Source organism: Pyramidobacter sp. CG50-2 (assembly GCF_003612005.1).
Lineage (GTDB): Bacteria > Synergistota > Synergistia > Synergistales > Dethiosulfovibrionaceae > Pyramidobacter.
On the sequence record NZ_RAWT01000016.1, the window covers coordinates 1 to 44807 of the forward strand.

The window sequence follows — 44807 nt, forward strand, 5'->3', positions numbered from 1 at the left end:
TTTCAGTTGAGGGTCACTTTTGTATGCTCTTTTTTCGGACAATTTCCTCGTAACAGCTTTTCATCCCCTTGAATTTGCTCCGTTAGCGCAATCTTGATCGTTATTATGTGTTCGTAATGACTGCTTGCTGCTTTTGTCCTGTCAAAGTAAATGCAACCCCGTCGCATTTACTTTGACGAGGTTGCATTTACTCTGAAAATTTACCGATGTTCCCGAGGCGGTTGTGTTTCGTCCGAAAATAACGCCCCAAAAGCGCCGCAGCGTTTGAACTTATGGCGTTCAGAGTCTATAATTGAGCTGAAAGTTTTTGCGGAAACGACAAATTTCTCTTCAAAAAATCCTATTTTAGAAAAGGAGTATAAACGATCATGAACGTCAACGACAAACTTTACCGCAAAGCGCTCGACCGTCGCCCCTTGAACGTGAGGAACCGCTGGGAAGGCGAAGACGTGGGGCTGTTCAGCGGCCGCGATATTTTCGCCGCCATGAAGGAGAACGAGGCGATCGTGCTGGCGGCGAACGCCCGTCATCCGCTCACGGCCAAGGGCGTGCTGCGCGCCGCCAAAAAACACGACGCCGCCGTGCTGATCGAGATCGCCAAGTCGGAGACCAATTACTGCGGCGCCAATTTCGGCAATCTCGTCGATTATGCCGTGCAGTATTCCCAGGAACTGGGACACGGCGCGGTCTTCGCCATGCACGTCGATCATTACGGCATCAAGGGCAAAGAGGACGTGATGAGGGCGGTCGCGCAGATGGGCGAGATCGTCGCCAAGGGCTGGACGTCGGTGGCGATCGACGCCTCGCATCTCGACGACTGGAACAATCTCTGCGCCACGCGCGACGTGGCCATGCACGTGCCGCCGTACTTCGGGCTCGAGGCCGAGGTGGGCGAGATCAAGGGACCGGGCGAGTTCTCCACGGTGGAAGAAGCGTCGTATTTCATCGGCGGGCTCAACTCGTGGGGCATCTTCCCCGACCTGATCGCCATCTCCAACGGCAGCAAGCACGGCACCTACGACAAGACGATGGGGCAGGACGAAGGCATCAACCTCGAGCGCACGCAGGAGATCGCCGCGGCGCTGCGGCCTTACGGCGTCAGCATCGCTCAGCACGGCATCTCCGGCACCGACATCGAAAAATGCGCCCGCTTCCGCAAATACGGCATCGTCAAGGGCAACGTGGCGACGCTGTTCCAGAACGTTATCTTCGGCATCAAGATGGAGCCCGACACGGGCAACGCGGTGATCGAGGGCGATTCCTACGTCAAGGAAGCGGACCGCGGCATTCCCGCCGATCTGTGGAACGAGATCGTCGCGTACTGCGACGGCAAGGGCATGAGCCGCAAGTCGGGCGATTACAAGAAAGCGAATCTGCCCTTCTGCGACAAGATCCTCGCCCTGCCCGACAAATATCTGGACCGCATTCTCGACGAGACGGAATACTGGGCGGAACGTTTCATCAAGGCGTTCAACGCCGAGGGCACGGCCGACAAGGTGATTGAGATCGTTAACCGCCGCGGCACGTGGAATCCGCTGCCCGAGCGCAAGATCATCGCCGACCGCGGCGATTTCCGCGCCGACAACGCGCCCACGAAGGGCGGCAACGACGGCGGCGATTATTCCGAATAAGCGATGAGAAACTTTTCCGCGAAAATTCTTTGGAGCGTTCTGCTGCTGGCGGCGGGAGGCGCTGCGCTGCCGGCGGCTCCCGTCGCCACGCAGCTGACCGCCGACGCCATGGACTACGATATGGAAAGCGGCGAGTTCAAGGCGCAGGGGCACGTGACGCTGAAGCGCGAGGACGTGACGCTGACCTCCGCTTACGGCGAGGCCAGCACGAAAACGCAGAAGGCGCGCCTATGGCGGAGCGTGCACGTTTTCGGCACGTATCGCGGCGAAAAGATCGACGCCGTGTGTGCCGAGCTGACGGCCGACTTTTCCGTTTCCGGCGGCAGCTATGCGATGAAGGGGAGCGTGGACGCCGCCTTCGGCAGCCGCGTGCTGCGCGCGGCCACGGCGCGGCTGAGCGGGCAGACTTTCGGCGCCGAGGACGTGACGCATTTCGAGGACAAAGACCGCAGCATGGTCATGACCTGCGCCGCGCTGAGCGGCGATTACGATGCCCAAGGGCTTCGCGCGGCCGAAGGAAAGGGGAACGTCACGGTCGTGCAGCAGGATGAAGAGAAGGTTTCGCGCCTCTGGTGCGACGAGCTGTCCTATTCCCGCGCGGCCGATACGCTGACGGGAACCGGCAGCGCCAAGATTCACGTGCAGTCCAAAAGCGGCAGGACCAAAGAGACGACGATCGAATGCGAAAAACTCGTCTACTCCGTGGGCGGCAATGTCGTGACGGCGACGGGCAACGCCCGAGCCGTACAGGACGGCCGCCGCATCAGCGCCCAGACGCTGATTTACCATCCCGACACCGGGCGGCTCGAGGCCAAAGGAACGCCGCGCATCTCCGTGGACTTGACGAATCTGAAACCGTCACCGCGGACGCCCGCGAAGAATGGCGCCCCTACTGCGGGAAGCGAAAAGGGCGGCAAGAAATGAGCGCCGTCAAAACGCTGAGCGCGACGGGGCTGAACAAGAGCTTCAAGAAACGCCACGTCGTCAACGACGTCAGCCTCGAGTTCAGCACCGGCGAGGTGGTGGGGCTGCTCGGCCCCAACGGCGCCGGCAAGACGACGAGCTTTTACATGATCGTCGGCCTGATCGAGGCCGATTCGGGCGTCGTCAGGATCGACGACCGCGACATCACGGGACTGCACGTGTACCAGCGCGCCCGCTGCGGCATCGGCTATCTGCCGCAGGAAGCCTCGGTGTTCCGCAGCCTGTCCGTGCGCGACAACATCGATCTGGTGCTGCAGGAGCGCGGCATCGAGACGAAGAAGCGCCGGCAGATCATCGACGGGCTGGTGGAGGAATTCGGCCTGACGGCGCTCGTCGACGTGATGGGCTATTCCCTTTCCGGCGGCGAGCGCCGCCGGCTGGAAGTGGCCCGCACGCTGGCGCTCGATCCCGATTTCATCCTGCTCGACGAGCCGTTCGCCGGCATCGACCCGATCGCGGTCGGCGATATTCAGCAGATCGTAAAAACCCTGAAGGACAAGGGCTACGGCATCATGATCACCGACCACAACGTGCGCGACACGCTGGCCATCACCGACCGCGCCTACATCATCTATCAGGGCGAAATCAAGGTGAAGGGAACGTCCGCGGAAATTGCCGACGATCCCTTTGCGAGAAAATATTACCTGGGCGATTCGTTTCGGCTCAATTAAACGGACGATTCCCCACTCTTTTCAAGCGCGTCGATTTGGTCGCTTTGCCCTGCGGCGATCAGTTTGGCGCACGCCTGCGCCGCTTTTGCCGCGACGGACGTAAGGCCGATGCCCAAGGCAGCGCTTTGCGGCTGAATGGCGATGACCCAGACTTCGCAGTCAGGCGGCAGCACGCCGGCTAAAAGCTGCGGCAGCGGCAGATCGTGGCTGGTGAAGGACGGATCGTCGACGCGTGCCAGCGGGAAACGGCGCAGGCTTCCGGGCGGCAGCCCCATGTCGGAGGCGTCGATCAGCAGAAAACGGCGCGGACATTCCTTTTTCAGCGTGGCGAGGTAATTGGCGGGCGCCAGCTCGCAGAGGCGCAGCGAAAAGTTCGGCAGTTTCCTCTTGCCGAGCAGACGCACCACCTCGAGCCCGACGGCGTCGTCACGCAGCAGGGGATTGCCGACGCCCCAGACGGTGGTATGGATTCTCATATTTTCTTGCGGCTCCTTTCGATTGACCACCCCGAACGGAAATGTTCCGTGTGGAACATTTCCGTTTCAGCGGGGCGGGTCTCTTTTATGGAAAATCCGCGAAAACTCGCGTGAGAGCGGGAGAAACTTCATGGCAAGTGAAAAATCGGGAAACATGATCCGCAACGCCCTGACGATGATGATCGGCACGTTTTCAAGTCGCGTTCTCGGGCTGCTGCGCGAGGTGATCACCGCGGCGTATTTCGGCGCCGGACGTTCGCTGGACGCCTTTTTCGTGGCCTACACCGTCGCCAATCTCGGCCGCCAGCTGCTGGCCGAGGGCGCGCTGTCGGCTTCCTTTGTGCCGGTGTTCTCGCAGGTTCTGGAGCGGGACGGGCATCGCCGTGCCGAGCGTCTGGCCCGTCAGGCGCTGACGGTGATCCTCGGCGCCGGCGCGCTGGCGGTGGCCGTCGGCATCGTGTTCAGCCCGCAGTTGATCGCCCTGATCGCGCCGGGCTTCGCGGGCGAAAAGAAAGCGCTGGCGGTGGCGATGACGCGGCAGCTTTTTCCGTTCCTGCTGCTGATCTCGGTGTCTGCGCTGGCGATGGGGGCGCTCAACAGCCTGAACTGCTTTTTCGTGCCGGCGCTGGCGCCGGCGCTCAGCAACGCCGTCTATATTATGACCGTCCTGTTCTGCGCGTCAAGATTCGGCGTGGAGAGCCTGGTCGGCGCGGTGCTTTTGGGCGGCGCAGCGCAGCTGGCGTTTCAGTGGTGGTGGACGGTTTGCCGCAAGGATATGCTGCTGGTGCCCGCCCGTCCGGATTGGCAGGATCCCGATCTGAGGCGCATGTTGGCACTGTTTTTGCCCTACGCGGCCGGGCTGTCGCTGAACCAGGTCAATCCCGTGCTGGGGCGGTTGTTCGGTTCGTTCCTGTCCGACGGTTCCATCTCCATGCTGAACTATTCAAACCGCGTCATCCAGCTGCCGCTCGGCCTGGTGGTGATCGCCATCTCGCAGGCGGTGCTGCCGGAACTGGCGCGCTGCGTGCGGCAGGGCGACGAGGTATTTGCGGGCACGCTGCGCGACGCGCTGCGCTTCGCGCTGTTCGTGATCCTGCCGGTGACGTTGGGAACGCTGCTCGTGTCCAGCGAAGCGGTGAATTTTCTGTTCTTCCGCGGCGCTTTTGACGCGGAAGCGTGGCGCGGCACGGCCTCGACGCTTTTTTACGCGGCGCTGGGACTGCCGGGCATGGCCTGTGCGACGGTGCTGATGCGCGCGCTTTTCGCCCGTTCGCTGCCGCGCGCGGCGATGACGATGACGGCCGCCAGCGTGGCGGGCACGCTGCTGTTCTCGGCGGCGCTGGTGTCGCCGATGAAGATGAACGGCATTGCGCTGGCCAGTTCGCTGGCGTTCACGTTTTCCAGCGGCGTCGGCGTTGCGTTGCTGCGTCGTGCCATGACGGCGCCGCTGCGGTTGTTTTCGGCCGGCTGGCTGGCGAAGATCGCCGTCTCCTGCGCGCTGACGCTTGCGGCGGGACTGGCGTGGCGAACGCTGTGGCGTTATCCGGCCGACGCTTCGCTGCTGCGGCGCGGGCTCTGGATCGTCGGAATCGCCGCGGCGTGCGCGGCCGTTTATGGTATAACGACTTTGAAACTGAAGTGCGAAGAGTGGAGCCTGATCTTTCAGGCCGTCCGTCGGAAAACGCCGCGGGAGAAATGACGCCGGCTGTCCGCGGGCGCAGAAAAACAGAGGTGAGTTTGTGAGAATGAAGAAAATGATAAAACTTCTTGGGACGGCGATGCTTCTGACGATGGGGGCAGTTTCGGCCTTTGCCGCTTCGGCGAACAAGGACGAAGAATTGATGAGAGCCCGCTCGGTGCTGCTGTGGATCGGCGGCACGCGCGTCGGCGACCTGATGGTCGGTGCCGACGCCAAACTGCAGTTCCAGTTCGTGGACCGGACGCTGTCGGCACGGATCTACGCCGAGCCTGGCAACTTTCCCGACGACATCGTCTGGAACGCGTCGTATATCGACAAGGCGGCCCGCGCCAAGTGCAACCTGGTGATCCTCGGCTACCGGGCCATGAACCGCTGGAACTTCGATCCCGGCAAGCTGACAGTCAACGGCGAGCCGCTGCCGCCCGGGCGCATTTACACGAGTCTGCTTTCCAAGGAGACGGGCAATCTGGCCCCCGATACGCAGGACGCGATCGCTTTCGGCGTGCCGCGTTCGCAGTCGCGCGGCGGCAGCGAGGTCGTTTTCGGCTACGACGGATATTCCGTGAAATTGACGATTCCCGAGAGGTGAGTGACAATGGCTGGGCATGTGTTCAAGTGCGCGCTCTGCGGCGAGCGGATCAGCTCCGACGCCCGCCCGTCGCGCTGTCCGAAATGCGGGGGCAAGGCGTTCGTCCATGAAGAGGGCGAACCGTTGCGGAGAAAGGCGTGCTGCTCGGGATCGTGCAGCGGATGCAGCGGATGCTGCCACTAGACGGGCGTTTTCTGACGCTGGGGATCGAGAGCAGCTGCGACGACACGTCGGTGGCGCTGCTCGAAGGACCGCGGCGCGTCCTGAGCTGGAAGATCTCCAGCCAGATCGAACGGCACGCGGCGTTCGGCGGCGTCGTGCCCGAGTACGCTTCGCGCATGCATCTGGAGGCGATCCTGCCGCTGACGCGGGCCGTTCTCGACGAGGGCGGCGTCGCCGATCCCGCAAAGCAGATCGGCCTCGTGGCGGTGACGTGCGGCCCGGGGTTGATGGGGTCGCTGTTGGTCGGCGTGATGACGGCCAAGGCGTACGCGCAGGCGTGGAAGGTTCCCATTCTCGGCGTCAATCATCTGGAAGGGCACATTTACGCCAACATGATCGATCATGAAGACCTGAAGTTCCCTTTTCTGTGCATGGTCGTCTCCGGCGGGCACACCGAGATCGTGCTCGTCAGGGGCTGCGGCGAATATCAGATGCTGGGGGCCACGCAGGACGACGCGGCCGGCGAGGCGTTCGACAAGGTGGCGAAAGCGCTCGGCCTGCCTTATCCCGGCGGCCCGGTGATCGACCGCCTGTCCGCCGCGGGCGACGCGGGCGCTTTCGAGTTTCCCGACGTGCTGCACAATCTGGAAGGGCTGGACTTCAGCTTCAGCGGTTTGAAAACGGCGGCGATCAATCAGGTGAACCGTCTGCGTCAGAAGGGCGAAGAAATTCCGCTGGAAGACTTTTGCGCTTCGTTCCAGAACACGGTGGTGAAGACGCTGATCGCCCGTCTCGAACAGGCCGTGAGGCTGACGGGCGTGAAGTCAGTGGCGATTTCCGGCGGCGTGGCGGCTAACAGCGCTTTTCGCCGCGCGGTGGCGGAACACGAGGGCTGGAAGAGCTTTCTGCCCTCGAAGATGTTCTGCACCGACAACGCGGTGATGGTGGCCGCCGCCGGTTACGCGGCCTGGCAGAGCGGCCGCCGGGATAACGTCGGGCTGGCGCCCGATCCGGCGCTTGATTTCGGCGAAGACGAGGTGGTCGGAGAATGAGGAAGGTGCGAAGGAGCAAGGGGTTTACGCTGATCGAACTGCTGATCGTGGTCACGGTGATCGGCATTCTTTCCGGCAGCATGATGCTGACGATGGGATCGAGCGCCGACAAGGCCGAAGCGACGCGGATCGTCGCCGATCTGCACAGCCTCAAGCTGGCGGCCGGGCTGTATTACGCCGATAACGTCGGCGGCGCGCTGTCGCCCGACATCGCCAAACTGAAAACCTACGTGACCGCGCCGGAGAAGCTGAGCGGCGATCGGTACGAATTTATCGCCGGAGCCGACGCGGGACAGTGGTTCGTCGGCTACAAGGTGGCGGGGGCCGAGGCAGGCGTGCGCGAAAACCTGAAGAAAATGGCGGCCGCCAACGGTTTGCGCGTCGGCACGACCTCGGCGGACACCGACGTGTACGACGGCGGCACGGCGGGCCTTTATGTGCGCGTCAAGTGACGCTGGTTCCCGAAAAAGTGGGGAAGGGACGGCCAAGGCTTCGAGAAAAACCGCCGCTTTTTGCGGCGCGCCCGCAGACTGGAGAGGGAAAAAGCGGAAGTGTCGTTCCCCCGGCATTATGAAAAAGGCGCTGAGAGACTTGTCTCTCAGCGCCTTTTTCTGTCATCGCGTGCGTCATAGGACTGTCAATCGATTCTTGAGAAAGCCTTAACATCTGGGCGCTCGCTCGCCGTCGGGCCGTTCCGTTAAGAGGTGGCGTTAAAAGTCGATGGCGGACTGGCCGACGCGGTAGTAGGTTGTGCCGTTGTCCTCGTATTTCTCGTAAACGCCTTCCACGGTGATGGGGGCTTCGAGATCGGGGAAATCTTCGGGGTAGTACAGCTCGCCGGCGACGCCGAACTCGAGGCTGTTCTGCGCCATCGGGATGACGCAGTTGTAGAAAATCTTGTCGGGATCGGGCTGTCCCTGAGCGTCGGCGCCCTGAATGATGGCGAACTGGCCGGTCATTTTGATGCGGCGGCCGAGGTAGCTTTCGGGATTGTTCTTGATGTCGTAGACGGCGGCGAACAGCATCGTGCGCCCCATGGCGGCGAGGTCGATATCCGGCGCGGCCGGCGCGGGGAGGGCCAGCGCCGCGAGGAGGAACAGCGCTGCGGCGAGGCGTTTCATCGTGCGGCCCCTTTCAGGCGGCCGAGTGCCGCGCAGAGCAGAAAGACGAGGATGTTGCCGGCGACGATGGTGGATCCGACAGGCGTCCCCGCCAGCACGGAGACGACGATGCCGGCGGCGGCGCACAGCACGGAAACGGCGGCGGAGCAGAGCGTGACCGAGAGGAACGATGTGAACAGCCGCATGGCGCTCAACGCCGGAAAAATGATCAGCGCCGAAATCAGCAGCGAACCGACGAGATTCATGGCCAGCACGATGATCACGGCGATGACGACGGCGATGACCAGATTGTACAGCCCGGCGCGCGTGCCGGTGGCGGCGGCGAATTCTTCGTCGAACGTGACGGCGAAAATCTTGTGATAGAACAGCACGAACACGGCGATGACGACAAAGGAGAGGACGGCGCAGAGTTTGACCTCGAACGGATCCAGCGTGAGGATCGAGAAGGAACCGAAGAGGATGCTGCACACGTCGCCGGACAGGTTGGCCGAGCGCGAAAAAACGTTCATGAGCAGATAGCCCATGGCGAGGGCGCTGACGGAGAGCATGGCGACGGCGGCGTCGCCTTTGATGCGGCGAGTCCTCCCGCCCTGGAGCAGCAGCACGGCGCAGGCCACGGTGACGGGGAGCGTCAGCGCCGTGGTGCTGTTCATCTTCAGCACGGCGGCCACGGCCATGGCGCCGAAGGCCACATGCGACAGGCCGTCGCCGATCAGCGAGAAGCGTTTCAGCACCAGCGTCACGCCGAGCAGCGACGAGCACAGCGCCACGAGCACGCCGACGATGAACGCGTAGCGCACGAAAGGATACTGAAAATACGCGGCGAGTTGGGTGAACATGGCGGACATCACTGCTTTCCCCCTTCGCGGTGCGTGAAGATCCGGCCGGCGGCGCTGCCCAGATATTCTGCACGGGAGCCGAAGAAGTATTTTCCTCCGCCGAGGTGGAGGATATGCGCGGCGTAGCGCACGGCGGCGGCGATGTCGTGGGAGATCATGACGACCGTGAGCCCTTCGTCGCGGTTCAGCGCCGCCACAAGCTCGTACATTTCCGTCGTGACTCTGGGGTCGAGGCCGGTCACTGGCTCGTCGAGCATGATCAGCTTGCGCGTGGCGCAGAGCGCGCGGGCGAGGAGCACGCGCTGCTGCTGTCCTCCCGAAAGTTCGCGGTAGCAATGACTGGCCAGGGGCGTCACGCCGAGACGGGCCATGTTCCGCGCCGCCAGTTCTTTTTCCCGGCGCGTGTAAAACGGCCGCAGCCCCATGCGGTTCAGGCAGCCCGACAGCACGATCTCCCTGACGCTGGCGGGAAAATCTTTCTGCACGGCGGTTTGCTGGGGAAGGTAACCGATCTCGGTCCGTTTCAGTCCTTCGCCGGTGACGACGCGTCCCGTCCGCGGCTTGATCAGGCCGAGGACGGTCTTCATCAGCGTGCTTTTGCCGGAGCCGTTTTCGCCGACGATGTAGAGATAGTCGCCGCGCTCGACGGCGAAGTTCAGCCCTTCGATCACCGGCGCGCCCTCGTAGCCGGCGGCGACATTTTCGCAGGTAAGCAGAGCCATGGAGGTCTTCCCGTCCTAGTCGAGCGCTTCGCGCAGCGCGGCAAGGTTGTCTTGCATGATCGAAAGGTAGGTCACGCCGCGTTCCAGATCCCGGGCGGTACAGGACTGCATGGAGTTCATGGCGACGATCTTCCGCTCCCGGCCGCCGGCCGTGCGCAGCACCGTTGCGGCGATCTTGCGGTCCGAGTTTTCCAACACCAGCACGGCGGGCAAGTCAAGTTCTTTGACCTTGCCCGCCAAAACGGCCACGGTTTTGAAACTGGCTTCGCTCTCGGCCGAACAGCCTCTGAAAGCGGCGTAGTGCTCCAGTCCGTAGTCTTCGGTCATGTAGATGAAGGGGAAACGGTCGGCGAAGACGACGGTGCGGCGCTTGGCCGAGGCGGCCATGGCCGCGTATTCGCCGTCGAGCGCCTGCAGTTGGGCGATGTAGGCCGCGGCGTTGGCGCGGTAGAGCGGCGCGCCCTCGGGATCGAGTGCCGCCAGCTTCTCGGCGATGAGACGGCAGAAGCGCTGGGCATGGCGCAGCGACAGCCACACGTGTTCGTCCAGCTCCGGCTCTTCGTGCGCGTGATCATGATGGCGATGCTCCGACGTTTCACCGGCCGCGGGAACTTCTTCCCGGGCGCTCTCGCCAAGAGAGGCAAGCAGATCGATCACGGCCACGTCCTTGCCGACCGCGCCGGACAGGGCGCTGTTGGAAGCGCCGCCCACGCCGATGAAGAGGTCGCACGACGAAACCATGATCATGTCGTTGACGGTAGGCTGATAGCTGTGCAGGTCCACGCCATTGTCGAAAAGCAGTTTCAGGCGAACCTGCTCGGCCCGTTCGCCGAGAATGACGCGTACCCAGTCATAGGCCGGAAAAACAGTGGCGACCACGGTCAGCTTCTTGTCCGCCGCCGCGGCCGGGGCGCGGCACGCCAGCGTCAGAGCGGTCAGCAGCAGGAAAAGTTTTTTCATCCAAAGGCCTCCGTTGCCGAAAATAAAATTGCCTGCGCATGTGCTATAATCCCGGGAAACGGATTGTTTCACCTCATGGCGCAGTATGGATTCCTCAAACTAACACGGGGCGCTCCGATTGTCAAATGAAAAAAACGAAGCGAACCAGCTGCCGTAATGATCAAGGAGATCTTTCAACGATGAAGAATTTTTCCTGCCTCGCCATCCTTATCTGGGCGGTCTTCGCGCGGGGCGGAACCCCGGCTGCCGAACTCCCGTCGCTGCCCCGCGTCGAAGCGCCCGTGCTGATCACCGGCTTCGGTCAGAGTCAGGACGCCAACCTGGTCAACATCCTCTCCCGCCGCCTCAAGATCGATTACGAATATAAGCTCGACGTGCCCGCGCAGGACGTGGACTGGGGCAAATACCGGACGGTCTTCGCCGTGCTGGGATGCAGCAGCAGCGTGTACTGCTGCTCGTTCGACGCCGATTCGACGGCGATCGTCATCACCCGCGACGGCAGGCCCAGCCCGACGGTATCGGGACTGAGCATTCTCGACGAATCGGCCCGCTGTTCCGAGATCCTGGCGGGGGCGAAAAAGCACGGCGTCAAGGTGATCGCCATGCACATCGGCGGCGAGCCGCGCCGTCTCAAGAATTCGGAGCCGTTTTTGCCTTTCGCCGGCGACGCGGATTTCGTGATCGTTCGCGCCGACGGCAATCAGGACGGCTACTTCACCGCTCTCTGCGCCGAAAAAAACGTGCCGCTCTGCACGATCGAAAAGACCGCCGACCTGAAGCAGCTTATCCCCGCCATGCTGCGCCCGTGACGCGAACGGGAGCCCGTTACGAGCTCTCGCCGGTCCGAGCGGCGCGGCGGTTTTTTTGTGCTGCGGGGCGATCGAGAACCGTGCGCGCTCCTGTGCTATAATCGCGGGGAAATGGGCCGACTTATGCGATCGGCGATAATACACGGGGAGTTGGCGCCGCCGTTCCCTCAGAGCGACGCGCAAGCTCCGTCCCCGTAAAGCGAGGAGGCGTTTTGCCAATGAGAAAACTTTTCCGCTGGGGGCCGCTTCTCTGCGCAGCCCTCCTGCAGTCGGGCGTGGCTGCGGCCGGGAACCCTCCGATTCCGAAACTCGGGGCACCGGTGCTGATCACGGGCTTTGGGCAGTGCATCGACGCCAATTTGGCAAAGATCTTTGCTCACCGCCTCAAGATCGAGTATGAATACGGCCTTGACATCAAGCCCGAAGACGTGGACTGGAATTCATGCCGTACGCTTTTTGCCGTGCTGGGATGCGGCAACAGCGTGTGCTGCTGTTCGCTTGGTTCCGATGCGACGGGCGCCGTTGTCACCCGCGACGGACGGATCAGCCACGTCGTTGCCGGAATGAGCATACTCGACGAGTGCGAACGGTGCCGCCGCATCGTGGAAGAGGCGAAGAAGCACAACGTCAGTGTGGTCGCCATGCATCTTGGAGGCATGGCCCGGCGCTATAAAAATTCCGAGCCGTTTTTGTCGTTCGCCGGCGACGCCGACTACGTGATCGTGCGCGCCGACGGCAATGCCGACGGTTATTTCACTGCGTTGTGCGCCCCAAAGGGCGTGCCCCTTTACACGATGCAAAAGGGGACCGAGTTGAAACAGATCATCCAGACTATGATTCAGCCGTAGCCGACGGAAAAGCGGCTCTCCGCTTCCTTGGCGGCGGCTGTTTTTCGCCGCATAGCCGCCGGCTCATAACCTTATGCGTTTTCATGACTTGGACAAAGAACGGGACTTGTGATAGGAATGAATCGCCAGTCCGACTTCCGAGAATGCGCGCGCCTGCGCGGGGCCGCCTCGAAAGATCGCTATTTTCCCATGAAGAGGAAGTGCATGTTCATGTCGTTCATCGATGAAGCGCTGGATCCCATCCGGATCCCCCGGTTCGTGAAAGTCCGCCAGAACTTTCCCCGCCCTTGCGTGCCGGACCCCGCCGGCGAGCTGCGTACCGGGCTGGAAACGGGGCGCTATCTCGATTCCGTCGCGCCCGGTATGACCGTTGCCATCACCGCCGGCAGCCGCGGCATCACCAACTATCCGTTGATCATCAGGACGCTGGTCGAAGCGGTGAAAAGGCGAGGCGGCGAGCCCTTTATCTTCCCCGCCATGGGCAGCCACGGCGGGGCCACCGCCGAAGGACAGAAAAACATGCTGGCCGGCCTCGGCATCAGCGAAGAAACCATGGGTGCGCCGGTTCGTTCCACGATGGAAACGGTACGGCTCGGCACGGCTGCCAACGGTCGTCCCGTCTACCTCGACAAGTATGCCGACGCGGCCGACGCCATCATCATCGTCAACCGCGTCAAGCCGCACACGGGATTTCGCGGCGCAGTGGAGAGCGGCATCTGCAAGATGTGCGCCATCGGCATGGGCAAGCAGAAAGGCGCGGACTTCTGCCACGCCGAAGGCTTCGGGCACATGGCCGAGAACATTCCCGCCATCGCCGCCGTAACGTTGGCCAAGAAGAACGTGCTCTGCTGCGTGGCGCTGCTGGAAAACGCCTATCACGAGACGGCGCAGATCGAACTGATGCGCAAAGACGAAGTGCTCGGGCGCGAACCGGTGCTGCTCGAACGCGCATGGGAGCTGCTGGCCAAGATCCAGCTCGACGAATTCGACGTGCTGATCATGGACGAGATCGGCAAGAACATCGCCGGCACGGGCTTCGACACCAACGTGGTGGGACGCTACAACACGCCTTACGCCTCCGGCGGCCCGAAGATCACCCGCGTCGCCGCGCTCGACATCACCGACGTCTCGCACGGCAACGGCAACGGTCTGGGCATGCTCGACGTGACCACCATGCGCGCCTACGAAAAGTTCAGCATGGAGCAGACCTATCCGAACGCCATCACTTCCACCGTGCCGCTGACGGTGAAGATCCCCATGGTGCTGAAGAGCGACCGTCAGGCCATCCAGGGCTGCATCAAGACCTGCAACGTGCTCGACCCGTCGAAATTGCGCCTCGTGCGCATCAAAAACACCCTTGCCCTCGACGAGATCGAAGTCTCCGAGGCATTGCTCCCGGCGGTCGCCGCCCATTCGCACATGGAGGTCGTCGGCGCGCCGTACGAACTGAAATTCGACGCGGACGGCAACCTGTTCTAACCGCTCCGCAAAGAATCAGTATGAGATAAAAACGCCGCGGCCCGGTCAGCGCTGACCGGGCCGCGGCGTTTCCTTCATCGTGGATTTTTCATGTTGAAGAGATCGCACGACTGACTGTGTCCGGCGCGAAATGTTCCACGTGGAACATTTCCTATGCCGTTCGCTCCGTGAACGTGAAAAAGCAGCGGCCGCCGAAGGAGCGCCCCCATTGGTCGCGTCCTCCGAGCCAGTAATCGAAGGTCCCGGGCACGCCGGCTTTCTGCAGATCGGCGGCTTTAACGCGGACAGTCCAGCGGCCCTCTTCGGCTCGCAACGAACCGGCGACGGGGCGGATGCCCATCAGACGGGCGTTGGTGCCTCCCAGCGTGAGCAGCAGCGCGTCCTCGGAGGGGATGCGCCCGTCCGTGAGCGCGAAGCTGAACTCGATCTCTTCGGCGCTGTCCATCGCCGTGGCGGCGGGGGAGGCGCTGACGGCGACGGGGCGCAAGTTTTTCTCCTGCTCGCCGATGGCGGCCAACGCTTCGGCGGCGACGGCTGCGTCGCGCTCGCGCAGCAGCGCGGCGGCGCGTTCTCTGTCGTCGAGCGCCGCGACGCGCGCCTGCAGTTCGCTTTCGCGCCGCGCAAGGCCGTTTTCGTAACTCCACAGCCAGCGTTCGTGCTCGTCGTGATGCTGCTGGAAGACCAGTTCGAAGAGGTTTTGGAAGTCGCGCAGCTTTTGCCAGCCGTTGTCGCGCCATGTCGCGATCTCCGCGTCGGGGCGGCAGTGAACGGCCAAAAGCGCCGGCGCTTCGTCTCCCATCGTGTCCAGCGCGGCGGGCACGCCGCAGAAAGGATGGAAGGGCAGATAGGGCAGTTCGCTCGGGCGCCCTGCGCACAGCCACATCGTCGTGGTCTCGGGACGATCCCGATCGCCGAAGACGGTGACGGACGATTCCATGGTCGTGCCCGTGCAGATACGGCGGATCTCCGTATCGTGCGGCGCGCCGCCGGGGAACTGCATACGCGCCCAGGCGGGGTCGAGGAACGAGCCTTCGTAGTAGCAGCGCAGGATTTCCATGACCTGTTCCACGGCGACGGGACGCTTCGGCACGACGGCGAAGGGGTAGCGGTCTTCGCGCCAGAAGGGGCTGCGCGTCAGGATCGAATAGCCGGCGGCGCTGCGGTACGTGTTGCCCGGCCCCATCCAATCCTTCTCGGCCTGATAGGCGCGCGCGAAGTCGAACGCGCCCTGAGCGGGATCGTACCAGCCTTTCTTTTGCGCGTACTCGACCAGATCGGGCGAGACGATGAAGTTGTCGCGGTCGTCGAAATCGATCTCGTGGATCGTATAGTAATTGGGAATGAACGCCGCCTCGCGGTCGCCGACGTGGCGCGCGGCGTAACGGCGGCCGCTGACGACCTGAAGCATCCACGCTTCGTCGGCGTCGGCGCAGGTGTAGGTGCGACCGGAGGAAACGTAACCGTAGCGTTCGAGCATTTCGACGCCCACTTCCACGGCGTGGCGGGCGGAATTGGCGCGCTCGGCCATGACGCGGCGAAGGTTGAAGCCGATGCCGCCCTCGCTGAGCCGCGAGGCGTCTTCGAGGTCTTCCTTGGAGTCGACGCAGCTGTCGCTGACGATCAGCACGCCCTGGTCGTTGTAGAAGGAGTCGGCCGTCGACATGCCGCCGGAGGCGCCCTTCATCTCGCTCCAGTAGAATCCGTGCGTGTGCGCCGCCTGCGGGATGAGCGCGTAACCATCTTCGGCCGGCAGCGTTTCGCCGGGAGCGTGGTCGGCGGCGGGGACGTAACCGTGGCGGTTGACGAGACGGCCGCCGTCGTCTTCGTTGTGCCCGACGATCACGTGCCCCGTCGGCGAAGCTTCGCGCCCGATCACCACGGTCGTGCAAGCGCGCGCCGCCGCGGGCAGCGCGATCAGAAGCGCCAGAGCCAGAATGACAAGATCCATGGGAAACACCCTTTCCTGAAAAAATGATGGAATCGAAACGGCCGCTGCGAAAAAAGGAGAGGAAAAGCGTTTCCTCCCCTTTTTCCATTGTCGATTATAGAAAGCCTTCGAACGAGCGTCAAAGGTTTTTACTGATCAAAAAGATGGCATTGCACCCAATGCCCCGGCGCGATCTCGCGCTCTTCGGGCGCGCACTGCGAGCAGACGGGCATGGCGCAGCGGCAGCGCGTGTGGAAGCAGCAGCCCGACGGCAGGTTCACGGCGCTGGGGATCTCGCCTTCCAGCCCTTCGGCGTTGCGCATGTTGTGTCCCGTCAGCGTGGGGATCGAAGAGAACAGCGCCTTGGTGTAGGGATGCTGCGGAGACGCGAAGATCTGCTCCTTGCTGCCCTTCTCGACGATGCTGCCGAGGTACATGACCGCCACCTGATTGGAAATGTGCTTGACCACCGAGAGGTTGTGGGCGATGAACAGATAGGAGAAGTGGAACTCGTCCTTCAGATCCATGAGCAGGTTGAGGATCTGGGCTTGAATGGACACGTCCAGCGCCGACACCGGTTCGTCGGCGATGATGAATTCCGGTTCCACGGCCAGGGCGCGGGCGATGCCGATGCGCTGGCGCTGTCCGCCCGAGAACTGGTGCGGATAACGGCTCGCCTGCTCGGGACGGATGCCGACGCGGGACAGCAGGTCGAGCGCGCGGGCGCGCGCTTCCTTTTTGCCGCTCGCCACCTTGTGGAACAGCATCGGCTCCGTGAGGATCTCCATGACGTTTTGGCGCGGGTTGAGCGAAGCGTAAGGGTCCTGGAAGATCATCTGCATCTTCTTGCGCAGCGGCAGCATCTCGTCCAGCGGGATGTGGGCGATGTCCTGCCCGCGGTAGCGGACCGAGCCGCCGGCCGGTTCGATCAGGCGGATGATGCTGCGCGCGGCCGTCGATTTGCCGCACCCAGATTCGCCGACAAGGCTGTAGACTTGGCCTTCTTCGAGATCGAAGCTGATGCCGTTGACGGCGTGGACGACGCGTTTGCGGCGCACGACGCGCCCGCCTTCGAAGCGGAGCTGGCTGAGGAACGAGCGGTCGAGGTCGAAACGCTGTTCGAGATTTTTGACTGAAAGCAGACAAGCCATGTTACTTCACCTCCCCGCGAAGCGGAAAATGGCAGGCGGCGCAATGCCCCGGCGCGATCTCGCGCAGCTGCGGCGCTTCGCGGCGACAACGTTCCTGAGCGCAGGAACAGCGCGGACTGAAATAGCATCCCGAAGGCAGGGCGAACATGTTGGGGACGATGCCGGGGATCGTGTCGAGGCGCTCTTTTTCCGTGCTCAGGTCGGGAATGGAGCTGATCAATCCATGGGTGTAGGGATGCGCGCTGCGGTCGATCACGTCGCGCGCGGCGCCGCTCTCGACGATCTTGCCGCAGTACATCACGTTGATGCGGTCGGCGACCTCCGAAACCACGGCGAGGTCGTGGGTGATCAGCATCAGCGAGCAGCCTTCGGCGCGGATCAGGTCGGTCATCAGCTTGAGGATCTGCGCCTGGATCGTCACGTCTAGCGCCGTCGTCGGTTCGTCGGCGATGATCAGCCGCGGGCGGGCCGCCAGCGCGATGGCGATGACCACGCGCTGCCTCATGCCGCCGGAGAACTGGTGCGGATAGTTCTTGAGCCGGCTTTCGGGATTGGAAATGCCGACGGCCCTGAGCAGGTCGACGCTGGCCCGGCGGCGCTCGGCCGTATTCATTGACGTGTGCAGCCGCAGCGTTTCGTCGAGCTGCTGGCCGATCGTGTAGACGGGGTTGAGCGAGGTCATCGGATCCTGGAAGATCATGGAGATGTCCTTGCCGCGCAGCTTGTTCATCTCGTGTTCGGAAAGCGTCATGAGGTCTTTGCCGTCGAACAGGATCTCGCCCGATTCGATGAAGCCCGGCTCTTCGATCAGGCGGATCAGCGAGAAGCCCGTCACCGATTTGCCGCCGCCGGACTCTCCGACCACGGCCAGCACTTCACCCTGCCTGATGTCGAACGACACGTCGTCCACGGCCTTGACCGTGCCCTTGAACGTTTTGAACCACGTGCGCAGGTGCTTCACCTGCAAAAGAAGTTTGTCGTCCATGGCGGGCCTCATTTCAGCTTGGGATTCATCTCGTCGCGCAGAAAATCGCCGAGGAGGTTGATGCCGAACACGATGATCATGATGTACAGCCCCGGCAGGATTGAGACCCACCACAGGCCGCTGTAAAGCACCGTGAAGCCGTCGTTGCAGAGCATGCCAAGCGACGGGCGCGAGATCGGCACGCCCAGGCCGAGGAAGCTCAGCGTCGCCTCGGTGAGGATGAAGCCGCCCACCTGGATCGTGGACAGCACGACGATGGAGGCGAAGACGTTGGGCAGCACGTGCTTGTAAAGGATGCGCCAGTTCGGCAGGCCGATCACGTGCGTGGCTTCGATGTATTCGCATTTTTTGACGCGCAGCGTTTCGCCGCGCACCGTGCGCGCGTAGCGCACCCAGCCGACCAGCATCAGCGACAGCAGGATGTTGGTGATGCTGCGCCCCAGCATGGACATCAGGAACAGCGCGATCAGCATCGACGGGAACGACAGCTGCACGTCGGCAAAGCGCATGATGAGCGCGTCCACCTTGCCGCCGAAATAGCCCGAGATCAGCCCCAGCACGATGCCGATGCCGCTGGCCATCAACGTGCCCAGCAGGCCGATGACCAGCGAGACGCGACTGCCGTAGACCATGGCGCTGACCATGTCGCGCCCCTGCTGGTCGGTGCCCAGCAGGAACTTGGGGTCGCCGCCCTCCAGCCAGAACGGCGGCTTGTAGGCGTCGCCCAGGTCGAGCTCGGCCATGTTGTAGGGATTCTGCACCGTGAACTGCGGCCCCACGACCGCGATCAGGATCACGAGCAGGACGATCACCGCTCCGGCGATCGCCGTAGGGGAGTGGCGGAAATTGTAAAACAGTTCCGAATCCAGAAAGCGTGCGACTCGGCTTTTCTCGTGTGCGTCAGACATTTTTCGTCCTCCTCCTACTGCAAGTCGATGCGCGGATCGATGAAGACGTAGAGCAGATCCACGATGAAATTGATGAACACGAACATCACAGCGACGAACAGAATGTAGGCGGCGATGATCGGCCGGTCGGCGCTGGTCACCGCGTCGATGAGCAGCTTGCCGATGCCCGGCCAGGCGTAGATCGTCTCGGTGATCGTCGTGAACGCGATCAGGTTGCCCAGCTGCAGTCCGAAGACCGTGACCACCGGGATCAGCGTGTTTTTCAGCGCATGTCCGAACAGCACCTTGCGGTTGGGCACGCCCTTGGCGCGCGCGAACTTGACGTAATCCTGCCGCATGTTTTCCTGCATCCCCGCGCGGGTGAGGCGGATGATGGTCGCCACGTTGCCCAGCGCCAGCGTGATCGACGGCAGGATGATATGTGCCCAGCCGTCGGCGGTGGCGAGGCTGGTCGTGATTCCGAAGATCACGCCCGTTTCGCCGCGTCCGGACACGGGCAGGACGCCGAGATACAGGCCGAAGAAATAGATCATCACCATGCCGATCCAGAACGACGGCATGGAGATCCCGGCGATGGACATGGCCATGACGCTTTTGCTGAAACGGCTCTTCGGATACGCGCCGGACCATACGCCCAGCGGGATGCCGAGAAAGATCGAGAGCACCATGGCCACGGCGACGATGTCCAGCGTGGCGGGAAGCCGTTCGGTGATCAGCGCCAGCGCCGGCAGGTGGTACATGTACGACTGGCCGAAATTGCCGTTCAAAACGTTTTTGACGAAGATCCAGTATTGCACGTACAGCGGTTTGTCCAGGCCAAGATAGGCCGAGACGGCCGCGATCTCCTCGGGCGTCGCGTTTTCGCGCACCATAAGGTAAACGGGGTTGCCCAGCACGCTCGTGAGCACGAACACGATCAGCGAGACCACGAGCACGACCAGCACGAGCTGGGTCAGCCTTTTGACGAGAAACTGAAGCACCTTAAAGGTCACCTCCGCGGAAAAGCAGTCTATTCCGGAGCGAAAAGGACGGAAAAAGACTTTCATCAAAGACAGACGGTTCTTTTCGCGTGAAAAGAACCGTCTGCATTATGGGTGTCTTTCGGGAACCGGGAAATTATTTTTTGAACGTGACGTCCCACGCGTACACGTATTTGTTGTAGCGCGGCGCGTAATCGATGCGCGGCCCGACGGCGTACACGTCCATCTGGAAGTGCAGCGGGATGTAGGCCACGTCGTCGGCGGCCAGCTTCCACGCCTGCCGCATGATCTGATCGCGTTTGGCGGCGTCGACGGTCGCCATCGCTTCCTCGATCAGTTTGTCCACCTCGGCGTTACTGTAATAACCGCGGTTGACGCCGCCCCAGCCCTGCTTGACGTACTCGCCGGGCTTCATCGAGTAGATCATGTCGAGGGCGATCAGCGCTCCCTCGCCGCCGGAGTCGGCCCAGCCGGTCTGGCACAGATGCGTGTTGTCTCCCGACCGATTGACCGCGCCGATGTAGGAGAAGAAAATGTTGCGCGACATCAGATTGGGGACGACCTTGATGCCGACCTTTTCGAGGTATGAGGCGCAGGCCGTGGCGATGGCGCCGTCGTTGATGTAGCGGTCGTTGGATGCGTCGAGCGTCACCTGGAAGCGCGTGCCGTCGGCCTGGCGGGGATAGCCCGCCTCGTCGAGCAGCTTTTCAGCCAGCTGAGGATCGTAGGCAAGGCGCTTGATCTCGGGATTGTAGCCGTTGTAGCCCTCGGGGCAGTAGGTTGCGGCGGGGAGGGCAAAGCCGTTCATGACCTTGGCGACGATCTCGTCCTCGTTGATGGCGTGGTACATGGCGGCGCGGACGCGCTTGTCGGCCATCGGGTTTCTGCCCGTGGGCGAAACCAGCGGGAACTTGGAATCCTTGCTGGGGTTTTCCACGCAGGACGGATTGAGGTAGATGACGCGCAGGCTGGGCATCTTGACGATGCTGATGTTTTTGTTGCGCTCGATCATGGCCACGTCGCGCACCGGCACGTCGACGATCATGTCGACGGCGCCGGACATCATGTTGGCGGTGCGGGTGCCGGGGTTGGTGATCGGCTTGTAGACGACGTTCTCGGCCTCGGGTTTGTCGCCCCAATAAGTTTCGTTGCGCTTGAAGACGATGCGGTCGCCGCGCACGTGCTCGGCCAGCGCGTACTTGCCGGTGCCGACGGGGTGGTTGGCGTTGTAATCGTCGTCGTGGGCCTCGTAGGTCTCCTTGTCGAGGATCACCACGTCCTTGACGTGGGCCAGCAGCAGCACGTTGGGCGCCTTGCAGGTGATTTTGACGGTGTAATCGTCGATCTTCTCGCTCTTGTCGATGGTGGCGAACGCGTAAATGAAGGCCGACTTGCCGGCCGTGTTGGCGCGCTCGAACGAGAACAGGACGTCGTCGGCGTTGAAGGCGCTGCCGTTGTGGAACGTGACGCCCTTGCGCAGATGGAACGTCCAGATCGAAGCGTCTTCGTTGGTTTCCCAGCTCTCGGCCAGAAGCGGCTGCGGTTTGATCTCCCGGTCAAGGGTCACGAGCGGCTCGAAGACGTGCTCCATGATGGCGTTGTTGAGGTCTTCGTTCAGCGAATAGGGATAAAACGAATAAGCGTCGCCCGTCAGGCCGATCGTCACGTCCCGCGGGCCCGCCGCGCAGGCTGCCGAGGCTCCCAGTGCCAGAGCGGCCAGCGCACACCACAAAATACTTTTCTTCACGGTATTTTCCTCCTGTTAAAGATAAGTTTTTAAGAACCATCTGAATCATAATTTTTATGGATACAAAATTCAACAATAAAACATAGTAATCGGTGTGATAATGAGGGTTGCTTTTACATTAAAATGTTTGTTGCAGAACTGTCACACAGATAAAATACTTTTCCTCAGCTTTATCTGCCGACAATTTTTCGAAAAGAAAAGAAGCTCGTCACGGCAGTCATAGAACATGGGCGGCGGATTCATGTGAATCCGCCGCCCATGTTCTATGACTGCCGCTTTTTATTCCGCGGGCGTCCGCCTCTTATTTACCGAAAAGGCTGTTCAACCCTTTTTCGAGCTCTTTGTTGAGCGCATCGTTGAGCTGGTCTCTGACGCTGTTTTTGCCGGATCCGCTTTCGGCGCCGCTCTTGCCGGTGAGTTTCTCGGTGAGCTTGTTCACGGCGTCTTCTTTGGCCTTTTCAACGGCGTTCTTGGCCTGGTCCTTGACGTTGGTGACTTTGGCGTTTTCCTGCTGGGCTTCCTTGGCGTCCCAAGTCTTGCCGTTGACTTTGAAACTGCCGATCTTGGGGTCGTCAATGGTGCCGCCGACGTGGAAGGTCAGGTTGCGGAAGTCGTTGACGCCCCAGCTCTTGCTGGCGCCGGCGATACCGCCGCCGATCAGTCCGGCGATGCCGCCGGCTCCGCCGGTCAACAGGGCTGCCGCGCCGCCGGCCGCCATCGCGCCGCTCAGGGTCGAAGCTGCCGTGTTCACGAGCATGGCGTTGATGGAGCCGTCGACGTTGATGTCCAGATTGCCGGCGTAGGCGAAGGTACCGTTGGCTTTGATGTACTGATAAATGCCGTCGCCCTTTTCGGCGTTGATGACGGTGCCGTCCTTGAGCGTCAGCTTTTCGATGTCGTTGGAAAAGGGGATCCTGGCGTTGGCGTAGGCGATGCCCTTGTTGCCGTGCAGCGCGGCGACGGCGTTGACGATGGACTGATACTGCTTGAAGCCGTACATCCTGCCGCCCGCCGAGGAGACGGAACCTTCGCCGTCGAGCGTGAAGGGGCTGAGCTTGCCGGCGGCCTTGTATTCGCCGGTCAGCGTGCCGGTCAGTCCGCCGCCGAGCGCGGGCGCCATCTGGTCGATGATGGTCTTGAGCTGGCTGCCCTTCAGGCTGGCGCCGAGCTCGTAAGTCATCTTGTTGATGTCCATGCTCGCATTGCCGTCGATCGTTCCGCCGGCGAATTTGGAGGAGAAATCGGGCAGCGAGGCCACCATTTTGGAGAGCTTGAGGGAGGATCTGATCTGTTCGAACTTGAGCCCCGTAAGCGAGAAGACGGGGATGGAAAGCGAACCGTCGCCGGTGATGTCCGTGTCGGAAAGCTCGCCCTTGAGGCCGCCGCTGAGTTTGCCGGAAGCGCCCAGCGAGGCGGCGCCGAACGTGTTCATCACGTTGCCGAGGTCGATGCCGTTCAGTTTCAGATCGTAGGTGCCGTTCAGATTTTTGCCGAATTTCAGCACCGAGTCCATCTTGATCGTTCCGTTGGCGACGACCGCGGACATTTCCTTGAAGGCCAGATTGTCGCTGCCCATGGTGATGGAGCCGTTGACCTTGGTGACGGGCAGTTCCATAAAGACCAGCGAGGCGTTTTTGAACGTCACCGTGCTGCCCTGGAAGGCGACGGGCACGTTGACCTTGTCGATGTTCATGTCGTTGAGCGAGACGCGCGGCGAGTCGATCTTGCCGCCGGCGGTGATGGCGCTGCCTTTGCCCTTAACGGTGAAGGCGGCGTTCACTTTGCCCTTGATGTTCGCCGGCGCCGAAGGCACGATCTTGGGCAGCATGGCGAGGTCGAAGTCCTTGACGCTGAAAGCCACGTCGGCCGCCACTTCCTTGCCGCCGGCGTTGACCGTTCCTTTGAGCGTGGCGGGATTGCCGGCGAGGTTGGAGCCGCCGGAGACGGTGATCAGCCCTTTGCTGTTGAACGCGGCCTTGAAAAGTGTGTCGGTGACGCTGGCGCCGCCGAGCGTAAGTTTGTCGGCTTTGATTTGGGCGCTGCCCTTGAGGGCGTTCACCGGTCCTTCGACCGCGACGTTGACGGCGTCGACCTGTCCGCTCAGTTCAGCTGGCAGCGAGGGCAGATTCTTGCGCAGAGTTTCGGCGGTGACGGGGCCGTCGGTGTTCATGTTCACTTTGATGGAAGGCGTTTTGCCGCCGAGGTCGGCGAACACGTCGCCTTTGGTGGGAATGCCGATGGCATTGACGGTCAGAGGCTTGAGATTGACTTTCAGGTCTTTCATCGCGACCGTGGTGCTGGCCGAAACGGGGAAGCCCATGGCGGAACCGTCCTCGAAGCTGACAGTCCCCGCTACGGCGGGATTGTCCGGCTCGCCTGTGACGGTCATGTCAGCGGTGACCAAACCTTTGACGAGGAAACTTTCCAGCTGGGGAACGAGGGCCGCCAGATCGCCGATCTGCACCTTGTCGGCAGCGGCCTTGAGATTCAGCGCCGGCGCTACGTCGCCGCTGACGCTGATCGTGCCGCCGGCGGTTTTGATGTCTCCCTTGCTGATCGTCAGGCCGGGGGCCATGCTGACTTTGAAACTGCCCTTCAGGGGCAGACCGTTGAGGGTGATGTCGAAGGCCGCCTCGGCCTCGCTGCCGTCCAGCGTACCGCCGACTGAATTGAGCTGGAGGTCGTTGAGCGGAACGGCGCTGGGCAGCGTGACTTTCTGGCCGGTGAAGATTTCGGCCAGCTGGAGCAGGTGGGGAATGGTGCTCTTGATGTCGCCCAGTTCCACCCAGTCGAGCGCCACGTTACCGGTGATCAGCTTGAGCAGCGCCGGGTCGACGAAAATTTTGCCGGCTTTGATCAGCGATGTACCGTCGCGCGTCAGTTCGATGTCGTTGAAGGTGTAGCCTTTGACGGGATTACCTTTGGCGCCGCCGATGGACACGCCCAGATTATAGGTGTTGGCCACGTATTCGGCGCCTTTTTGAGCGATCCAGCCTGTGCCGACGTCCAGCGTGCAGACGGCGACGACGGCCGCCGCAAGCAGGACCGCAATGCCTATGAAAAATTTTTTCATTGGGATTTAGCCTCCTCTATTCTGTCGTTTTCACAACGGCAATGATGGTACGCTTCGCGATTTTGTGCCGGCATTCTTGTGCCGGACTCATTATAGCACAGGCTTAGAAAAGGGACGTTTCCGCGCGGAAAAGGAACGGAGCGTTTCCATTTGCATCGTGTAGTGTTTATAAAACAATCGTGTTATCATGAAGCAATACATTTGTGGAAGGTGCAGGAAACTTATGGAAAATCGTCGTGAAATGCTGGCGCAGGCGCCGCTGCTGCATCTGCTCGCCAAAATGTCTCTGCCGGCCATGATCGGTATGTTCGTCATGGCGTCGTACAACGTGGTCGACGCGATCTTCATCGGCTGGGGCGTCGGTCCGCTGGGCATCGCCGCCACGTCGGTGGCGTTCCCGCTGCAGCTGTTCGTGGGAGCGTTGTCCATGTGGGTGGCCATGGGCACGGCTTCGCTGTCGTCGCGCAAACTGGGCGCGGGGCTTGACGACGACGCGGAACGGGCGCTGGGCAACGGCTTCGTGATGTCGACGGCGCTGGGTTTCGCGACGCTGGCCGCCGGACTGTTCTTCCTCGATTCGCTGATCGCCATGATGGGCGCCGACGAGCGGGTGGCAGACTACGCGCGGCAATATCTCGGCATCGTCTTTCTCGGCAATCCGCTGGTGATCGTGGGGATGCTCTTCAACAACACGATCCGCTCCGAGGGCAACACGCGCTACGCCATGTACTCGATGGTGCTGCCGGCGGTGCTGAACGTTTTTCTCGATCCGCTGTTCATCTTCGGCTTCAAGATGGGCATGGCGGGGGCGGCCTGGGCGACGGTGATCGGCCAGCTGGTGACGCTGCTGTGGAATCTTCGCTACTATCTGACGGGGCGCCGCAGCCTGATCGCCCTGCGCGTCAGCCGCATGCCGCTGCGCTGGGCCATCGACGCCGAGATCCTCGGCGTCGGCGTTTCCGAGTTCGCGCGCCAGGGGGCGCTGACGGTGGCCAACACGATCCTGATGAATCAGATCTCGCATTACGGTTCGGCGCTGCATATCGCCGCTTACGCGATCATGATGAAGGTCTCGTCGATCGCCGTGATGCCGATCTTCGGCATCGGCCAGGGCATGCAGCCGATCGTGGGCTACTGTTACGGCGCGGGACTTTACGGCCGCGCCCGCAGGGCTATCGAGATCGCGCTGCTTTCGGCCACGGTCATCACCGTGACGGGCGAGATTATCCTGCTCGGCTTTCCGCACGTTTTCGTGCGCGCGTTCACCGACGACGCCGAGGTGATCCGCCTCACCGTCTGGGGCGTGCGCATCCTCCAATCGACGTTCGCGATCATCGGCTTTCAGATCGTCGGCACGGTGACGTTTCAGGCGCTGGGATTCGCGGGGCCGGCGCTGTTTTTGTCGCTGAGCCGGCAGGTGATTTTTTTCATCCCCTCGCTGCTGATCCTGCCGCGGTTTTTCGGCGTCGCCGGCGTGTTCTTGAGCTATCCCGTGGCGGACGTGTGCGCCTGCTGCGTGACGCTGGCGCTGCTGATCTTCTACCGGGGACGCTTCAAAAGGCTTGAACGGCGATGATGACGACGTGTCGATAGAAACGCATGGTTGGCGATGCCGCGCTCCGCAGCGAAACGCATTCTTCAGGGCGACGTCGTAAAGATTTTGTCCCTTTGCGAAGCGCCGCCGCTCCTCTCGAACGGAGCGGCGGCGCTTTCCTGTGCGCGCGGGGCGCGGAAATCCTTGCGCTGCGGCGGTCCGACGGCCGGTTTCGCACGGCGGCGTCGCAGCGAAACCGTTTCCTGTGTGGATGCCGTATTCGAAGCGTAGATTTACGATCTCGGCGTCGAATGTGATTCCTCGTACGAAGCGAGAAACTCGCTTACCGCCGCGAGCCCGGCCTTCAGCGTTGCCGCGTCGCAGGCGTAGCCGATGCGCAGGCTGTACGGCTCTGCGAAGCAGTCGCCGGGCGTGACGAAGGCGCCGGTTTGACGGTACATTTTCTCGCAGAACTCATAAGACGGCATGTCCAGATCGTAATGGAGCAGCGCCGTCGTACCGGCCACGGGCTTGACATAACGCACGTGCGGCTGCCCGGCGACCCATTCGTCGAGGATGGCGAGATTGGCGCGCACGATGGCGCGGTTGCGGGCCAGCAATGCGTCGCCGTGCGCCAGGGCGACGGCGGCCAGCGCTTCGTCGAACATGCCGCAGCTGATGAGATTGTAGTCGCGGTGCGAGAGGCAGGCCTTGAGCGCGCTCCTGTCGCGCGTGGCGATCCAGCCGAGACGAAGGCCCGCCAAGGAGAAAGTCTTTGACATGCTGCTGACGGAAATGCCCTTTTCGTACAGGTCGGCTATCGACTCTTGCCACTCGTCGGTCTGCGTCAGATGGCGATAGACTTCGTCGCAGACGATCCACGCGCCGACGCTGCGGGCGATCGCCGCGATCTGTTCGAGCAGCTCCGTGTTCATCAGCGCGCCGGAGGGATTGTTGGGGTTGTTCAGACAGATCATCTTCGTGCCGGGGACGACGAGTCCTTTCAGTTCCTCCAGATCGGGCAGATAGCGATTCTCCGGCTTGAGGCGCATGATCTTCACGTCGGCGCCGTAGCTTTCGGGAATGGAATAGAGTTGCTGATAGGTGGGCATGACGGTGACCACTCGGTCGCCGGGTTCGATCAGCGAATAAAAAAGATGGTGATTGGCGCCGGCGGCTCCATGGGTGGTGACGAGGTCTTCCGGCGCAATGGTCCGGTAGAGTTTGCAGACGCCCCTTTTGAAGGCCGGCGCGCCCTGGATGTCGCCGTAGGCGAGACGGCGGGCGCAGAACGCGTCAAGAAATTCCCGTTTGTTCGCGCCGGTCAGTGCGAACAGCTCGTCGACGGATATTGAGCTTACGCAGGTCTCGGCGATATTGTAGGCGGCGCCGGTTTCGTAGGCGTTCATCCACTCTTCCACTGCAAAAGGCCTGATCTTCATGAACGATTCCTCCCTGGATACCTGGATATTGGAAAAGGCGTCCCAAACCGTGCCTTGTGGCGCGCTTTCGCGCGCTGTACCTGCGGCAGGTTCGGGACGCCTTTTTGCCTCCGGCCGGTGCCGGAGAAGGTGAACTTATTTTTATCGATTGTAGATTATCATGAACTTTGTGCCCTGTCAAGAAGCCGCAGTGAAGCGGTCAGGACGATCTTTTTCCTGTTCGCCGAAAATCGGGAAATATTATAGAATGAATCAGTGCCTCTGCTTTTATGCGTTGGCGGGAGAAAACGAAGGTTTTGTATTTCGTGGATAAGGCGGATGAGTTGAAATGAATCATAATGAATATAACGGAAGAAGAGCATCCGGGACATCCGAAGAAGCCATGATCGTGTATCGGATGCTGTTCGCGCGGACGTTCGACCCGATCGCGCTGTACCGCGTGGAGGAAGGATCGCGCCGCAGCATCACGGCCGACAGGGTGTTTTTCGTCGACGTCAACCCGTCTTACGAGCGCGTCATGAAGGTTCGCCGCCGGGACGTGATCGGCCGCAGCTTTCTCGACGTATGGCCGATTTCCGAGCCGCGCTGGTCCCAGATCATCGTCGACTGTCTGCGTCTCGGACATTCGGTGCACTGCGAGGGCAACAGCAAAGAGGCCGGCAGTTTCCTCGAGGCGATCGCCTTCCCGCTGCCGCCGGCCATGGCGGCCGTGATCTTCCTCGACAAGACGAAACTAAAGGATGCCGACGAGGCGCTGGACCGCAAAAAAAACGAATTGCGCAATTTGGCCACGCAGCTGACGCTCACCGAGGAGAGCACGCGCCGCGCCATCGCCACCGACCTGCACGACCGCATCGGCTACGATCTGGTATCGCAGCTTCACAAGATCCGCGAGCTGCGCGAAAAAGTGCGTCCGGCGCTGGAGGCGGAGATGGCGGCGCTGGAAGCCAACACGGAGAAGATGATCCGCGAAAGCCGTTCGCTGATCTTCGAGCTCAGCCCGCCCATTCTCAAGGAAGTGGGCATCAATCCCGCCTTGGAATCGTTGGCCGACAATCTGCTCACGCTGCACGGCATCAAGTGGGAGCTGCGCGCGAAGGGGACCATGGCCGACTTCTGGGCGGACGACGCCGTCTGCGTGATCCTCTACCGCATGGCACGCGAGCTGCTGATCAACGTGATCAAACATTCCGGCGCGACGCGCGTCACCATCATCGTCAACCGCGGCCCGGGGAAGATCATGGTCGCGGTGGAGGACAACGGCCGGGGATTCCCCGAGGACTTCGACCTCGACCATAACGAGGCGCGCAAGGAAACGAAAAGCTTTGGGCTTTTCAGCATCAGGGAACGCCTTGAGCCCATCGACGGGACTCTGAAAATCGTTTCCATCCCCGGGAAAGGCGCGACCGTCGCCATGTCCTGCCCGTTGAAACTGAAGGAAGGGGAGTTCAAATGAGTATTCGCGTGCTTCTGGCCGACGATCACGAAATGTTTCTTGAAGGACTGCGGGAACTGCTCGGCAAAGCGGACGGCATCGAACTGGCCGGACTGGCCCGCGACGGCGCGGAGGCCGTCGCGGCGGCGGAGCGCCTGCAGCCCGACGTGGTGCTGATGGACATGACGATGCCGCGGCTGAACGGCATCCAGGCGACGCAGAAAATTGCCGCCGGCTCGCCCGGCACGAAGGTGCTGGTGCTGTCCATGCACGGCGACAAGAACCTGATCGTCGAGAGCCTGAAAGCCGGCGCCCGCGGCTACGTGCTGAAAGAGTGTTCGTCGCAGGAACTGTGCCTGGCCATCCAAACCGTCGCGAACGGGCAATATTACTTGACGCCGGCGATCCTTTCGACGCTCATCGGGGATTATCTGCGCTTGACCGAAAGCGAGGCCCAGTCCTCGAACTGCCCGCTGTCGGACCGTGAACTGGACGTGTTGAAGCTTCTCGTCAACGGCTGCAACGCCAAACAGATCGCCGAACAGCTCAGCATCAGCAAAAACACGGTGGACACCCACCGTCGCCACATCCTCGACAAGCTTGGCTGCAACAGCATGGCCGAGCTGACGCGTTACGCCATCCGCGAAGGCTACCTCGACCTCAGCTGAACGCCGTCTCCAGCCGCGAAGAAAAAGCGGGCCGGCACCCGCGGCACAACGGAAGAGGAAAATCGGCAACGGCGCCGCCTGCGCGGCAGGCACCGAACCATCGTGAAAATCTCGTCGGGAAACAACGGCAAAGAGCCGCCTCGCATCGACCGGGGCGGCTCTTTGTGCATGTTCCGCGTTAAGCGACGCCGTCGGATTGTCGCGAGCGGCGCGTCATAATTTTTACTACGGGCATTTTCACATTTTTCATTATGGAAATCATTCATTCTTTTTCATTATAATTCAATCGTGAAAAGCAACACAGAGGGAATGGAGTGGCCGGGCTGAGAACGTTCGGTCATCTCGAAGGGGCATCGGAGGGATTTGATCCCGCGAATCTTGAAGAAGGAGTGATTTCAGTTATGAGACTTGAAATCGGAGCCTTTCATGTGACCGACATCAAGTTCGGCGACCATACGGGCTACAGCAAGGGCATTCTCACCGTCAATAAGGAAGAACTGCTCAAGGTCGTCAAGGAAGACGAGCACATCACCACCGCCGATCTGAGGATCGTGCATCCCGGCGACGAGGTGGTGCTCTGTCCCGTCAAGGAAGCGGTGGAGATGCGCTGCAAGGTGTCCGGCGGCCACGGGATCTTCCCCGGCGTGCTGTCCGAGATGGAGATCGCCGGTTCCGGCCGCACCCACTGCCTGCAGGACTGTTCGCTGCTCGTCGTCGGCGAACATTGGGGAGGATTCCAGGACGGCCTGATCGCCATGGGCGGCGCGTATCAGCATCACACCATTTTCGGCGACATGGTCAATCTCGTGCTGGTGGCCGACACCGACGAAGAGTTTGAAAAGCGCGAGCAGCAGAAGAAAAATCACGCCCTGCGCTGGGCCGGCATGCGCCTTGCCGAATACGTCGGCCAGTGCGTGAAAGACCTCGAGCCCGAGAACATCGAAGTCTACGACCTGCCCGCCCTGAACGAGCGCGGCCCCGAAGTGGACAAACTGCCCCGCGTGGTCTACCTGCTTCAGCCGCAGACCCAGATGGAGACGATGGGCTACAACACGCTGATCTACGGCTGGGACGGCAACCATATCCTGCCCACCTTCATGCACCCCAACGAACTGCTCGACGGCTGCATGGTGTCGGGGTCCTTCATGCCCACGTCGTCGAAGATCTCGACTTACGAGTTCGCCGTCAATCCGATGATCAAGAAGCTCTACGAACAGCACGGCAAGACCATCAATTTCCTCGGCGTCGTCATGTCTACGCTGAACGTGAAGATGGACGAAAAAGTCCGTTGCGCCAAAATGGCCGGACAGATCTGCGCCTCGCTCGGCGTCGACGCCGCGGTCGTCGTCGAAGAAGGGTACGGCAACCCCGACGTCGATTACACGGCCATGCTGGTCGAGCTCGAGCGCCTCGGCATCAAGACCATCGGCCTGTCGGATGAGTGCACCGGCCGCGACGGCGCCTCGCAGCCCCTCGTTTCGATGAACCCCGCCACCGACGCGTTGGTCACCACCGGCAACGTGTCCCAGATGTACGAGTTCCCGAAGATGGAAGTCATCGGCGAGCTCGAAGCTCTGGCCCGCGACGGGAACTCCGGCGGCTGGGAAGGCTGCATCCGTCCCGACGGTTCCTTCGTGATGGAAAACAACGGCATGTTCTGCGCCAACCACATCAGCGGTTACTCCAAGAGAACCTGCGCTGATTTTTAAATCGGGGAGGCAAAAATAAAATGCTGAAAGCCATTCACTACATCAACCAGTTTTTCGGCCAGGTCGGCGGCGAAGACGCGGCCGACGCCAAGCCCATTTTCCACGACAATCTCGTCGGCTGTTCGATGATGCTGAACCAGATGGTGAAGCCCGACATCGAAGTCACCAACACCATCGTCTGCGGCGACAATTACATCACCAATCACACCGACGAAGCCCTGAAAGAGATCTTCGCCTGGCTCGACACGAAGAAATTCGATATTTTCTTCGCCGGTCCCGCCTTCATGGCCGGACGCTACGGCGTCGGCTGCGGCATCATGTGCAAGGCGGTGGCCGAGCGCTATCACGTGCCCGTGATCACCTCCATGAACGAGGAGAATCCCGGCGTCGAAGAGTACAAATCCGTGTGCTACATCTTCAAGGGCGGCCGCAAGGCGACCTTCATGAAGGACGACGTGACCGCCATGGCCGCATTCGCCAAGAAGATCGCCAAGGGCGAAGAGCTCCTGCCCGCCGCCCAGGAAGGCTACTTCCCCCGCGGCATCCGCGCCGAGATCCCTCAGCCCGACGGACGCATCGCCGCCGACCGCGTCATCGACATGCTGCTCAAGAAGCTCAAGGGCGAGCCGTTCCAGACCGAGCTGATCATCCCCAAGATGGAGAAGATCCCGCCCGCGCCCGCGCTCAAGGATCTGGCCCACGCCACCGTCGCTCTCGTCTCGTCCTCCGGCGTCGTGCCCGTGGACAACCCCGACCGCATCCAGAGCGCTTCCGCGCAGAAATGGGGCAAGTACGACATTTCCAAGCTCGACAACTTGCCCGAGGGCGTGTTCAAGACGATCCACGCCGGTTTCGACCCCGCCGCCATGTGCCACATTCCCGATCGCGGCATTCCCGTGGACGCCATGCGCTACTTCGAGAAACAGGGCAAGATCGGCAAACTCTACGATTATTACTATGTGACCGTCGGCACCGGCACGACCCAGGCTTTTGCCGCCAAGTTCGGCAAGGAGATCGCCGCCGAGCTTCACGCCGCCAAAGTCGACGCCGTCGTGCTCACCGCCACCTGAGGCACGTGCACTCGTTGCGGGTCAACGATGGGCAAAGAAATCGAAAAAAGCGGTATTCCCGTGGTTGTGATGTGCAATCTGATCGACGTGGCCAAGACCGTCGGCGCCAACCGCATGGTCCAGACCGTGTCCGTTCCTTATCCTCTGGGTGATCCCGAACTGAGCGCCGAGGCCGAATGGCAGCTGCGCACCAGCCGCGTCGAGGCGGCTCTGAACGCTCTGGCGACGGACATTACCGAACCGACGGTGTTCCCCTCCAAGTTCTGATCTGACGGAACGGCGGAGCGAGATTCTCTCGACCAGAGACAAGGCAGTAAGTCCGAGGGGCTGAAAGGACGTTTTTGAAACGTGAATTTCAGCCCCTTGTTTTAAACCGTCCTTCCCATTGTGAAAGGAGTCACTTGAATGTCGGACAAAATTTCCCGAAATCCTCTCGACCACGGCCGGCTTGACTGGTCAGGCTGCGTCGATACCAAGAGCAACGCGGTTTATTACGTTTCGATTCTGATCACCTTTGCGGCGGTCCTCTGGGGACTGTTGTCGCCCGATTCTTTCGGCTCTTTCGCCAAGTCGCTGTTCAACGGCCTGACGACTTATTTCGGCGCCGGGTACATGTTCTTCATGAACATTTTCGTCATCTTCTGCCTCTTCATTGCCGCCGGCCGTTTCGGCAAAGTCCGCCTGGGCAAGGCCGAGGACCGCCCCGAATACAGCAACTTGGCCTGGTTCGCCATGCTGTTCTCGGCTGGTATGGGGGTGGGGCTGGTATTCTATGGCGCCGCCGAACCTTTGATTTATTTCACCAATCCGCCCTTCGGCGCGGCTCCCGAGTCCGTTCAGGCCGCCCGTGACGCGCTGCAGGTCTCTTTCTTCCACTGGGGGCTGCATCCTTGGGCGGGGTACGCTGTCATCGCCATGCCGCTGGCCTACTATCAGTTCCGCTACAATGCGCCCGGTCTGATCAGTTCGATCTTCATCCCGCTGGTCGGTGAAAAGGCCGTCAAGGGGACGTTCGGCAAGGTCGTCGACATTCTCGCCACGTTCGCCACGCTGGGCGGCATCACCACGTCTCTCGGCCTCGGCACGCTGCAGCTGAACTCGGGCGCCAATACCGTCTTCGGACTGCCCAAGACCACGTTCGTTCAGGTCGTCATCATCGCGATTCTTGCCGTGCTTTACACCGGTTCGGCCGTGCTCGGCATCAAAAAGGGCATTTCCAAGGTGGCCGACTTCAACATCCGCGTCTGCTTCATCCTCATGGCCCTGATGTTCATCGTCGGCCCCTCGTTGCCCATCGTCGAATCCTTCATGACCGGCATCGGCGATTTCCTCAGCGGCCTGGTCGAGGAGAGTTTCATGATGGATCCCTACGGCGCCGGGTACCAGAAACATCTTGCCAACTGGACGCTGTACTACTGGGCCTGGTGGATCGCCTGGGCGCCTTTCGTCGGCGCTTTCGTGGCCCGCATTTCCCGCGGCCGCACCATCAGCGAGTTCATCGCCGGCGTTCTGATCGTTCCCGCGCTCGGCAGCGCGGTCTGGTTCGCCATCTTCGGCACTTCGGCGCTGCATTTGGAGCTGGTCCAACACGTCAAGATCGCGGCGGAAGTGATCAAGGATGTTTCCGTCGGCGCCTTCGAGCTGTACAAGCACTATCCTCTCGGCACCGCCATGTCCTACGGCATGATCGTGCTGATCACGACGTTCTTCGTCACTTCGGCCAATTCGGCCACGTTCGTGCTGGCCGCGTACTGCCAGCACGGCACCAGCGATCCGTCCAAGAGCAAGATGGCCATCTGGGGCATCCTCATGGGCGCTCTGGCCGTGGTGCTTTTGACCACCGGCGGCCTGATCAACATTCAGACCATCTCGTTGTGCACGGCGCCTCCGTTCGCGTTCATCATGTTCTTCTCCTGCTGGGGGTTCTGGAAGGCCCTCAACGCCGACGAGCGGAACGGGCGTCTGTAAGTCTCTTCAATCCAAGCGTGAAAAAACGGGCGCCTTTTTGCGAAAAAGGGCGTCCGTTTTGTAAAATCGTCATGGGAAAATTATTTCTCTTAAACGAAGGAGGAACGATCATGGAATCTTCGATCCTTTTGTTTTCTCCCGAATTCCCCTGCTGGGACGAGGAGACGGTGCGTCTGGCCGGCGACGATCCCTCATCGCTGGCCGGGATGCTCGAAGCCGGTGAACTGACGCGCCGCGGCGGCGGCTACGTGCTGACGCCCGAGGGCGAGGCGGCGCGGCGCGAGCTGGCGCGGTCGACCGGCGTTCCGGCGGCGGAGATGGGCGCACCGACGGACGACGAGGCACAGGCCTGCCGGGCGCTGGAACACAACCGCATGTGCCAGTTGCTCGATCGCGCGTTCCGTCAGCAGTGGGGCGTCAAGGAAGTCACTCATCACGAAACGTTTCCCGTCGTGCCGTGCCTGCCCGACGACCGGTACTTCGCTTTCGAGGGCGAGCGCGTCAGGGCGATCTGGCCGCAGCATCCGCTCGTCGAATCGTTTATGAAAGCTTTTCCGCATTGGGGCGTGGGCGCGCGCGGCCTGCCCGCTCCCGGCCAGGCGGGGCTCGACGCCTGGGCGAAAGAAAACGGCGCGCCTGCGGGGACGCTGACGATCGACTTCATGCTGCGCAGCCATGCCGATTTCGAACACTACAGGTTTTTCAAACCGATGGCGTCGGACCGCTTCGGATTTTACAACGTCGATCTGCTGTTCGCCGTGAAATGCGGTGACGATCCCCGGGAGCTGCTGCCGCTGATCGGGCGGCTGCACGTCTTTTTGATGGAGCAGCGGCGCGTCTACGTCCCCGGCTGGTATGATCTCGACGCCGATGAGCAGGAGGACTGGACGCTGCTGGCTCTTGTCGCCGACACCGAAACGCAGCTGGCCGGTCTGGCGGCGACGCTGCGGCGTTGGGGGCGCGATCTGATCGAACCCTGCCGTCCGTTTTACATCCTCGGCACGAGCATCGAACGCCTGCGCGCGCAGAAAGAGCCGAAAGATACCCTTTACGACTGGTTCCAGGAGGAGACCGTGCGCATCCTGCGTCCCGACGTGGACGATCAGGAAGATCTGTTCGGCTGAGAGCAAAATAAGTGAGGCGCGCGCGACGGCAATGTCGTCGCGCGCGCCTCATCATGAAGTTATGTGTGAACAGCGCTTTTTTCAAAAAAATCCCCTTCCGACAGATCTGAAAGTGACGATGACAGACGGTCGGAAGGGGGAAAGGGTTGCTGCGTTGTGTGTAAACGCCGAAGTTCAATCGGCGTTTTTGTTTTTCTGACGCCCGCGAAAAAAGCTGTTTCATGGAGCTGGCGCGTGCGCGGCGGAACTCGGCGCCGCAAACTCCGTTCGCCGCAGGTTCCGCGCTTCACGGCGCAGCAGCAGCGCGGCGGCGAGGCCGCCGACGAAATCGATGGCGGGAAAGGTGATCCACACGCCGTCGACGCCGAGGAATCTTGGCAGGATGACGATCAGCGCGATGCCGACGAGCTGGCGGATCAGGTTGAAGCAGAAAGACGCCCGCGCCCGTCCGAGCGCCTCGAGCGTGTAGCCGACGATGATCGCGGCAGCGCTGAAGGGAAGGGCGGCGTAGCCGATGCGCATGCAGCGCGCCGCGAGGGCGATCAGTTCGGCGTCGCCGTCGGTGAAGAGGGATGCCAATTCCTCCGCCCAGAACATCGCCGCCGCTTCGGACAAAATATAATAGCCGACCGAAAACAGCAGCGCGATCTTCACCGTTTCGCGCAGGCGGTCCCAGCGGCGCGCGCCGTAGTTGTAGCCGATGATGGGCATGGCGCCTTCGCCGATGCCGGTGACGGGCATGAAGAGCAGACTGTCGAGGCCGAAGAAGATGCCCATGGCGGAGATGGCCATCTCGCCGCCGTATTGCCCCAGCAGCAGATTGAACGCCACCAGCATGACCGAAAAGAAGATGTTGATCAGAAAGGGCGACACCCCCACCGCGCAGGTTTCGGCCAGCACCCGCCAACGCGGCCTGAACCGATCGGGAGAGAGCCGCAGCGCGCTGCGGCGCCGCGCGTAAAAAGCCAGCAGCCAGAGAAAGGCGAAAATCTGCGCACCGGCGGTCCCCCAAGCGGCGCCGGCCACGCCCATGCCGAGCCCGGCGATGAACCACCAGTCCAGGGCGACGTTGAACAACGAGCCGAGCACCATCGCCCACATGGCATGGCGCGGATGGCCTTCGGCCCGCATGGCGGCGATCAGAACCATGCTGAGAAACTGAACGGGAATGGCCGGCCCGGTGATTTTCAGGTAGGTCTCCGTCAGCGGCGCGATACGCTCCGTGGCGCCGCACAGCCTGACGATCGCCGGGATGTTGAACAGCAGCAGCGGCGCCGTCAGGGCCAGGAAAAAGACGGAGGCCGTGACGCCGTTGCCGAGCGCGATCTCGGCCCGTTCCTGATCCTGCGCGCCGAGATCGCGCGAGATCTGCGAGGCCGTGCCGACGCCGATCAGGGCGCTGAAGGCGACGACCAGCAGAATGATGGGGAAGACGACGGAAATGGCGGCCAGCCCCTCGGCGCCGACGTAATGGCCGATGAAGACGCGGTCGACGATGTTGTAAAGCGCGTTGGCCAGCACCCCGAGCGTGGCCGGCAGGGCGAAGCGGAGGATCAGGCGGGGAATGGGCGCGCTGCCCATCAGAGCGGAAGCGTCGGGCATCTCAGACCAGGACGGCGATCACCGGATTGACCGAGCTGACGGCCTTGAGCGCGCGCAGCGAGGCGATGAATTCCTTCACGCTTTCCACGTCGCCGCGGACGATGACAGTCTCGAGACAATGATCATGATCGGCGTGGACGTGGGTGGTGCACACGATGATGTCGCCGAAATCGTGCTGAAGGCCGGTAAGGCGCGCCGTCACGTCGTTGCTGTGATGATTGTAGGTGAGCGTGATCGTGCCGTAGACTTGCCCCGATCCTTTCTGCCAGGTGTCGCGGCTGACGTACTCGCGGATCAGCTGACGCAGCGCTTCCGAGCGATTGGGCAGGCCGGCGTTCTCGAGGCGCTTGTCAAAACTCTGCAGAAGGTTCTCCGGAACGGCGACGCCGAAACGGATCAGCGGTTCTTTTTCACGGTGCATGGCCACAAGTCTCCTTCCTTTCGGGGCGGACGGGCGACGACCCAAGGCTGAGTGCATTCGTCCCGTTCCATGACGAAAATGTCGTACCAGGTGCTGTAAAACTTGTCGATGTGTTCCACGACGTAGCCGTCCTGGCAGTGGTCGGCGGTGTCGTGCGGATCGGCGAGGATCAGCACGCCGTGGGCGGGATTGCCCGTGCCCATGTCGTCGTAGCCGATGATCACCCGCCAGTGCGCGCCCCAGTCGATGTTCTCGACCATGATCGGAGCGCCGTCGCGCAGCGTTCGGCGGCAAAAACGCGCGAAGCTGTCCAGCGTCGGGAAGCTTTTGGCCTCGGCGCAACGCCACGGATTGTAGGGCGCGGCGTCCTGCGGCGCTTTGGCGGCGAAAGGCAGATTCGATGCCACGTCCCAGCCGATCGCCTCGAAGAAATGGACCAGATCCTTGACCGGGATCGGGCGGCGCGACTCCGTCGGCAGGCCGTGAAAGGCCGCCATCTTGTCGGCGATCTCCAGCTCCCGCCAGTCGTGATAGCCGAAGTGGTACATGACCATCAGCGCCACGGCCGAGGCGCAGCTGTAATCGCGCGTCTGCTGGTAGGTGCGGAAACAGGGCAGGATCGTGCGCGAGCCTTGGCTGTACATGTGATAAAAGTCCAGCGCGGGAAAATAAGGCGAGTTGGGGCAGTCGGCCGCTTTGAAAAAGGCCGACGCGTCCGATTCGAGGTTGTAGCCTTCGGGCACGTGAATGATCGGATCGGCGTTCCACCGCGTCGCGACAATGGCTGCCTCGTGCCGGGTCAGTTCCCACAGCGGCGGGAGCGGCAGTTTCTCTTTTTCTGCATGTGCTGCCATCGACGCATTCCTCCTTTGCAAATAAAAGCCTGCGGCATAATTTCTTATTTTAGCGCAAAGAACGCCATTCGTGGCGGATGATTTGAGCGGAAAACAAAAAAATCGTTCCGCGCCGCCGCGCCCGTTTCGTGGTACACTTTGCCCAGAGAATCTTTTCGTCAACGGAAAGAAAGGAGCGAGTTATCCATGGATTCCCGCATCGAAAGAGACAGCATGGGCGAGATCGCCGTCCCCGCCGAGCGTCACTGGGGCGCGCAGACGCAGCGCAGCTACGAGAACTTCCGCATCGGCACGGAGACGATGCCGCGCGGGATCATCGAAGCCTTCCTGATCCTCAAGAAAGCCGCCGCCGCGGCCAACGGCCGCCTTGGCGCGCTCGACGCCGAAACCGCCGCGGCGATCATGCACGCCACCGACGAGCTGCTGGCCGGCGGCCGCTGGGACGAATTCCCGCTCAAGGTCTGGCAGACGGGCAGCGGCACCCAGAGCAACATGAACGTCAACGAAGTGATCGCCCATCTCGCTTCCGAACGTTTGGGGCGGAAGATCCATCCCAACGACCACGTCAACCGCAGCCAGAGCAGCAACGACACGTTTCCCACGGCGCTGCACGTCGCCGCCGTGCTGGCCGTGGAAAAGGGAGTGCTTCCCGCGCTGGAAAAGATGCACGAGTGCTTGCAGGCCAAGTCGGAACGATACATGGATCTGGTCAAGATCGGCCGCACGCACCTGCAGGACGCCACGCCGCTGACGCTGGGACAGGAGATCGGCGGCTGGGCGCGCATGCTCGAACGCTGCCAGGCCATGATCATGACCGCCGTCGAGTTCATGAAGGATCTGGCCCTCGGCGGTACGGCCGTGGGCACCGGCCTGAACGCGCCCGAACAGTTCGGCAGATTCGCGGCGCAGGAGATCGGCGACATCACCGGCGTGGATTTCCGCACTGCGCCCAACAAGTTCCACTCGCTCACCAGCCGCGACGAGATCGTGGCGCTGCACGGCGCGCTCAAGGCGCTGGCCGCCGATCTGATGAAGATCGCCAACGACGTGCGCTGGCTCGCTTCCGGCCCGCGCTGCGGCCTCGGCGAGCTGAAGATCCCCGCGAACGAACCGGGAAGTTCGATCATGCCCGGCAAGGTCAATCCCACCCAGTGCGAGGCCGTGACCATGGTGGCCGTGCAGGTGATGGGCAACGACGCGGCCGTGGGCTTCGCGGCGTCGCAGGGCAACTTCGAGCTGAACGTGTTTTTGCCCGTGATCGCCTACAACTTTTTGCAAAGCTGCCGCCTGCTCGGCGACGCGATGAACTCCTTCACCGACCATTGCCTGGCCGGACTGGAGGCCGACGAGGCGCGCATCGCCGAGAACCTGAGCCGCAGCCTGATGCTGGTCACGGCGCTGGCGCCGAAGATCGGCTACGACAAGGCCGCCGAGATCGCCAAAAAAGCGAACGGCGAAGGCACGACGCTGCGCGAAGCGGCGCTGGCGCTTGGGTACCTGTCGGCCAAGGAATTCGACGCGGCCGTCCGTCCCGAGCTGATGGTCGGGCGCCCCGTGAGGGCCGTGAAGCCGCCCGCCGCGAAATCGGCGGAAAAGGAGTAACCGTCCGATGAGAATTTTTATCAGCGCCGACATGGAAGGCGCCACGGGCGTCACGTCCATCGCGCAGTGCGACAGCCGCCGTCCGGAATACGCTTTCGGCTGCAGGATGCAGCAGCGCGACGTGCTCGCGGCGGTGCGCGGCGCTCTGGACGGCGGCGCCGACGAGGTGATCGTCAACGACGCTCACAGTCACATGACCAATCTGGACATCGGCGAGTGGCCGAAGGGGGCGCGGCTGACCAGCGGCTCGCCCAAAACGCTGGGCATGATGGAAGGCTTCGACGAGTGCGACGGCATCTTCTTCCTCTGTTACCATGCCATGGCCGGCACGCGGTGCGCGGTGCTGGATCACACCATCGATCCGAACGTGGTTTACAGCGTGAAACTGAACGGCCTTGAAGTGGGCGAGATCGGCATCAACGCCGCGGCCGCTTCCGGCAAAAAAATCCCCGTGGCGTTGGTGACCGGCGACGACGCCGCCTGCTGCGAAGCCCGCGCCCTGTGGGGCGACACAGCCGTCACCGCCGCGGTGAAAAAGGCTCGCGGCCGCCTGGCCGCGACCTGCCTGGGACCGGAAGAGACTTACAAGATCATTTACGACGCGGCCATCAAGGCGGCGCAGCTGGTGCGCGGCAAAAAAGCGCCCGTGCTGGACTTCGCTCCGTCCTGGATCGCCGAGATCGCTTTTCTCAAGACCGCTCAATGCGATGTCGCCGCAACGCTGCCGTTCGTCGAGCGCCTCGACGGCCGCCGCGTCCGCTTCGGCGGCTCCGACTCCGTGGAAATGCGCCGCTGCGTCAGCGCCGTGCTCGATCTGGCGGGGACCGCGCCATTCTAACGCTGAAAGTATGGGCCGATTCCGTCCGCGGCGACGGGATCGGCTTTTTGCAGCCCATGAGATTCTGGGACAGGAGGCCGAAAAAACGTCGTTCCGCGCTGCAATAAGCCGTCAGCTTTTGTTCGGCGCGGCGCCCTTGTGTTCGAATTTTTGATGAAGAAACAGCGCGACAATCTTTGGGGGGATGGCAATTGAAGACAGACTATGACGTGGTCGTCGTCGGAGGCGGCGTGGTGGGGTGCGCCGTGGCGCGGGGGCTGGCGCAGTATCGCATCGGCGCCTGTCTCGTCGAACGCGAGCTTGACGTGTCGCTCGGCACAAGCTGCCGCAACAGCGGCGTGCTCCACTCGGGCATCAACTACAAGCCGGGCACGCTCCGCGCTGAACTGGCCGTGCGCGGCAACGCCATGATGGACGATCTGTGCCGCGACTTGAAGGTGAAAATCCGGCGCATCGGCAAGCTGACAGTCGCCCTTGACAGAGACGATCTGCCCGGCATCGAACGTCTTCACGCTCAGGGGCAGGCCAACGGCGTGCCGGGCCTGGAGATCATCGGTCCGGCGCGCATGCGTCAGATCCAGCCCGACGTACAGGGGATCGCGGCGCTGTGGTCGCCGACCAGCGCGATCATCTCGCCTTACGGCCTGACGATCGCCCTCGCCGAAAACGCCAAGGCCAACGGCGTCGACATCCGTCTCGATTGGCCGGTGGCGAACGTGAACGTGCTGCCGCAGGGGCGCGGCTTTGAAGTGAGAAACGATCGCGGCGACATGCTCACCTGCCGAGTGCTGGTGAATGCGGCGGGACTTTTTGCGGCGAAAATCTGCGAGATGGTGGGCATCGGGGATTATCGCATTTATCCCTGCCGCGGCGAATACTATGTGCTCGACAAGCGCCTCGGCGGTTCGTTGCGCACGCTGATCTACCCCACGCCGAATCCGAAAAATCCCGGCCTGGGCATTCACCTGACGCCGACGGTGGACGGCAATATCCTTATCGGGCCGAGCGCCGATTATCAGGATTCGCCTCGCTGGACCGGAAACGAAGCGCCGGTCATGGCGTCGCTGCGTGACGAAGGGCTCAAGCTGTTGCCCGACATCCACGTGTCCGATTATATCCGTACGTTCGCCGGCCTGCGCGCCAAGCGGGCGCCGCCGGAAGTCGGCGGCAACGCCGATTTCGTGATCGAGGACCGCCCTGACGTGAAAGGCTTCATCAACGTGCTCGGCATCGAGAGCCCGGGGCTGACCAGTTCTCCTGCGATCGCGGAGATGGTGCTCGGTTTTGTGGGAAATCATCTGGAACTGCGGCGCACCCCGGATTTCAATGGCGCACGTCCTGGCAACGCTCTGTCGTTCAGCGAGCGCAGTCCCGAGGAACGCGCCGACATGATCGCTGCGGATCCGGATTACGGCGAAATGATCTGTCGCTGCGAGGGCGTCAGCAAACGCGAAGTGCTGGACGCGCTCGACAATCCGCTGGGCGCGCGAGCCTTCGTCAGCCTCAAGTACCGTTCCCGCGTCTCCATGGGGCGATGCCAGGGCGGCTTCTGTTTTCCCCGTATCGTCCGCCTGCTGCGCGAGGAGTTCGATTGGGAGTGGGAGGACTTTGTGGATCACAGCGCTGCGTCCGCCATGTTTTCAGGCTGTGCGCTCGGCGGGGGTGAAGACCGGTGATCGGGGAAAGACACTGCGGCGTCGCCGTGATCGGCGGCGGTCCCGCCGGCCTGGCGGCGGCCATCTCGGCCTGCGAGGCCGGTTGCCGCGACGTGGTACTGGTCGAGCGCGACCGGCTCTTGGGCGGTATTCTCAATCAGTGTATCCATGACGGTTTCGGCCTGCATCGTTTCGGCGAGGCCATGACCGGTCCCGAGTACGCCCAGCGCGACATCGACCGCTTCGGCGAATTGGGGCTCGAGGCCATGACCGAGTCGATGGTATTGGAACTTTCGAAGGAGCGCGAGCTGCTCGTCAGCCGTCGCGGCGAGATGGTCCGACTCAGAGCGGACGCCGTCGTGCTGGCCATGGGGTGCCGCGAGCGCCCGCGCGGCGCTCTGTCGATCCCCGGCACGCGCCCGGCGGGCATTTACACGGCCGGGGCCGCGCAGAATCTTGTCAATCTCGAAAACCTGATGCCCGGCAAAAAGATCTGCATCCTCGGCTCCGGCGATATCGGCCTGATCATGGCACGCCGCATGACCTTGGAGGGAGCCGGCGTCGAGGCGGTTTTCGAACTGCTGCCCTACTCAAGCGGCCTGCCGCGCAACATCCAGCAATGTCTGAACGATTACGGCATTCCCCTTTATCTGAGCACGACCGTGACCGATATTGTCGGCGACGACCGCCTCGAAGCCGTGCAGGTGTCGCGGGTGGACGAAAAACGCCGCCCCATCCCCGGTACGGAGCGGATTTTCGAGTGCGATACTCTGTTGCTGTCCGTCGGGCTGATCCCCGAAAACGAACTGACGCGCATGGCCGGCATCGAAATGAATCCTGCGACCGGCGGTGCGGCGGTGGATGACGACTTTATGACCAGCGTTCCCGGCATTTTCTCGTGCGGCAACGTGCTGCACGTGCACGATCTGGTGGATTGGGTCTCTCTGGAGGCGGCCGAAGCGGGGGCGCGCGCGGCGGCTTATGCTCTCGGACGATCTCCTTGCAGAGAGAGCATCGTCGTTCGTCCCGGCGCCGGCGTGCGTTACACTACGCCTTCGCGGATCAGCGGCGAAAAAGACGTGTCCATTGCGTTCCGTCTCGTCTCTCCCGGCCGTGACCGCTGTCTCGTCGTGAGCGCCGATGGCCGTGAGATCCTGCGCGAAAAACGGGTGCGCCTTCATCCGGCCGTGATGGAACATCTCGGAGTCAGGGCCGCTGATCTGAAGGGCTGCTGCAGTTTGGAGGTGTCGGTGCAGTGAGCGAACGCCGCGAATATACTTGTATCGTCTGTCCCAATGGCTGTCCTCTGCAAGTCGAGACGAGCGACGGCGAAAAAGCGAAGCTTGTTTCGGTGACGGGCAATCTGTGTCCGCGCGGCGCCAGATGGGCGAAGCAGGAAGTGGAGGACCCGCGCCGTACCATTGCCACGAACGTGCTGGTGGAGGGCGGCACGCTGCCCGTGGCGAGCGTGCGCACGCTTGATGCCGTCCCGTTGAAGGACATCATGGCCGTGCGCGAAAGCCTGAAAGGAATCGTGCTCCATGCGCCGGTCCGGGCGGGCGACATCGTGGCCGATCATCCGGCCGGAGTCCCTTGCCGCGTCGCCGTCACGCGCCATGTGCCTCGCAAGGGCTGATTTTTCGTGATGAAATAGAATTTATGAAGTAAGGGGCTTGCGAAAATTCCGGATGGATTTCGCGAGCCCCTTTGTATTCGCACCGGTTGATTCTAAACTCTTGATAAAAAAACTTAACATGGCCCGCTGGCCCCCCGAGGGCGCTCTGGCGCTCAGGACGATCTCGCCTGCGGCGCAGTTCGTGGTGCGGATCTCCCTCGAGGCGCTCTCCCTGCCCAGCGTTTCAATCAAGAAGGAGTACAAGATTTTTGGAAGGCGGGGCGGCGGATTTGTCATTGAACACAACGCAAGAAATCCCGTTCTTATGTCAATAGCCAATAAAAATGTCACCATAACTGCTCATTAAAAAAGTCACCCCCTCACACTCTCATCACAGCAAGACACCTCGAAAGAACTCCCCATCGTGCCGCCATAACAACGTCTACGCGAACGTACA

Annotated in this window: 40 protein-coding genes; 24 read left to right on the forward strand and 16 right to left on the reverse strand. The window is 61.9% G+C overall.

The window, feature by feature from the left end:
* Positions 1-368: 368 nt before the first annotated feature.
* From D7D26_RS04805 to lptB, 3 genes are read left to right on the forward strand one after another with little or no spacing between them, the layout of a single operon-like run.
* Positions 369-1631: a class II fructose-bisphosphate aldolase gene (locus D7D26_RS04805; RefSeq protein WP_120372252.1), complete on the forward strand. Its 1263-nt coding sequence runs from the start codon at positions 369-371 to the stop codon at positions 1629-1631.
* A gap of 3 nt (positions 1632-1634) precedes the next feature.
* Positions 1635-2555 (forward strand): LptA/OstA family protein, encoded by a 921-nt coding sequence (locus D7D26_RS04810; protein WP_120372253.1) that lies wholly within the window; start codon positions 1635-1637, stop codon positions 2553-2555.
* Positions 2552-3286: an LPS export ABC transporter ATP-binding protein gene (lptB, locus tag D7D26_RS04815; protein ID WP_120372254.1), complete on the forward strand. Its 735-nt coding sequence runs from the start codon at positions 2552-2554 to the stop codon at positions 3284-3286. Before D7D26_RS04810 ends, lptB begins: the two co-directional genes overlap by 4 nt.
* Here the strand turns inward: lptB and D7D26_RS04820 are convergent.
* Positions 3283-3762 carry a hydrogenase maturation protease gene (locus tag D7D26_RS04820; protein ID WP_120372255.1) on the reverse strand — a complete coding sequence of 160 codons (480 nt, stop codon included), beginning with the start codon at positions 3760-3762 and terminating at the stop codon, positions 3283-3285. The genes lptB and D7D26_RS04820 overlap by 4 nt on opposite strands.
* A gap of 130 nt (positions 3763-3892) precedes the next feature.
* On the opposite strand from D7D26_RS04820, the gene murJ reads away from it, so the two are divergent.
* Genes murJ through D7D26_RS04840 form a run of 5 tightly spaced genes read left to right on the forward strand, consistent with a single transcriptional unit; the run spans position 3893 to position 7716 of the window.
* Positions 3893-5461 carry a murein biosynthesis integral membrane protein MurJ gene (gene murJ / locus D7D26_RS04825; protein ID WP_233543465.1) on the forward strand — a complete coding sequence of 523 codons (1569 nt, stop codon included), beginning with the start codon at positions 3893-3895 and terminating at the stop codon, positions 5459-5461.
* Positions 5462-5507: 46 nt separating this feature from the next.
* On the forward strand, positions 5508-6050 hold the full coding sequence (locus tag D7D26_RS04830) for a hypothetical protein (protein ID WP_120372256.1): 543 nt from the start codon (positions 5508-5510) through the stop codon (positions 6048-6050).
* Positions 6051-6056: 6 nt separating this feature from the next.
* The gene (locus D7D26_RS12465) at positions 6057-6233 is read left to right on the forward strand and encodes a hypothetical protein (protein WP_199674698.1); all 177 of its coding nucleotides are present in this window, start codon (positions 6057-6059) and stop codon (positions 6231-6233) included.
* Positions 6221-7264, forward strand: a complete 1044-nt coding sequence (gene tsaD, locus D7D26_RS04835; protein WP_120372257.1) for a tRNA (adenosine(37)-N6)-threonylcarbamoyltransferase complex transferase subunit TsaD — start codon at positions 6221-6223, stop codon at positions 7262-7264. Before D7D26_RS12465 ends, tsaD begins: the two co-directional genes overlap by 13 nt.
* Positions 7261-7716: a type II secretion system protein gene (locus D7D26_RS04840; RefSeq protein ID WP_120372258.1), complete on the forward strand. Its 456-nt coding sequence runs from the start codon at positions 7261-7263 to the stop codon at positions 7714-7716. The genes tsaD and D7D26_RS04840 overlap by 4 nt, the downstream gene beginning before the upstream one ends.
* A gap of 258 nt (positions 7717-7974) precedes the next feature.
* Here the strand turns inward: D7D26_RS04840 and D7D26_RS04845 are convergent, their stop codons facing one another.
* The 4 genes from D7D26_RS04845 to D7D26_RS04860 are packed head-to-tail and all read right to left on the reverse strand — an operon-like array spanning position 7975 to position 10906.
* Positions 7975-8385 (reverse strand): hypothetical protein, encoded by a 411-nt coding sequence (locus D7D26_RS04845; RefSeq protein ID WP_078015954.1) that lies wholly within the window; start codon positions 8383-8385, stop codon positions 7975-7977.
* Positions 8382-9233: a metal ABC transporter permease gene (locus tag D7D26_RS04850; protein ID WP_120372259.1), complete on the reverse strand. Its 852-nt coding sequence runs from the start codon at positions 9231-9233 to the stop codon at positions 8382-8384. The genes D7D26_RS04845 and D7D26_RS04850 overlap by 4 nt, the downstream gene beginning before the upstream one ends.
* Complete coding sequence (locus tag D7D26_RS04855) at positions 9233-9946, reverse strand: metal ABC transporter ATP-binding protein (protein WP_120372260.1); 714 nt, start codon at positions 9944-9946, stop codon at positions 9233-9235. Before D7D26_RS04855 ends, D7D26_RS04850 begins: the two co-directional genes overlap by 1 nt.
* A gap of 15 nt (positions 9947-9961) precedes the next feature.
* A complete protein-coding gene (locus D7D26_RS04860) occupies positions 9962-10906 on the reverse strand; it encodes a metal ABC transporter substrate-binding protein (RefSeq protein WP_120372261.1) in 945 nt (314 codons plus the stop codon).
* Between the two features lie 179 nt (positions 10907-11085).
* On the opposite strand from D7D26_RS04860, the gene D7D26_RS04865 reads away from it, so the two are divergent.
* The 3 genes from D7D26_RS04865 (at position 11086) to D7D26_RS04875 (ending at position 14042) form a co-directional block, all read left to right on the forward strand.
* Positions 11086-11715 (forward strand): DUF6305 family protein, encoded by a 630-nt coding sequence (locus tag D7D26_RS04865; protein WP_120372262.1) that lies wholly within the window; start codon positions 11086-11088, stop codon positions 11713-11715.
* 218 nt (positions 11716-11933) lie between these two features.
* On the forward strand, positions 11934-12563 hold the full coding sequence (locus tag D7D26_RS04870; protein WP_120372263.1) for a DUF6305 family protein: 630 nt from the start codon (positions 11934-11936) through the stop codon (positions 12561-12563).
* A gap of 210 nt (positions 12564-12773) precedes the next feature.
* Entirely contained in the window at positions 12774-14042 is a 1269-nt protein-coding gene (locus tag D7D26_RS04875) for a lactate racemase domain-containing protein (protein WP_233543466.1), read from the forward strand.
* Between the two features lie 151 nt (positions 14043-14193).
* On the opposite strand, the gene D7D26_RS04880 is transcribed toward D7D26_RS04875, so the two are convergent.
* The 7 genes from D7D26_RS04880 to D7D26_RS04910 all read right to left on the reverse strand — a co-directional run bounded on the left by D7D26_RS04880 (position 14194) and on the right by D7D26_RS04910 (position 24813).
* Positions 14194-15990 (reverse strand): C69 family dipeptidase, encoded by a 1797-nt coding sequence (locus tag D7D26_RS04880; RefSeq protein ID WP_120372265.1) that lies wholly within the window; start codon positions 15988-15990, stop codon positions 14194-14196.
* Positions 15991-16118: 128 nt separating this feature from the next.
* Entirely contained in the window at positions 16119-17120 is a 1002-nt protein-coding gene (locus tag D7D26_RS04885) for an ABC transporter ATP-binding protein (protein ID WP_078015960.1), read from the reverse strand.
* Between the two features lies 1 nt (position 17121).
* Entirely contained in the window at positions 17122-18105 is a 984-nt protein-coding gene (locus tag D7D26_RS04890; RefSeq protein WP_120372266.1) for an ABC transporter ATP-binding protein, read from the reverse strand.
* 8 nt (positions 18106-18113) lie between these two features.
* A complete protein-coding gene (locus D7D26_RS04895; RefSeq protein WP_120372267.1) occupies positions 18114-19013 on the reverse strand; it encodes an ABC transporter permease in 900 nt (299 codons plus the stop codon).
* A gap of 14 nt (positions 19014-19027) precedes the next feature.
* The gene (locus D7D26_RS04900) at positions 19028-19993 is read right to left on the reverse strand and encodes an ABC transporter permease (protein ID WP_078016022.1); all 966 of its coding nucleotides are present in this window, start codon (positions 19991-19993) and stop codon (positions 19028-19030) included.
* Between the two features lie 136 nt (positions 19994-20129).
* Positions 20130-21740, reverse strand: a complete 1611-nt coding sequence (locus D7D26_RS04905) for an ABC transporter substrate-binding protein (RefSeq protein ID WP_120372268.1) — start codon at positions 21738-21740, stop codon at positions 20130-20132.
* A gap of 301 nt (positions 21741-22041) precedes the next feature.
* Positions 22042-24813, reverse strand: a complete 2772-nt coding sequence (locus tag D7D26_RS04910; protein ID WP_120372269.1) for a hypothetical protein — start codon at positions 24811-24813, stop codon at positions 22042-22044.
* 223 nt (positions 24814-25036) lie between these two features.
* Here D7D26_RS04910 and D7D26_RS04915 point away from each other — a divergent pair, with 223 nt between their 5' ends.
* The gene (locus D7D26_RS04915) at positions 25037-26389 is read left to right on the forward strand and encodes an MATE family efflux transporter (protein WP_158606275.1); all 1353 of its coding nucleotides are present in this window, start codon (positions 25037-25039) and stop codon (positions 26387-26389) included.
* A gap of 251 nt (positions 26390-26640) precedes the next feature.
* On the opposite strand, the gene D7D26_RS04925 is transcribed toward D7D26_RS04915, so the two are convergent.
* Positions 26641-27789 (reverse strand): aminotransferase, encoded by a 1149-nt coding sequence (locus D7D26_RS04925; protein WP_120372272.1) that lies wholly within the window; start codon positions 27787-27789, stop codon positions 26641-26643.
* A 397-nt stretch (positions 27790-28186) separates the two neighbouring features.
* On the opposite strand from D7D26_RS04925, the gene D7D26_RS04930 reads away from it, so the two are divergent.
* The 6 genes from D7D26_RS04930 (at position 28187) to D7D26_RS04955 (ending at position 35763) form a co-directional block, all read left to right on the forward strand.
* Positions 28187-29245, forward strand: a complete 1059-nt coding sequence (locus D7D26_RS04930; protein WP_446737514.1) for a sensor histidine kinase — start codon at positions 28187-28189, stop codon at positions 29243-29245.
* Positions 29242-29892: a response regulator gene (locus D7D26_RS04935; RefSeq protein WP_120372274.1), complete on the forward strand. Its 651-nt coding sequence runs from the start codon at positions 29242-29244 to the stop codon at positions 29890-29892. Before D7D26_RS04930 ends, D7D26_RS04935 begins: the two co-directional genes overlap by 4 nt.
* Before the next feature lie 401 nt (positions 29893-30293).
* On the forward strand, positions 30294-31601 hold the full coding sequence (locus D7D26_RS04940; protein ID WP_120372275.1) for a glycine/sarcosine/betaine reductase component B subunit: 1308 nt from the start codon (positions 30294-30296) through the stop codon (positions 31599-31601).
* Positions 31602-31621: 20 nt separating this feature from the next.
* Complete coding sequence (locus tag D7D26_RS04945) at positions 31622-32938, forward strand: glycine/betaine/sarcosine/D-proline family reductase selenoprotein B (RefSeq protein ID WP_120372276.1); 1317 nt, start codon at positions 31622-31624, stop codon at positions 32936-32938.
* Between the two features lie 138 nt (positions 32939-33076).
* Positions 33077-34639, forward strand: a complete 1563-nt coding sequence (locus D7D26_RS04950; protein ID WP_233543467.1) for a BCCT family transporter — start codon at positions 33077-33079, stop codon at positions 34637-34639.
* A 110-nt stretch (positions 34640-34749) separates the two neighbouring features.
* A complete protein-coding gene (locus D7D26_RS04955; RefSeq protein ID WP_120372277.1) occupies positions 34750-35763 on the forward strand; it encodes a hypothetical protein in 1014 nt (337 codons plus the stop codon).
* Between the two features lie 219 nt (positions 35764-35982).
* Here D7D26_RS04955 and D7D26_RS04960 read toward each other — a convergent pair whose 3' ends face one another.
* The 3 genes from D7D26_RS04960 to D7D26_RS04970 are packed head-to-tail and all read right to left on the reverse strand — an operon-like array spanning position 35983 to position 38640.
* Entirely contained in the window at positions 35983-37365 is a 1383-nt protein-coding gene (locus tag D7D26_RS04960; protein ID WP_120372278.1) for an MATE family efflux transporter, read from the reverse strand.
* A gap of 1 nt (position 37366) precedes the next feature.
* Positions 37367-37786, reverse strand: coding sequence for a nickel-responsive transcriptional regulator NikR (nikR, locus tag D7D26_RS04965; RefSeq protein WP_009164553.1), 420 nt, complete (start codon positions 37784-37786; stop codon positions 37367-37369).
* On the reverse strand, positions 37762-38640 hold the full coding sequence (locus D7D26_RS04970) for a papain-like cysteine protease family protein (RefSeq protein WP_009164554.1): 879 nt from the start codon (positions 38638-38640) through the stop codon (positions 37762-37764). Before D7D26_RS04970 ends, nikR begins: the two co-directional genes overlap by 25 nt.
* A gap of 186 nt (positions 38641-38826) precedes the next feature.
* Here D7D26_RS04970 and fumC point away from each other — a divergent pair, with 186 nt between their 5' ends.
* The 6 genes from fumC to D7D26_RS05000 all read left to right on the forward strand — a co-directional run bounded on the left by fumC (position 38827) and on the right by D7D26_RS05000 (position 44717).
* A complete protein-coding gene (gene fumC / locus D7D26_RS04975; RefSeq protein ID WP_120372279.1) occupies positions 38827-40242 on the forward strand; it encodes a class II fumarate hydratase in 1416 nt (471 codons plus the stop codon).
* Between the two features lie 7 nt (positions 40243-40249).
* Positions 40250-41080 (forward strand): M55 family metallopeptidase, encoded by an 831-nt coding sequence (locus D7D26_RS04980; protein WP_078015973.1) that lies wholly within the window; start codon positions 40250-40252, stop codon positions 41078-41080.
* A gap of 191 nt (positions 41081-41271) precedes the next feature.
* Positions 41272-42756: an NAD(P)/FAD-dependent oxidoreductase gene (locus D7D26_RS04985; RefSeq protein WP_120372280.1), complete on the forward strand. Its 1485-nt coding sequence runs from the start codon at positions 41272-41274 to the stop codon at positions 42754-42756.
* Complete coding sequence (locus D7D26_RS04990; RefSeq protein ID WP_078015975.1) at positions 42753-43994, forward strand: NAD(P)/FAD-dependent oxidoreductase; 1242 nt, start codon at positions 42753-42755, stop codon at positions 43992-43994. The genes D7D26_RS04985 and D7D26_RS04990 overlap by 4 nt, the downstream gene beginning before the upstream one ends.
* The gene (locus D7D26_RS04995; protein ID WP_158606276.1) at positions 43991-44371 is read left to right on the forward strand and encodes a DUF1667 domain-containing protein; all 381 of its coding nucleotides are present in this window, start codon (positions 43991-43993) and stop codon (positions 44369-44371) included. Before D7D26_RS04990 ends, D7D26_RS04995 begins: the two co-directional genes overlap by 4 nt.
* Positions 44372-44423: 52 nt before the next feature.
* Positions 44424-44717, forward strand: coding sequence for a hypothetical protein (locus D7D26_RS05000; RefSeq protein WP_120372282.1), 294 nt, complete (start codon positions 44424-44426; stop codon positions 44715-44717).
* Positions 44718-44807: the final 90 nt, after the last annotated feature.

Bases quoted from the DNA above. Each gene is read 5' to 3' on its own strand.
- D7D26_RS04805 (WP_120372252.1), top strand. From the start codon at position 369: ATGAACGTCAACGACAAACTTTACCGCAAAGCGCTCGACCGTCGCCCC.
- D7D26_RS04810 (WP_120372253.1), top strand. From the start codon at position 1,635: ATGAGAAACTTTTCCGCGAAAATTCTTTGGAGCGTTCTGCTGCTGGCG.
- lptB (WP_120372254.1), top strand. From the start codon at position 2,552: ATGAGCGCCGTCAAAACGCTGAGCGCGACGGGGCTGAACAAGAGCTTC.
- D7D26_RS04820 (WP_120372255.1), bottom strand. From the start codon at position 3,762: ATGAGAATCCATACCACCGTCTGGGGCGTCGGCAATCCCCTGCTGCGT.
- murJ (WP_233543465.1), top strand. From the start codon at position 3,893: ATGGCAAGTGAAAAATCGGGAAACATGATCCGCAACGCCCTGACGATG.
- D7D26_RS04830 (WP_120372256.1), top strand. From the start codon at position 5,508: ATGAAGAAAATGATAAAACTTCTTGGGACGGCGATGCTTCTGACGATG.
- D7D26_RS12465 (WP_199674698.1), top strand. From the start codon at position 6,057: ATGGCTGGGCATGTGTTCAAGTGCGCGCTCTGCGGCGAGCGGATCAGC.
- tsaD (WP_120372257.1), top strand. From the start codon at position 6,221: ATGCTGCCACTAGACGGGCGTTTTCTGACGCTGGGGATCGAGAGCAGC.
- D7D26_RS04840 (WP_120372258.1), top strand. From the start codon at position 7,261: ATGAGGAAGGTGCGAAGGAGCAAGGGGTTTACGCTGATCGAACTGCTG.
- D7D26_RS04845 (WP_078015954.1), bottom strand. From the start codon at position 8,385: ATGAAACGCCTCGCCGCAGCGCTGTTCCTCCTCGCGGCGCTGGCCCTC.
- D7D26_RS04850 (WP_120372259.1), bottom strand. From the start codon at position 9,233: ATGTCCGCCATGTTCACCCAACTCGCCGCGTATTTTCAGTATCCTTTC.
- D7D26_RS04855 (WP_120372260.1), bottom strand. From the start codon at position 9,946: ATGGCTCTGCTTACCTGCGAAAATGTCGCCGCCGGCTACGAGGGCGCG.
- D7D26_RS04860 (WP_120372261.1), bottom strand. From the start codon at position 10,906: ATGAAAAAACTTTTCCTGCTGCTGACCGCTCTGACGCTGGCGTGCCGC.
- D7D26_RS04865 (WP_120372262.1), top strand. From the start codon at position 11,086: ATGAAGAATTTTTCCTGCCTCGCCATCCTTATCTGGGCGGTCTTCGCG.
- D7D26_RS04870 (WP_120372263.1), top strand. From the start codon at position 11,934: ATGAGAAAACTTTTCCGCTGGGGGCCGCTTCTCTGCGCAGCCCTCCTG.
- D7D26_RS04875 (WP_233543466.1), top strand. From the start codon at position 12,774: ATGTCGTTCATCGATGAAGCGCTGGATCCCATCCGGATCCCCCGGTTC.
- D7D26_RS04880 (WP_120372265.1), bottom strand. From the start codon at position 15,990: ATGGATCTTGTCATTCTGGCTCTGGCGCTTCTGATCGCGCTGCCCGCG.
- D7D26_RS04885 (WP_078015960.1), bottom strand. From the start codon at position 17,120: ATGGCTTGTCTGCTTTCAGTCAAAAATCTCGAACAGCGTTTCGACCTC.
- D7D26_RS04890 (WP_120372266.1), bottom strand. From the start codon at position 18,105: ATGGACGACAAACTTCTTTTGCAGGTGAAGCACCTGCGCACGTGGTTC.
- D7D26_RS04895 (WP_120372267.1), bottom strand. From the start codon at position 19,013: ATGTCTGACGCACACGAGAAAAGCCGAGTCGCACGCTTTCTGGATTCG.
- D7D26_RS04910 (WP_120372269.1), bottom strand. From the start codon at position 24,813: ATGAAAAAATTTTTCATAGGCATTGCGGTCCTGCTTGCGGCGGCCGTC.
- D7D26_RS04915 (WP_158606275.1), top strand. From the start codon at position 25,037: ATGGAAAATCGTCGTGAAATGCTGGCGCAGGCGCCGCTGCTGCATCTG.
- D7D26_RS04925 (WP_120372272.1), bottom strand. From the start codon at position 27,789: ATGAAGATCAGGCCTTTTGCAGTGGAAGAGTGGATGAACGCCTACGAA.
- D7D26_RS04930 (WP_446737514.1), top strand. From the start codon at position 28,187: ATGCTGTTCGCGCGGACGTTCGACCCGATCGCGCTGTACCGCGTGGAG.
- D7D26_RS04935 (WP_120372274.1), top strand. From the start codon at position 29,242: ATGAGTATTCGCGTGCTTCTGGCCGACGATCACGAAATGTTTCTTGAA.
- D7D26_RS04940 (WP_120372275.1), top strand. From the start codon at position 30,294: ATGAGACTTGAAATCGGAGCCTTTCATGTGACCGACATCAAGTTCGGC.
- D7D26_RS04950 (WP_233543467.1), top strand. From the start codon at position 33,077: ATGTCGGACAAAATTTCCCGAAATCCTCTCGACCACGGCCGGCTTGAC.
- D7D26_RS04955 (WP_120372277.1), top strand. From the start codon at position 34,750: ATGGAATCTTCGATCCTTTTGTTTTCTCCCGAATTCCCCTGCTGGGAC.
- D7D26_RS04960 (WP_120372278.1), bottom strand. From the start codon at position 37,365: ATGCCCGACGCTTCCGCTCTGATGGGCAGCGCGCCCATTCCCCGCCTG.
- nikR (WP_009164553.1), bottom strand. From the start codon at position 37,786: ATGCACCGTGAAAAAGAACCGCTGATCCGTTTCGGCGTCGCCGTTCCG.
- D7D26_RS04970 (WP_009164554.1), bottom strand. From the start codon at position 38,640: ATGGCAGCACATGCAGAAAAAGAGAAACTGCCGCTCCCGCCGCTGTGG.
- fumC (WP_120372279.1), top strand. From the start codon at position 38,827: ATGGATTCCCGCATCGAAAGAGACAGCATGGGCGAGATCGCCGTCCCC.
- D7D26_RS04980 (WP_078015973.1), top strand. From the start codon at position 40,250: ATGAGAATTTTTATCAGCGCCGACATGGAAGGCGCCACGGGCGTCACG.
- D7D26_RS05000 (WP_120372282.1), top strand. From the start codon at position 44,424: ATGGATTTCGCGAGCCCCTTTGTATTCGCACCGGTTGATTCTAAACTC.